The 54965-nt window shown below is 67.4% G+C and carries 54 protein-coding genes and 1 tRNA gene (2 of these 55 only partly in view); 28 read left to right on the forward strand and 27 right to left on the reverse strand.

Going from position 1 to position 54965, the window contains the following annotated elements; translation table 11 throughout:
* A protein-coding gene (locus tag ACK4FB_RS07305; protein ID WP_409749858.1) for a hypothetical protein crosses the window boundary here: on the reverse strand, positions 1–467 show its beginning. The gene continues 2191 nt to the left of window position 1, outside the view; only the first 467 of its 2658 coding nucleotides appear in the window; it begins with the start codon at positions 465–467; its stop codon lies off the left edge, out of view.
* Positions 468–720: 253 nt separating this feature from the next.
* Here ACK4FB_RS07305 and ACK4FB_RS07310 point away from each other — a divergent pair, with 253 nt between their 5' ends.
* Both ACK4FB_RS07310 and ACK4FB_RS07315 read left to right on the forward strand, forming a co-directional pair.
* Positions 721–939, forward strand: a complete 219-nt coding sequence (locus ACK4FB_RS07310; protein ID WP_409749860.1) for a hypothetical protein — start codon at positions 721–723, stop codon at positions 937–939.
* 60 nt (positions 940–999) lie between these two features.
* Complete coding sequence (locus tag ACK4FB_RS07315; RefSeq protein WP_409749863.1) at positions 1000–1503, forward strand: pyridoxamine 5'-phosphate oxidase family protein; 504 nt, start codon at positions 1000–1002, stop codon at positions 1501–1503.
* A gap of 25 nt (positions 1504–1528) precedes the next feature.
* Here the strand turns inward: ACK4FB_RS07315 and ACK4FB_RS07320 are convergent, their stop codons facing one another.
* From ACK4FB_RS07320 to prmC, 3 genes are all read right to left on the reverse strand, one after another.
* Positions 1529–2182 carry a DUF4893 domain-containing protein gene (locus ACK4FB_RS07320; protein ID WP_409749866.1) on the reverse strand — a complete coding sequence of 218 codons (654 nt, stop codon included), beginning with the start codon at positions 2180–2182 and terminating at the stop codon, positions 1529–1531.
* A gap of 151 nt (positions 2183–2333) precedes the next feature.
* Complete coding sequence (locus tag ACK4FB_RS07325; RefSeq protein WP_409749868.1) at positions 2334–3224, reverse strand: DUF4167 domain-containing protein; 891 nt, start codon at positions 3222–3224, stop codon at positions 2334–2336.
* A gap of 294 nt (positions 3225–3518) precedes the next feature.
* The gene (prmC, locus tag ACK4FB_RS07330; protein ID WP_409749871.1) at positions 3519–4400 is read right to left on the reverse strand and encodes a peptide chain release factor N(5)-glutamine methyltransferase; all 882 of its coding nucleotides are present in this window, start codon (positions 4398–4400) and stop codon (positions 3519–3521) included.
* Between the two features lie 71 nt (positions 4401–4471).
* On the opposite strand from prmC, the gene ACK4FB_RS07335 reads away from it, so the two are divergent.
* A complete protein-coding gene (locus tag ACK4FB_RS07335) occupies positions 4472–5737 on the forward strand; it encodes a YihY/virulence factor BrkB family protein (protein ID WP_409749873.1) in 1266 nt (421 codons plus the stop codon).
* 35 nt (positions 5738–5772) lie between these two features.
* Here the strand turns inward: ACK4FB_RS07335 and ACK4FB_RS07340 are convergent, their stop codons facing one another.
* The 3 genes from ACK4FB_RS07340 to ACK4FB_RS07350 form a co-directional block, all read right to left on the reverse strand.
* Positions 5773–6822: a 1,9-bis(guanidino)-5-aza-nonane synthase gene (locus ACK4FB_RS07340; protein ID WP_409749876.1), complete on the reverse strand. Its 1050-nt coding sequence runs from the start codon at positions 6820–6822 to the stop codon at positions 5773–5775.
* 95 nt (positions 6823–6917) lie between these two features.
* The gene (locus ACK4FB_RS07345) at positions 6918–7232 is read right to left on the reverse strand and encodes a cupin (protein ID WP_409749879.1); all 315 of its coding nucleotides are present in this window, start codon (positions 7230–7232) and stop codon (positions 6918–6920) included.
* 2 nt (positions 7233–7234) lie between these two features.
* Positions 7235–8497 (reverse strand): type III PLP-dependent enzyme, encoded by a 1263-nt coding sequence (locus ACK4FB_RS07350; RefSeq protein WP_409749882.1) that lies wholly within the window; start codon positions 8495–8497, stop codon positions 7235–7237.
* A gap of 196 nt (positions 8498–8693) precedes the next feature.
* On the opposite strand from ACK4FB_RS07350, the gene ACK4FB_RS07355 reads away from it, so the two are divergent.
* From ACK4FB_RS07355 to ACK4FB_RS07375, 5 genes are all read left to right on the forward strand, one after another.
* Positions 8694–9923, forward strand: a complete 1230-nt coding sequence (locus ACK4FB_RS07355) for a DUF2254 domain-containing protein (RefSeq protein ID WP_409749885.1) — start codon at positions 8694–8696, stop codon at positions 9921–9923.
* Positions 9924–10057: 134 nt separating this feature from the next.
* Entirely contained in the window at positions 10058–10855 is a 798-nt protein-coding gene (phnC, locus tag ACK4FB_RS07360; protein WP_409749888.1) for a phosphonate ABC transporter ATP-binding protein, read from the forward strand.
* A complete protein-coding gene (gene phnD / locus ACK4FB_RS07365) occupies positions 10852–11844 on the forward strand; it encodes a phosphate/phosphite/phosphonate ABC transporter substrate-binding protein (protein ID WP_409749891.1) in 993 nt (330 codons plus the stop codon). The genes phnC and phnD overlap by 4 nt, the downstream gene beginning before the upstream one ends.
* Positions 11841–12668: a phosphonate ABC transporter, permease protein PhnE gene (gene phnE, locus ACK4FB_RS07370; protein WP_409749894.1), complete on the forward strand. Its 828-nt coding sequence runs from the start codon at positions 11841–11843 to the stop codon at positions 12666–12668. Before phnD ends, phnE begins: the two co-directional genes overlap by 4 nt.
* An 88-nt stretch (positions 12669–12756) precedes the next feature.
* Positions 12757–13815 carry a substrate-binding domain-containing protein gene (locus ACK4FB_RS07375; RefSeq protein WP_409749897.1) on the forward strand — a complete coding sequence of 353 codons (1059 nt, stop codon included), beginning with the start codon at positions 12757–12759 and terminating at the stop codon, positions 13813–13815.
* 80 nt (positions 13816–13895) lie between these two features.
* On the opposite strand, the gene ACK4FB_RS07380 is transcribed toward ACK4FB_RS07375, so the two are convergent.
* Both ACK4FB_RS07380 and ACK4FB_RS07385 read right to left on the reverse strand, forming a co-directional pair.
* On the reverse strand, positions 13896–14978 hold the full coding sequence (locus tag ACK4FB_RS07380) for a glycosyltransferase family 4 protein (RefSeq protein WP_409749900.1): 1083 nt from the start codon (positions 14976–14978) through the stop codon (positions 13896–13898).
* A 92-nt stretch (positions 14979–15070) separates the two neighbouring features.
* Positions 15071–15532, reverse strand: coding sequence for an Lrp/AsnC ligand binding domain-containing protein (locus ACK4FB_RS07385; RefSeq protein ID WP_409749903.1), 462 nt, complete (start codon positions 15530–15532; stop codon positions 15071–15073).
* A 111-nt stretch (positions 15533–15643) separates the two neighbouring features.
* Here ACK4FB_RS07385 and putA point away from each other — a divergent pair, with 111 nt between their 5' ends.
* Both putA and ACK4FB_RS07395 read left to right on the forward strand, forming a co-directional pair.
* Positions 15644–18751, forward strand: coding sequence for a bifunctional proline dehydrogenase/L-glutamate gamma-semialdehyde dehydrogenase PutA (putA, locus tag ACK4FB_RS07390; RefSeq protein WP_409749906.1), 3108 nt, complete (start codon positions 15644–15646; stop codon positions 18749–18751).
* Positions 18752–18833: 82 nt separating this feature from the next.
* On the forward strand, positions 18834–20780 hold the full coding sequence (locus ACK4FB_RS07395; RefSeq protein ID WP_409749909.1) for an ATP-binding protein: 1947 nt from the start codon (positions 18834–18836) through the stop codon (positions 20778–20780).
* Here ACK4FB_RS07395 and ACK4FB_RS07400 read toward each other — a convergent pair.
* From ACK4FB_RS07400 to rpmB, 3 genes are all read right to left on the reverse strand, one after another.
* Complete coding sequence (locus ACK4FB_RS07400) at positions 20777–21190, reverse strand: very short patch repair endonuclease (protein ID WP_409749912.1); 414 nt, start codon at positions 21188–21190, stop codon at positions 20777–20779. The two genes, ACK4FB_RS07395 and ACK4FB_RS07400, sit on opposite strands and share 4 nt — an antisense overlap.
* A 114-nt stretch (positions 21191–21304) precedes the next feature.
* Complete coding sequence (locus ACK4FB_RS07405; protein WP_409749915.1) at positions 21305–21793, reverse strand: peroxiredoxin; 489 nt, start codon at positions 21791–21793, stop codon at positions 21305–21307.
* Positions 21794–21955: 162 nt separating this feature from the next.
* Positions 21956–22252 (reverse strand): 50S ribosomal protein L28, encoded by a 297-nt coding sequence (gene rpmB / locus ACK4FB_RS07410; protein ID WP_409749918.1) that lies wholly within the window; start codon positions 22250–22252, stop codon positions 21956–21958.
* A gap of 225 nt (positions 22253–22477) precedes the next feature.
* Between rpmB and ACK4FB_RS07415 the strand changes: the two genes are divergently transcribed.
* Positions 22478–22942 carry a DUF3617 domain-containing protein gene (locus ACK4FB_RS07415; RefSeq protein WP_409749921.1) on the forward strand — a complete coding sequence of 155 codons (465 nt, stop codon included), beginning with the start codon at positions 22478–22480 and terminating at the stop codon, positions 22940–22942.
* Between the two features lie 20 nt (positions 22943–22962).
* Here the strand turns inward: ACK4FB_RS07415 and ACK4FB_RS07420 are convergent, their stop codons facing one another.
* From ACK4FB_RS07420 to fdxA, 3 genes are all read right to left on the reverse strand, one after another.
* Positions 22963–24615, reverse strand: coding sequence for a hypothetical protein (locus ACK4FB_RS07420; RefSeq protein WP_409749924.1), 1653 nt, complete (start codon positions 24613–24615; stop codon positions 22963–22965).
* A 154-nt stretch (positions 24616–24769) separates the two neighbouring features.
* Positions 24770–25306: a CarD family transcriptional regulator gene (locus ACK4FB_RS07425; RefSeq protein ID WP_409749927.1), complete on the reverse strand. Its 537-nt coding sequence runs from the start codon at positions 25304–25306 to the stop codon at positions 24770–24772.
* Between the two features lie 311 nt (positions 25307–25617).
* Positions 25618–25959, reverse strand: a complete 342-nt coding sequence (gene fdxA, locus ACK4FB_RS07430; RefSeq protein WP_409750038.1) for a ferredoxin FdxA — start codon at positions 25957–25959, stop codon at positions 25618–25620.
* Between the two features lie 166 nt (positions 25960–26125).
* On the opposite strand from fdxA, the gene ACK4FB_RS07435 reads away from it, so the two are divergent.
* The gene (locus tag ACK4FB_RS07435) at positions 26126–26752 is read left to right on the forward strand and encodes a YceI family protein (RefSeq protein ID WP_409749930.1); all 627 of its coding nucleotides are present in this window, start codon (positions 26126–26128) and stop codon (positions 26750–26752) included.
* On the opposite strand, the gene ACK4FB_RS07440 is transcribed toward ACK4FB_RS07435, so the two are convergent.
* Together ACK4FB_RS07440 and ACK4FB_RS07445 are read right to left on the reverse strand one after the other, a co-directional pair.
* Positions 26736–27020 carry a S4 domain-containing protein gene (locus ACK4FB_RS07440; RefSeq protein ID WP_409749933.1) on the reverse strand — a complete coding sequence of 95 codons (285 nt, stop codon included), beginning with the start codon at positions 27018–27020 and terminating at the stop codon, positions 26736–26738. The genes ACK4FB_RS07435 and ACK4FB_RS07440 overlap by 17 nt on opposite strands.
* Positions 27017–29506, reverse strand: a complete 2490-nt coding sequence (locus ACK4FB_RS07445) for a helicase-related protein (RefSeq protein WP_409749936.1) — start codon at positions 29504–29506, stop codon at positions 27017–27019. The genes ACK4FB_RS07440 and ACK4FB_RS07445 overlap by 4 nt, the downstream gene beginning before the upstream one ends.
* A gap of 372 nt (positions 29507–29878) precedes the next feature.
* Here ACK4FB_RS07445 and ACK4FB_RS07450 point away from each other — a divergent pair, with 372 nt between their 5' ends.
* Entirely contained in the window at positions 29879–30205 is a 327-nt protein-coding gene (locus ACK4FB_RS07450) for a DUF983 domain-containing protein (protein WP_409749939.1), read from the forward strand.
* On the opposite strand, the gene ACK4FB_RS07455 is transcribed toward ACK4FB_RS07450, so the two are convergent.
* Complete coding sequence (locus ACK4FB_RS07455) at positions 30179–30973, reverse strand: sulfotransferase (protein WP_409749942.1); 795 nt, start codon at positions 30971–30973, stop codon at positions 30179–30181. The genes ACK4FB_RS07450 and ACK4FB_RS07455 overlap by 27 nt on opposite strands.
* A gap of 66 nt (positions 30974–31039) precedes the next feature.
* Here ACK4FB_RS07455 and ACK4FB_RS07460 point away from each other — a divergent pair.
* Together ACK4FB_RS07460 and ACK4FB_RS07465 are read left to right on the forward strand one after the other, a co-directional pair.
* A tRNA-Arg gene (locus tag ACK4FB_RS07460) sits at positions 31040–31116 on the forward strand.
* A gap of 133 nt (positions 31117–31249) precedes the next feature.
* On the forward strand, positions 31250–32620 hold the full coding sequence (locus ACK4FB_RS07465; RefSeq protein WP_409749945.1) for a M28 family metallopeptidase: 1371 nt from the start codon (positions 31250–31252) through the stop codon (positions 32618–32620).
* Here the strand turns inward: ACK4FB_RS07465 and ACK4FB_RS07470 are convergent.
* Positions 32614–34038 carry an amidohydrolase family protein gene (locus tag ACK4FB_RS07470; protein ID WP_409749948.1) on the reverse strand — a complete coding sequence of 475 codons (1425 nt, stop codon included), beginning with the start codon at positions 34036–34038 and terminating at the stop codon, positions 32614–32616. The genes ACK4FB_RS07465 and ACK4FB_RS07470 overlap by 7 nt on opposite strands.
* 98 nt (positions 34039–34136) lie before the next feature.
* Here ACK4FB_RS07470 and ACK4FB_RS07475 point away from each other — a divergent pair, with 98 nt between their 5' ends.
* From ACK4FB_RS07475 to ACK4FB_RS07500, 6 genes are all read left to right on the forward strand, one after another.
* Complete coding sequence (locus tag ACK4FB_RS07475; RefSeq protein ID WP_409750041.1) at positions 34137–34586, forward strand: iron-sulfur cluster assembly scaffold protein; 450 nt, start codon at positions 34137–34139, stop codon at positions 34584–34586.
* A gap of 2 nt (positions 34587–34588) precedes the next feature.
* The gene (gene yidD / locus ACK4FB_RS07480; protein ID WP_409749951.1) at positions 34589–34834 is read left to right on the forward strand and encodes a membrane protein insertion efficiency factor YidD; all 246 of its coding nucleotides are present in this window, start codon (positions 34589–34591) and stop codon (positions 34832–34834) included.
* Positions 34835–34922: 88 nt separating this feature from the next.
* Entirely contained in the window at positions 34923–37184 is a 2262-nt protein-coding gene (ptsP, locus tag ACK4FB_RS07485; protein WP_409750043.1) for a phosphoenolpyruvate--protein phosphotransferase, read from the forward strand.
* A 195-nt stretch (positions 37185–37379) separates the two neighbouring features.
* Complete coding sequence (locus ACK4FB_RS07490) at positions 37380–38387, forward strand: helix-turn-helix domain-containing protein (protein ID WP_409749954.1); 1008 nt, start codon at positions 37380–37382, stop codon at positions 38385–38387.
* Positions 38388–38438: 51 nt separating this feature from the next.
* Positions 38439–39587 carry a flavodoxin-dependent (E)-4-hydroxy-3-methylbut-2-enyl-diphosphate synthase gene (ispG, locus tag ACK4FB_RS07495; protein ID WP_409749957.1) on the forward strand — a complete coding sequence of 383 codons (1149 nt, stop codon included), beginning with the start codon at positions 38439–38441 and terminating at the stop codon, positions 39585–39587.
* Between the two features lie 55 nt (positions 39588–39642).
* Positions 39643–40557: a DUF1206 domain-containing protein gene (locus tag ACK4FB_RS07500; protein WP_409749959.1), complete on the forward strand. Its 915-nt coding sequence runs from the start codon at positions 39643–39645 to the stop codon at positions 40555–40557.
* An 18-nt stretch (positions 40558–40575) separates the two neighbouring features.
* Here the strand turns inward: ACK4FB_RS07500 and ACK4FB_RS07505 are convergent, their stop codons facing one another.
* From ACK4FB_RS07505 to ACK4FB_RS07515, 3 genes are read right to left on the reverse strand one after another with little or no spacing between them, the layout of a single operon-like run.
* Positions 40576–41502 (reverse strand): alpha/beta fold hydrolase, encoded by a 927-nt coding sequence (locus ACK4FB_RS07505; RefSeq protein WP_409749962.1) that lies wholly within the window; start codon positions 41500–41502, stop codon positions 40576–40578.
* Positions 41503–41532: 30 nt separating this feature from the next.
* Entirely contained in the window at positions 41533–41730 is a 198-nt protein-coding gene (locus ACK4FB_RS07510) for a helix-turn-helix transcriptional regulator (RefSeq protein ID WP_409749964.1), read from the reverse strand.
* Positions 41730–42137 (reverse strand): hypothetical protein, encoded by a 408-nt coding sequence (locus ACK4FB_RS07515; RefSeq protein WP_409749967.1) that lies wholly within the window; start codon positions 42135–42137, stop codon positions 41730–41732. The genes ACK4FB_RS07510 and ACK4FB_RS07515 overlap by 1 nt, the downstream gene beginning before the upstream one ends.
* A 123-nt stretch (positions 42138–42260) precedes the next feature.
* On the opposite strand from ACK4FB_RS07515, the gene ACK4FB_RS07520 reads away from it, so the two are divergent.
* Positions 42261–43193 carry a fatty acid desaturase family protein gene (locus ACK4FB_RS07520; RefSeq protein ID WP_409749969.1) on the forward strand — a complete coding sequence of 311 codons (933 nt, stop codon included), beginning with the start codon at positions 42261–42263 and terminating at the stop codon, positions 43191–43193.
* A gap of 13 nt (positions 43194–43206) precedes the next feature.
* Here the strand turns inward: ACK4FB_RS07520 and ACK4FB_RS07525 are convergent, their stop codons facing one another.
* Positions 43207–43911 carry a TetR/AcrR family transcriptional regulator gene (locus ACK4FB_RS07525; protein WP_409749972.1) on the reverse strand — a complete coding sequence of 235 codons (705 nt, stop codon included), beginning with the start codon at positions 43909–43911 and terminating at the stop codon, positions 43207–43209.
* Positions 43912–44107: 196 nt separating this feature from the next.
* On the opposite strand from ACK4FB_RS07525, the gene ACK4FB_RS07530 reads away from it, so the two are divergent.
* From ACK4FB_RS07530 to sucD, 4 genes are all read left to right on the forward strand, one after another.
* On the forward strand, positions 44108–46363 hold the full coding sequence (locus tag ACK4FB_RS07530; protein ID WP_409749975.1) for a TonB-dependent receptor: 2256 nt from the start codon (positions 44108–44110) through the stop codon (positions 46361–46363).
* Between the two features lie 113 nt (positions 46364–46476).
* Complete coding sequence (locus tag ACK4FB_RS07535; RefSeq protein WP_409749978.1) at positions 46477–47985, forward strand: spinster family MFS transporter; 1509 nt, start codon at positions 46477–46479, stop codon at positions 47983–47985.
* A gap of 85 nt (positions 47986–48070) precedes the next feature.
* Positions 48071–49261, forward strand: coding sequence for an ADP-forming succinate--CoA ligase subunit beta (gene sucC / locus ACK4FB_RS07540; RefSeq protein WP_409749981.1), 1191 nt, complete (start codon positions 48071–48073; stop codon positions 49259–49261).
* A 46-nt stretch (positions 49262–49307) separates the two neighbouring features.
* The gene (gene sucD, locus ACK4FB_RS07545; RefSeq protein WP_409749984.1) at positions 49308–50210 is read left to right on the forward strand and encodes a succinate--CoA ligase subunit alpha; all 903 of its coding nucleotides are present in this window, start codon (positions 49308–49310) and stop codon (positions 50208–50210) included.
* Positions 50211–50349: 139 nt separating this feature from the next.
* Here the strand turns inward: sucD and ACK4FB_RS07550 are convergent, their stop codons facing one another.
* On the reverse strand, positions 50350–51051 hold the full coding sequence (locus ACK4FB_RS07550) for a helix-turn-helix domain-containing protein (RefSeq protein WP_409749987.1): 702 nt from the start codon (positions 51049–51051) through the stop codon (positions 50350–50352).
* 259 nt (positions 51052–51310) lie between these two features.
* On the opposite strand from ACK4FB_RS07550, the gene ACK4FB_RS07555 reads away from it, so the two are divergent.
* On the forward strand, positions 51311–52207 hold the full coding sequence (locus ACK4FB_RS07555) for a DUF3883 domain-containing protein (protein ID WP_409749990.1): 897 nt from the start codon (positions 51311–51313) through the stop codon (positions 52205–52207).
* Here ACK4FB_RS07555 and ACK4FB_RS07560 read toward each other — a convergent pair.
* Positions 52146–52397 carry a hypothetical protein gene (locus tag ACK4FB_RS07560; protein ID WP_409749993.1) on the reverse strand — a complete coding sequence of 84 codons (252 nt, stop codon included), beginning with the start codon at positions 52395–52397 and terminating at the stop codon, positions 52146–52148. The two genes, ACK4FB_RS07555 and ACK4FB_RS07560, sit on opposite strands and share 62 nt — an antisense overlap.
* A gap of 187 nt (positions 52398–52584) precedes the next feature.
* Here ACK4FB_RS07560 and ACK4FB_RS07565 point away from each other — a divergent pair, with 187 nt between their 5' ends.
* Positions 52585–53352 (forward strand): DUF5131 family protein, encoded by a 768-nt coding sequence (locus ACK4FB_RS07565; RefSeq protein ID WP_409749996.1) that lies wholly within the window; start codon positions 52585–52587, stop codon positions 53350–53352.
* Here the strand turns inward: ACK4FB_RS07565 and tcmP are convergent.
* Both tcmP and lepA read right to left on the reverse strand, forming a co-directional pair.
* Positions 53292–54200, reverse strand: coding sequence for a three-Cys-motif partner protein TcmP (gene tcmP, locus ACK4FB_RS07570; protein ID WP_409749999.1), 909 nt, complete (start codon positions 54198–54200; stop codon positions 53292–53294). The genes ACK4FB_RS07565 and tcmP overlap by 61 nt on opposite strands.
* 142 nt (positions 54201–54342) lie before the next feature.
* Positions 54343–54965, reverse strand: partial view of a translation elongation factor 4 gene (gene lepA / locus ACK4FB_RS07575; protein WP_409750002.1) — the 3' portion only. The gene runs 1186 nt beyond the window's last position; 623 of the gene's 1809 nt are visible here — the last part of the coding sequence; its start codon lies beyond the right edge, outside the window; the stop codon is at positions 54343–54345.

Below are 54965 nucleotides of genomic sequence, written 5' to 3' on the forward strand. Positions count from 1 at the left end.
TGGGGCCCGGTGTCGTTCTCGAAACGGCGCAGGCGACGATGGCCCTCGCGCAGTTCCTCGGCGATGTCGTCGATGCGCCGGCCGTGCGTCCTGAATTGTTCGTCGACGCTGTCCAGACGATGCACCAGCCCGCTGACCGCCTGGTCAACGCCTGCGATGGCGGTGGTCGAGCGCCGCTCGGAAGCCTCAAGCCGCTCGGCGATCACCTCGATGGAGGCGGCGACCCGGTCCAGCGTCTCGTCACGACCATAGGCGTCGTCCAGCCGCCGCAGACGCGAACGGCGGTCGTCCCGCGGCGCGGCTTGGTGCCGGCGCGGCAGGGGCGTCACCCCGTCGTCCTCGTCTTCCAGGATCATCTGGTTGAGCCACTCGCCCAGGGTCATCCCTGAGCGGCGCGCCAGATCCTTGGCGATCTCACGCGCCTTGGGTTCAATCCCTTTGACGCTCCAAGGCGCCGCTGCGCTCACTGATTCGTCTCCCGACCCGTTTCCACGACGCTAGCCGCCCAAATCCGGGGTGTAAACGCATGGTTAACCCCAACATCTAGCGGCGCCGACACTTCCTGTGGACGGAAGGGCCGCCGCCAGCCGCAATCCGTGCGGTGATGCGGTTAACGAGGGGTAAAGGGTTAACGGCCGCCGTAATCTTTCCGCAGCACTTGTCGTCGGCGCCGGGCCGCGCCATCTGCCGGGCGCAAGACGTCATCATTCCCGGCCGGTCATGAGCTTTTCCGTCACCCTCGCCCTGCTCGCCGCCTTTATCGGCCTGACCGTACTCAGCGGGTGGCGAGGCGCGCGACCGCCGGATCTGGCGCGCGGGCCACGCATGGTGCCCTGGCGATCCCTGATGTTGTTCGGGGTGGTGGCCTGCATCTTCCTGATCATTCATCTGGTCAATCTGGCCGGTTTCGACACCAGCGCGGCGGCCCCGCGCTTCTGATCGGGAACATCGTCGATCCGTTCCGGTTGTTTCGGCTCCACACCCCGAGAGGAGCTGACCATGACCGACCACCTGAGCCGCAAGGACGCCGAGGATCGCCTGTTCAAGGCGATCGAGGACACCCGGGTGGGCATGCTTGGCGTCGTGGGCGGCGAGCCCCGGCACATGCAACCCATGACCGCCTTTCTGGAGCGTGAAACCGGCGAGCTGTGGTTCTACACCTACCGGGACACCGATCTGGTGCGCGACGTGAACGGCTCCGGCGGCCATGCCGCCATGTTCTGCCTGATCTCAAAGGACCGCGAGGTCTACGCCTGTCTTGGCGGGCGGCTCGAGGAACATTTCGATCGCGAGCGGATGGACCGCTACTGGAACCCCGTGGTCGCCGCCTGGTATCCCGATGGCAAGGACGACCCCCGGCTCACGCTTGTGCGCATGCGGCTTGATGACGCCCAGATATGGATCAGCGAGGCCGGTCCTGTCCGCTTCGCCTTTGAGATCGCCAAGGCCAACATGACGAAGGAAACGCCCGATCTGGGGGATCGCGCCGACATCCGGTTCTGACGAAACGAAGGTCCCGGCCTCCGGCTCAGGCCGGGACCAGATCGAGAATGTCCAGATTGGATTCGTACTGGGGCCACGGAATCACCAGACGCCAGCGTCGGGGCTCGATGCGCTCCAGAACGGCCACCATGTCACGCTCCGGCCGCTGTCCGTAGGAGTTGGCGGGCGGCTCGCTGGCCAGGGCCATGGAGCCCAGAAACACCATGCGCCGGTCGCTTTCGGGGAACAGCAGGCCCGCCGGGCGCTGCGACCCTGTCAGCTTGATGAACTTCAGGCCGTTGGGACTGTCTTCGATACGGCAGGCGAACCAGCCGTAGACCACATAGCCCAGGCCGTCCTCGCCGCCCTGGGACCCCAGCTTGACTGTGCGGCAGCGATAGTCGCCCGGCGGGGGCGCCACGTCGCTGAGAGCTGCATCCGGATCAATCAGGCGGCCCGTCGAGGCCAGATCGCCCGACCCTTCCTGGCGACGGGCTTGCTGCAGGGCAAGGCTCCAGGCCGCATCGACGCGGTTCAGCCGGTCCCGGTCGTGGCTGGTGATGGAGGCCCGCCAGTCCGGCAGGATGCCGCCGCCGCCTCCGGACGCGCCCGGCAGGGGCGGGGGCGGCGGCGCGGGCAGGCCTGGCGTGCAGGCGGCCAGGGCGATGACGGAGGCCATGATGGCCGAGGCGAGGCGCATGGACGATTCCCCTGCGGTAAAGCTTTGTCGTCCTTATGACCCGCCCGGGGCGGGTGGCGTCAAGCCTCGCCCGCTTCCTCGCGGGCTCTGTCGCACGGGCGTTCTGCGCAAATCCTCACGGTCGGCGGACCGACCGGCGAGCGGCTCAGGACTATTCGTCCGTGGGCGCTTCCGCCTTGCGGCGCGGCGCGCGGCGGCGTGGAGCGGGCTTGTCCTCCGCCGCCTCCTCCGGCTGTTCGCTGGAGGATGACGGGGTCGCCCGTGTCAGGAAGCCGGGCAGGGTCGTTTCGGACATGGCCTCGGCCTCCGCCGGGAGTTTCTGGGCGCGAGTCCGGCTGCGGCTGCGGGGGGCGGGAGCGTCCCCGGTCGACTCATCCGCGACGGCGGTCGGCTGCGAGGGTTCGTCCCCGGATTGCCCGGCGCCGCCCTCGGAGTCTTCGCGCTCATAGGGGCCGCGGCGCGAATCCCGCCGACGTTCCCAACGCTCACGCCGGCTTTCGCGCCGGGCGCCGTCGCTGTCATTGTCGTCGCCCGGGCGATCATTCTGACCGGAAGCCGAGCCGGCGTGGGGGCTGGCGTTCTGACCCGAACGATCATTCTGGCCAGAGCCCTGGGAGCCGTTCTGGCCGTTAGCCTGCGCCGGGCCGTGACCGCCCTGGTTCTGTTGTGCCTGCCGGTCGGCGGCCTGCTGGGCGGCGGCGAAGGCCGCGGCCTGGGCCCCGGATTCGTCCTCGAAGTCGATGTCGAAGCCCTGGCCGATCTGTTCGCGCTGCGCGATCTCCTGGAACGACCGCTGGGGCTGAAGCGCCCGCAGGACCCGGAAATAGTGCTCGGCGTGCTGCAGATAGTTCTCCGCCAGAACCCGGTCGCCCGCCGATGTCGCGTCCCGCGCCAACTGCTGGTACCGCTCATAGACGGTCTGGGCGTTGCCCCGAACCTTGATGTTCTCGGGCCCTTGCGAGTCCCAGGAACGGTTCGGGTTGGCGCTGTTGTTGTTCTGATTGCCGCCGGGCTTCCTGTTGCGCCCGCGTTGGCGCTTCATGCCCTTGAAATCTCTCATAGACGTTACCGTGCTTGGGGCGTGTCGCCGCTTGGGGCGGTGGGACGTTCGCCGGAAATGGGTCTGATCCTGCCGGCCGGGGCCGATCCCCGGCGTCCGCTGCTCGGAAAACCGTTTATCGCCCTTCGCATGACGACGCGCGGGAAGCCCCGTGAGCCGTCACGAACTCCAGTCGTCTATCGTCGGGCGAACCCGAAGCGATGCGGATTGGTGGGAGACAAAAGAAGACTTAGCGCGCGCCGCTCCGCTTTCCAAGAGGCTTTCGCGTGAAAGCCGTCAGTTCAGAGCGGTGCCCTCGTGCGGATCCGGTCCGTTGGTGACCACGCGGTCGCGCCCGGCCAGGTCCTTGACCACCTTCACGTCCTCGAAACCGGCCGCCTCGAACAGGGCCCTGACCGCCGCCGCCTGATCCCAGCCGATCTCCACGGCGAAAACGCCCTCGGGCTTCAGAATGCGCCGGATCTCGGGCGCCAGAAGACGGTACGCGTCCAGTCCGTCCCTGCCGCCGTCCAGCGCCAGACGCGGATCGTGGTCTCGCACCTCAGGGTCCAGGGTCTCGATGTCCTTGCTTGGAATATAGGGCGGGTTGGACACCACGAGATCAAACGCGCCGTCGGACAGGCCCGCGGTCCAGTCCGTGCGCAGGAAGACGGCGCGGGTGTTCAGGTCCAGATTGGCGGCGTTCTCACGGGCCACAGCCAGCGCCTCCTCGGACACCTCGGTGCCCAACCCCCTCGCCGCCGGGCGCTCGGCCAGCACCGCCAGCAGGATGGCGCCGGAGCCCACGCCCAGATCAGCCATCTCGAAGGCGCGTCCTTCGGGAAACGCCTTCAGGCACACGTCCAGCACCGCCTCGGTGTCGGGACGGGGTGACAGCACGTCCGGGGTGACCGACAGCATGATCTTCCAGAATCCCTTGCGGCCCAGGATGCGCGACACCGGTTCGCGCTTCAGGCGGCGCGCCACGTAGTCCTCCATCCGCGCCAGCGCTTCCGGCTCCAGAGGGCGATAGGGGTCGGTCAGGATGTCGGTGCGCGACACCCCGGCGGCGGCCTCCAGCAAAAGCCGCGCGTCGATGGACGGGCTGTCGATTCGCGCGGCCTTCAGGCGGGCCTGCGCATCCTTCCAGGCGGTCAGCAGGGTGGGGGTCTCGGTCATGGGCGCTAGATGGCCTCACACGCCCGACGGGGCAAGCGGGAACGGTGATCAGGCTTGGCCGTTCCCCGCTGATGGCGCGCCTCCCTCGACCCGACAGCAATTTTCTTTCAGCCCTGGCCCGTTCGGGCGCCGGCGGCGGTCTCTGGCGATGGGTCGCCGCCGGGGTCGGCGGCCTGGCGGCCGGGGCTGCGAGCGCGCACCTGCTGCATACGCGGGGCGACAAGCTGGCGCGCAATCTGGGGATTGAGCTGGGCACCAGGCGCTATGAGCCGGATGCGGCGGACCCCACGCCCGAGGACTATGACGCCAGGGAACCCGGGCGCGGGCGTCTGGCCGCCCACCCGGGGCGCATACCCGGCGCCGGCTGGTTCGACATCCTGTGGCGCACAGGCGGCGCCTATCTGGGCGATCGGGTGGGTTTTGTGGCCGGGGGCGTGACCTTCTTCATGATCCTGTCGCTGTTCCCCATGCTGGCGGCGTTCGTGACCATCTATGGCCTGTTCGCCGATCCCGGCGATGCCTGGGGCCGGCTGCAGTTCCTGTATTCCGTGCTGCCGGACAATGTGGCCGAGTTCATCGGCGCGCAGATGCAGCGCCTGGCCGAAAACTCGCGCGGCCAACTGACCTTCACCCTGATCTGGACCCTGGCCCTGTCGCTATGGACGGCGAACAACGGGGTGAAGCATCTCTTCTATGGCTTGAACGTAGCCTACAGCGAGGCCGAGAAACGGAATTTCATCAAGTACAACCTGGTCTGCATGGCCTTCACTGTCACAGCGCTTCTGGCGGTTCTGATGGCCGCCGCCCTGGTGATCGGCGTGCCTGTGGTTCTTGCGGTGCTCGGGCTTGAGGACGAATGGGCGCATCTGGCGCCCCTGCGCTGGCCCTTGCTGTTCGCGGGCTATGTCTTCGCCCTGGTGCTGATCTATCGCTTCGGCCCGTGCCGGGCGACCGCAAGGTGGCGCTGGCTGACCGTGGGCGCCGTGACGGCGGCGGCGCTCAGCCTGATCGTCTCGCTGCTGTTCAGCTTCTTCCTGAACAACTTCGTCCGCACGGACACCTATGGCCCTCTGGCGGCGATGATGGGTTTTCTGCTGTGGACATGGATCACGGTCCAGATCGTGCTGATGGGCGCCGAACTGAACGCCGAGATCGAGCATCAGACCGCTCTGGACACCACCGTCGGCGCCCCTCGACCCATGGGGGAGCGCGGCGCGATCATGGCCGACACCCTGGGCGCGCGGCGCGGCAATCCGGCGGCCCTGGCCTTCACCCTGAGACATGCCGAAGCGCTGTCGGATCGCCTGAGGCGCCGGGGCCGGCACAGGGACGAATAGAAAAGGGCCCCGGCTTTCACCGGGGCCTCTTCAGATCAGGCGAACAGCTTTTGCCAACGGCGCTTTTCGCGGTTCTTCCAGGCGCCCCGGTGATAGGCGTCCGAGCCGATCAGCGGCACCACCGTGGTGGCTTCGGCGAACACCATCTGCTCGTGGGTGGTCTGGACCTTGCCCCACGAGGCGGCCTCCTTGAGCGTGGAGGACGAGCAGGCCCCGTCGCGCACGTCGGCCACGGTGATCTGCACGGCGTACTTGTGCATCTCGGCCTCGACGCCGAGGATCTCGGCGCAGACCACGGTGTCCTGGGCGAAGTTCTTGGGAACCCCGCCGCCCACCATGAACAGGCCGGTGACGCCGGCGGCGATCTTGATGTCGGTCAGTTCGCGGAAGTCGGCGATGGCGTCCAGCATCATGTAGGGCTGGCGGGCGGCGGCCCGCTCCTTCTGGTGCTTGACCAGACCGAAGCCGGCCGAGGAGTCCACGAACGCCGGGCAGAAGATCGGCACGCCTTCTTCATAGGCGGTCTGGATCAGGCTGCCTTCCTTCTTGGCGTTGCCCTCCGACAGCCACTTGCCCATCTCCCAGATGAACTCACGGCTGGAATAGCCGCGTGGCTCCAGCCGGTTGGCGATCTCCAGAATGGTGTGGTCGCAGGCCTGAAGCTCTTCCTCGTCGATGTAGGTGTCGTAGATGCGGTCGATGTAGTTCTCGCGCAGCACGTTGTCGTCCACCTCGCCGGCGGCCTGGTAGTGCTTGAAGCCCAGGGCCTCGAAGAAATCCATGTCGACGATGGAGGCGCCGGTGGCGACCACGGCGTCGACCATGCCGAACTTCACCATGTCGCGGTACACATGCATGCAGCCGCCGGCCGAGGTGGAGCCGGCCAGGATCAGCCACGGCGAGCAGTCCTTGTCCTCGATGGCCATGTTGAAGATGTCGGCGGCCCGGGCCGTATCGCGGCTCGAGAACGACATCTTGCGCATGGAATCGATGATCGGACGGGCGTCGAAGGACGTGATGTCCACGTGCTCGACGGTGTTCTGGAGCAGTTGGGCTTTCTGGTTCGACTGAACGGGAGCGTTCATAGCAAGGGTTTCCCTTTGGTTTGAGCGCCCGTCTCTAGAAAATCGCGGGCCAGGACGGAGCGACCGACCCACGAATTGGTTCAATATCAGGCGACTTACTCGCTGCCCTCGCGTTCGATTACAAGAATGCGCGCTGCTCCGACGGGGTGGGCGACGTGTTCGTCGCCTGCCTCAGCGAAACAGGCGTCGCCTGCCTCCAGGTGCTGCACGCCTTCATCGCCGTCCTTCCGCCAGTGCATGTCGACCGCCCCGGTCATGACGATGAAGACTTCCGCACCGTCGTTGACGTGCCACCGATAGGGCTGGTCCGTCCAGTGAAGGCGAACCGTCGTCGCATCGACCTGTCCAACGTCGAGAGCGCCCCATGCACGGTCAGCCTGGAACGCGTTCAATCCCGAGATGAACTTCAAGGCTACTTCCTCCGGCGCTTTTGACCGGCCTTACCCTTTGGACGTGACAGACGTACGATCTTGCGGGCGTTCTCCTCGGCCGTGGTGCGCACGGTGGGGATGGAGCGCGGCGCCAGACCGTACAGCGAGGCCATGGGGGCGTCCTCGACCGCGGCGATGTCGTGCACGCCGTAGCCGTTGAAGCCGGTGGACATGGCCACGCCGTAGGCGCCCAGCATGCCGATCTCGATGTAGTCGCCCTCGCGCACATCGGCGGGCAGGTAGAACGGCCCTGGCATGTGGTCGATGGAGTCGCAGGTGGGGCCGTAGAAGCGGAAGGGCTTCAATTCACCCGCGCTGTCCCCGTCACGCACCAGCTTGACCGGGAACGGCCAGCGCGAGTGCGTCGCGTCGAACAGCGAGCCGTAGGACCCGTCGTTCAGATAAAGGGCGTCGCCCTTTCTCAGTTCGACCTGACAAAGGATCGAGGACGATTCCGCCACCAGCGCGCGGCCCGGCTCGCACCACAGTTCGGTGGTTTCCGAAACCGGCATCTCGTTGAAGCCGCGATGGATGGCGTCGGCGTATTCCTGCATGTCCGGCGGGACCATGCCCGGATAGACGGACGGAAATCCGCCGCCCACGTCGACGATATCCACGAACACGCCCGCGCGGCTGATGGCGCGGCCGACCTGGGCCATGGCCGCCTCGTAGGCCGAGGGGCGCATGCATTGGCTGCCCACGTGGAACGAGACGCCCATCAGGCCGTCCACCGTCGCCTGGCGCACGGCCAGCAGCAGCGACGGCGCGTCGTGCGGCGCCACGCCGAACTTGCCCGACAGGGTATAGGCCGCGCCGTCCGCCGACACCGCCATACGCACCATCAGGTTCAGATCCTTCGCGCCGCCGGTGGCGTCGAGAATTTTCTGAAGTTCATCGTGGCCGTCGAGCGCGAAGGTGCGGACGCCGTGGTCGAAATAGGCCTTGGTGATGGCCGACCGGCCCTTGACCGGGTGCATGAAGGCCAGGCGCGCGTCGGCGCTGACCGAACGCACCAGTTCGATCTCGGAAAGGGAAGCCACGTCGAACGCGGTGACGCCCGCCTCGATGAGGGTCTGGATGACCCACGCCGAAGGGTTCGCCTTCACCGCATAGAAGACATCGGCCTTCAGATTGTCCTGGAACCAGCGCGCCGCTACGGAAACAGAGCGCGGCCGCACGAGGGCGACGGGACGCTCAGGGGACCGCTCACGGACCAGGTCCAGGGGAAATTGGTACGTGCGCAATTCACGTAACCCCCTGCAAATTGTTAACCCAGACCGGCGTTAGCGGCGCAAGCATAGGGACCTACGGGGTCCGCCGGAGAGCGCGACATAAGGTTCATGGGCTGTCATGTAAAGTGACAATTTCCGGGCAGGTTCCGGTGTTTGTCGGGAGCCGCCGCCCGATCAGGCGCGTTGCAGGCCCCAAGGGAGGCCTTTCATGGACCGATGGTTGTTTGCGTGGCGGCGGCTCGAGCGCCGCATGTGGTTCCGCGCCTCGCTCTACGCTCTTGTCGGCGTGGCGGTTGCGTTGCTGGCCGTCGTGGGCGCGCCATGGGTGCCCGACGCCGTGGCGGATCGTCTGGGCGGAGAGTCGGTCGAGGAGATTCTCACGATCCTGGCCTCCAGCCTTCTGGTGGTCGCAACGTTTTCGCTGGGCGCCATGGTCACGGCCTATACGGCGGTATCCTCGACGGCGACTCCGCGCGCCGCAGTCCTGGTCACGGGAGATGAGGGAACCCAGAAGGCGCTGGCCACCTTCGTCGGCGCCTTCCTCTACGCCATCGTCGGCGTGACGGCGATCAACGCCAACTATTACGGCGCCGAGGGCCGGGCGATCATCTTCATCGTCAGTCTGGGCGTGGTGGCCCTCGTGGCCTTTCGCCTGCTGGCCTGGATCGGGCGGCTGTCTGATCTTGCCCGGGTGGGACACATGATCGGCCTGGTCGAGGGGTGCGCCTGTGACGCCCTGTCCGACCGGGCGCGACGCCCGCGTCTGGGCGGCGTGGCGGGCGCGCTGGAGGGCGGCTTCGAGATCACGGCGCCGGACACGGGTTATGTCCAGAACGTCGACCCGGACAGGCTTGCCGAGACCGCAGAGGCCCTGGACTGCCGGGTGCAGGTCACGGTTATGCCCGGCGCCTTCGTCCTGCGGGGCGACATACTGGCCCGCCTGGACCAGCCGGGCTGCGAAAAAAAGGCGCGGCGACGGTTTCTCTCCGCCTTCACCATCGGCCACAGTCGCTCCTTCGACCAGGATCCCCGCTATGGACTGATCGTGCTGGCGGAGATCGCAACCCGCGCCCTGTCGCCGGGCGTCAACGATCCCGGCACGGCCATTCAGGTGGTGGGCGCCGGCGTGCGCCTTCTGGACGGCTGGGCGCGGCCCGCCGGGCAGGCGGCCGACATGCCGGAGCCAAGCGCCCGGGTTCTCGCGCCTGCTCTCGACCCGGACGACCTGATGACAGATATCTTCGAGCCCATCGCCTTTCACGGAGCAGGCGATCCGGCGGTGCTCATCCGTTTGCGAAAAGGCCTGGCGGCCCTCGCCCGGGCATCGCCTGAACTGGCGCCGTCCGCAGCACGGGTGGATGGGCGGCTGCTGGCGCGGGCCGAGGCCGCCTTGCCGTCTGCACAGGATTTCACGGCGGTGGCGAACGCCCTGAACTAGATCGCGCGATCCGCCGCATCCGGATGCACTGGACGCAAAGCGGCCCGGCGTGTCATTAACAAGTCATCCGCGCCCGGCAGAAGGGGCGCTTGCCCTTTAGAACTCACCCGTTCCAGCAGCCCCCTGACGCGTTCATGAGCTCCCAGATCGCCGCCGTCGCAGATGTGCGCGACGTGTCCAAGACCTATGGCGCGCGCAAGGCGCTTGACGGCGTCACGGTTTCCGTCGCGCCCGGCGAGATGGTGGCCCTGATCGGCCCGTCCGGTTCGGGCAAGTCCACCCTGCTGCGCTCCATTACGGGCCTGATCCCCATCGACGGGGGCAAGGGCAAGGTCATGGTCTTCGGCGAAACCGTGCAGCAGAACGGGCGACAGGCGTCGTCCGTGCGGCGCACCCGCGGCAAGCTGGGCTTCATTTTCCAGCAGTTCAATCTGGTGGGTCGTCTCACTCTGTTCTCGAACGTGATGCTGGGGTCGCTGGGCCGCCTGCCCGCCTGGCGGGGGCTGTTCGGCCTCTGGCCGCCAGAGGACAAGGCCAGTGCCATGGCCGCCCTGCACCGGGTGGGGGTCGCCGACTATGCCGGCCAACGCGCCAACACCTTGTCCGGCGGCCAGCAGCAGCGCGGCGCCATCGCCCGCGCCATCGTCCAGGGGGCGAAGGCCATCCTCGCCGATGAACCGGTGGCCTCGCTGGATCCGGTTTCCGCCCGCAAGGTCATGGAACTGCTGGTCGAACTGAACCGTCGCGACGGCATGGGCGTGCTCGTCACTCTCCATCAGGTGGACTATGCGATCCGCTACTGCGAGCGGGTTATCGCCCTGAAGGCCGGCAAGGTGGTCTACGACGGCCCCTCGGCTCAGCTGGATCGCGCCACCCTCATCGACATCTACGGTCCCGAATTCGAGGACGCGTTCTGGGAGACACAGGCATGATCACCCGCCGCATCGCCACCGTCGTCGCCTCTCTCGCCCTGGCTGGCCTGACCATCTCTTGCGGCCAGGGCGGCACGGACGCCGACGGCGTCCCCACCGAGATCACCTTCTCGATCCTGTCGGCCGAGAGCCAGACGGAGTCGGGGCCTCTGTGGGAGCCGCTGCTGAATGACATGGAGGCCGAGACCGGCGTGCGCGTGCGCCCCTTCTTCGCCAGCAACTACAATGCCCTGATCGAGGCCATGCGCTTCAATCAGGTGCAGGTGGGATGGTTCTCCGCCCTGCCGGCGCTACAGGCCATTGACCGGTCGCAAGGCGAAGTCATCGCCCGCACCGTCGATGTGGAAGGCAATGACAGCTACACCTCCACCCTGATCGTCAGACGCGGCTCGGGCATCACCCTGGACCGGGTGCTGGCCTGCGACCGGTCGCTGACGTTCGGTCTCGGCGACGCACAGTCCACCTCGGGCACCCTTGCGCCCATGACCTATCTGTTCAGCCCTCGCGGCATCGAGCCCAGCGATTGCTTCCGCACCGTGCGCTCGGCCAACCATCAGGCCAACTCCTTTTCGGTGGCCACCGGCGTGCTGGACGTCTCCACCTCAAACTCGGTCAATACGGTGTTCCTGACCCGGAACAACCCGCAGATCATCGCGCAACTGGAGACGATCTGGGAATCGCCGCCGATCCCGGAATCCGGCATCGTCGTGCGGTCGGATCTTGACCCGGCCCTCAAGGAGCGCATCCGCAGCTTCTTCCTGACCTACGGCCAGGGCGAAGGCCCCGAGGCCGAACGCCAGCGGCAGGTTCTGGCCCAGCTCAACTATTCCCAGTTCCGCGCCGCCGACGGAAGCTATCTGGACCCCATTCGCGAGATGCGCGCCGACCAGGCCCTGCGCGAGGCGCGCGCTTCGGGCGACCAGGCCGCCCAGGCTGCAGCCCAGGCCCAATTGTCGGACCTGCGCGCCCGTCGTGAGGTCACGCCTTGACCGCCACACCGCTGTCGCCCGGAACGATCCCGGAGCCCCCGTCCCGCTCGGCCGGGGCCTGGGCCCTGGACATCATGCTCTGGGGCGGCCTTCTCCTGCTCCTGCTGATCAGCTTCGGCCCGGTGGACATGAGCCGTCTGCCGTTGCTGTTCACCAACACCGAAAACATTCGGCTTTACGGGCGCGAGTTGCTGAATCCGCCCATGCCCTGGGACAATCCCGCCCTCTGGACGCGGCTGGTGGGCCAGATGTGGCTGACCATCCAGATCGCCCTGTGGGGCACCTTCATCGCGGTGTTCCTGGCCATTCCCCTCGGCCTCGCGGCGGCGCGAAATATCGCGCCCAACTGGATGGTGTGGCCTATTCGCCGGGTCATGGACATTCTGCGGTCCATCCCGGATCTGGTCATGGGCACCCTGTTCATCGTGGCCGTCGGTCTGGGGCCGCTGGCGGGTGTGCTCGCCATCGCCCTGAATACGGCAGGGGTCCTGGCCAAGCTGTTTTCCGAGGCTGTGGAATCCATTGACCACGGACCCGTGGAAGGCGTGCGCGCCACAGGCGCCGGTCGTCTTCACGAGATTGTCTGGGGCGTGATCCCCCAGGTCGCGCCCCTGTGGACCTCGTTCGCCCTGTACCGGTTTGAATCCAACAGCCGGGCGGCGACGGTGCTGGGCCTGATCGGCGCCGGCGGCATCGGCCAGTTGCTGTTCGAGAACATCCAGTCGTTCAACTATGCGACGGTCTCGGCCATCGCCATCGTCATCGTCATCGCCGTCAGCCTCATCGACATGCTGTCCCAGGCCATGCGCAAGCGCCTGCTGTAACCCAACCGTCATCAGCACGCAGACGCCATGTCACATGCTCCGGGTAAGGACAGTTTGAGTTTTATCCAGGGAAACGGAGACTGAAGGTATGAGATCCTATCTGATCGTAGCGGCGGCGGCCGCCCTTCTGGCCGCTTGCGGCGACGGCGCCGGCGGCGGCGCGGGCGCTCAGCGCGACACCGTCTGGGTGGCTGGCTCTTCCACTGTTTTCCCGTTCACCACGCGGGTGGCCGAGAATTTCGCCCAGCGCACCGGCGGCGTTGCCCCGCGCGTGGAGTCCCTGGGCACCGGCGGCGGCATTTCCGCCTTCTGCGCGGGCGTGGGCCAGCAGACCCCGGACATCGCCAACGCCTCGCGCCGCATGAAGGCGTCCGAGTTCGACCAGTGCGTGGCCAACGGCGTCACCGACATTATCGAGATCATGATCGGCTATGACGGCATCGTCATCGCCACGGCCCGCAACGGCGCCGATTTCGCCTTCCAGGGCGGCGACCTCTATCTCGCCCTGGCGGCCCAGGTTCCGGGCGCCGGCGGCGATTTTGTGGCCAACCCCAATGCGTCATGGGATCAGGTCCGCTCCGGCCTGCCGGCCCAGCGTATCCAGGTTTACGGCCCGCCGCCCACCTCCGGCACCCGCGACTCCTGGCTTGAGCTGGGGATGGCTCACGCCGCGGACGCCGTGCCGCAATTGGCCGCCCTGTCCGTTACGGACAGCGCGCGCTTTGAAACCCTGGCCCACACCTTGCGCGAGGACGGCGCCTGGATCGACGCGGGCGAGAACGACAACGCCATCGTGCAGACCCTCACCCGCACCCCCGGGGCCCTGGGGGTGTTCGGCTTCTCCTTCCTTGAGCAGAACCGCGACGTGGTGAAGGCCGCCTCCATCGACGGCGTGGCGCCCACGGTCGAAACCATCGCTTCGGGTGAATACCCGATCAGCCGATCCATGTTCATCTACATCAAGAAGGCCCACATCGGCGTCATTCCGAACCTTGAACAATTCGTGGCCGAATATGTGTCGGAGAACAGCATGGGGCGCGGCGGCTATCTGCAGGATCGCGGCCTGATTCCCCTGATGCCGGACGCCTTCGCCGCGCAGCGCGAGGTTGTCGCCAACCAGACGATCATGACCCGCCCGGAAGAGTGACGGGACACGCCGCCTGAATGACAAACGCCGCGAGCCTTGGGGTTCGCGGCGTTTTTCTTGTCTGCCTTCGCGGGTGCCGCTCAGGCCGCCTTGCCGCGCACCTTGGCCAGGCGGCGCAGACGCCGCCAGAGCCGCGTTTTTTGAGGCTCCGGGTAGGGCTGAAGATTTTCCACGAACTGTTCGGCGGAGGCGCGCCAGCTGAACTTCTCGGCATAGGCGCGCACCGCTTCTGGATCGCATTCCAACGCTTCGAGACAGGCGGATTTCAGATTGTCGTCAATCGCGCCGGCGTTCGAGCCGGGGATGATGTCGATGGGGCCATGGGCCGGATAGGCGGCCACCGGGGTGCCCGCGGCCATCGCCTCCAGGATCACCAGGCCGAAGGTATCGGTCCAGCTGGGGAATACGAACACGTCCGCGTCGGCGAAACACCGGGCCAGATCCTCGCCGAACCGGGCGCCCAGAAATTTCGCCTGCGGATAGCGGGCCTCCAGATCGGCCCGCGCCGGGCCGTCCCCGACCACGATCTTGGTGCCCGGCAGGTCCAGCTTGAGGAAAGCCTCGATGTTCTTCTCCACCGCCACCCGGCCGACATTGAGCCAGAACGGTCGCGGCCAGTCCTTTCCGCCGAGGTCTTCATAGATCGGCTCGCGGTCGGGCCGGAACAGGTCGGTGTCCACGCCGCGCGACCAGGGCGAAACGTTGCGAAACCCGTGCTCTTCAAGCTCGTCGCGCAGGGTCGGGGTGGCGACCATCAGCCGTCCGGACGGCTTGTGAAACCACTTCATGTAGGCGTAGCCCACCTGGACCGGGATCGGGAACCGGGCCGAGACGTACTCGGGGAATTTGGTATGATAGCTGGTGGTGAAGGGCAGCTTCCACTCCACGCAGATGCGCCGCGTGGCGATGCCGATGGGCCCCTCCGTGGAGATATGCACGGCCTCAGGTTCGAAGGCGCGCAGCCGCTCCCGGATTTCCTCCTCGGCGCCCAGGGCCAGACGGATTTCCGGATATGTGGGGCAGGGGATGGTCTTGAATTGACCCGGCTCGATGACCTCCACCTCATGACCCATGGCGCGGCATTCGGCGACCGTGCGGGTCAGGGTGCGGACGACGCCGTTCATCTGGGGTTCCCAAGCGTCGGTGGCCAGTACGATGCGCATTAAGAGCTAGAGCTCCCCGTTTCCGAAGGGCGACAGGATTAACGCCTAACCGCGACAAACGCGAGACATGATCCGCGTCCGGAAAGGGAGTCTCAGATTGGCAGGATCGGGATGCTCTTGATCTCCTCCATCACAGCATAGGTGCGGGTCTCGCGCACCCCGGGCATATGCACCAGGACGTCGCCCAGAAACGCGCGATAGGCGTCCATGTCCGCCAGCCGCGCCTTGATCAGATAGTCGAAGCCGCCAGCCACCATGTGGCACTCCATGATCTCCGGCGTCATCCTGGCCTGGGCGGCGAAAGCGTCGAACAGTTCGCCGGTGGTGCGGTCCAGAACCACCTCAATGAAGATCAGCAGACCCCGTCCCACCGCCGCTGGATCGATCAGGGTCGAATAGCCCAGGATCACCTTGCGCTCGCGCAGCCGCTTGACCCGCTCCAGACAGGCCGCGGGCGACAGGTTACAGCGCTTGGCCAACTCGGCGTTCGTGATCCGCCCATCCAGTTGAAGAGTCTTCAGGATTCGGCGATCGGTCGCATCCAAATCATGCATTCGGCGTTCTCGCTTCCAAACCAAATTATGTTCGGTCTCAGCGGGTAAGATACAGAGGATATTTCCTCCCGCCCAGCGTATGGGGAGCGATCACTGCCGGAGTCGATACGCGTGACGAACTGGGACGCCCTGGATCAATTGAAGTTCCGCGACGAGCGCGAGGCCGTGGCCGACCTGCTTGCGCGCATGCCGCTGGACCCGGTCGAACGGGGCGCCGTGGTGGCCGAGGCCATTTCTCTGGTCGAGCGCGCCCGCGCCGCCGCAAATCGGCAGGGGGTCGTCGAGGGATTCCTGCAGGAGTACAGCCTGGGGACCCGGGAAGGTCTGGCCCTGATGTGTCTGGCGGAGGCGGTGCTGCGCACCCCGGACGACGACACCCGCGATCGCCTGATCGCCGAAAAGATCAGCTCCGCCGACTGGGCCAGTCATCTGGGTCAGTCCGACAGCCTGTTCGTCAACGCCTCCACCTGGGGCCTGATGCTGACCGGCAAGCTGGTGGACGTGGACGATGACGCCCGTCGTGACCTGCCCGGCTTCCTGGCGCGGGTGGCCGGTCGCATCGGCGAGCCGGTGATCCGCCAGGCGGTGGTCACGGCGGTCAAGATCATGGGCGAGCAGTTCGTGCTGGGCCGCAACATCGGCGCGGCCCTGAAGCGGGCGGACCGCCACGACTGGCTGTGCAGCTTCGACATGCTGGGCGAGGGCGCCCGCACCGCCGCCGACGCGGAGAACTACGAGCGCATCTACGCCGGGGCCATCGAGGCGGTGGGCAAGGCCCGCGGCAAGGGCGAGGGTCCGGAGGACGGGCACGGCGTCTCGGTCAAGCTGTCGGCCCTGTCGCCCCGGTACGAGGCCATTCAGGAAGGCCGGGTCTGGGACGAGCTCTATCCCCGCCTGCTGCGCCTCGCGAAGCTGGGGGCGAAGTACAATCTGAACTTCACCATCGACGCCGAGGAGGCCGACCGTCTCGTCCTGTCGCTCAAGCTGCTGGACCGGCTGGCCCACGAATCCGAACTGGGCGACTGGACCGGTCTGGGCCTCGCGGTTCAGGCCTATCAGAAGCGCGCCCCCCAGGTCATCGCCCTGATCGCCGACCTTGCCCGGCGGTCCGGCCGGCGCCTGATGGTGCGTCTGGTCAAGGGCGCCTACTGGGATACCGAGATCAAGCGCGCCCAGATCGCGGGCCGGGTGGACTATCCCGTCTTCACCACCAAGCCGGCCACCGACCTCAATTTCCTCGTCTGCGCCCAGGCGATGATCGAGGCCGCGCCCCACATCTATTCCCAGTTCGCCACCCACAACGCCCACACCCTGGCGGCTGTGAACCGCATGGCGCGGGAGCGCGAGGTGCGCATCGAGTTCCAGCGCCTGCACGGCATGGGCGAGGCGCTCTATGACGCCGCGCGCCACAGCTGGAACGAGGGCGCCGAACCGGTGGTGCGCGCCTATGCGCCTGTCGGCGGCCATGAAGAGCTGCTGCCCTATCTGGTGCGCCGTCTGCTGGAGAACGGCGCCAACTCATCCTTCGTCCACGCCCTGCTGGACGAGCGGGTCCCGGCCGGCGACGTGGCCGCTGACCCCATCTCCGCCGTCGAGGCCCAGCCCGACCGTCACCCCAAGCTACAGGCGCCCAGAGACATGTACGGAAATCGTCTGAATTCCCTCGGCCGCGACTACTCGCAGGCCGAAGACCGCGAAGTCCACGCCCGGACGCTGGAGGCGCTGGACCGTGAGAAGCTGAACGCGGGCCCCTTCATCGGCGGCGCCCTGAAGGCCGGCGAAAGCCCCCGGGACGTGACCAGCCCCTGCGACCGATCGCGTATCCTGGGCCACGTCTCGGAGGCGAGCGCCGCCGACGTGGATGAGGCCGTCGAACGGGCGGCGAAGGCGCAGCTGGCGTGGGACCGGGCCGGCGGCGGCGCCCGCGCCGTGGTCCTGCGCGCCATGGGCGACGCGCTTGAGGCGGACATGGACCGGCTGATCGCCCTGCTGTGCCGCGAGGCGGGAAAGACCCTGGACGACGGCGTGGCCGAGGTGCGCGAGGCGGCCGACTTCTGCCGCTACTACGCCATGCTGGCCGAGCAGCAATTCGGCGGCCCCGAGGACCTGATCGGCCCGGCGGGCGAGTCCAACCGTCTGGTCCTGCACGGCCGTGGGGTGTTCGCCTGCATCAGCCCCTGGAACTTCCCGCTGGCCATCTTCACCGGTCAGGTGGCCGCCGCCCTGGCCGCCGGCAACGCCGTACTGGCAAAGCCTGCGGAACAGACGCCGCTGGTGGCCTGCGAAGCGGTGCGCCAATTCCACAAGGCGGGTCTGGACCCCGATCTTCTGGCGCTGGTCCCCGGTCGAGGTGAAACAGTGGGTGCGGCCCTGGTCAATCACCCGGGCATCGACGGGGTGGCCTTCACCGGCGGCACCGAAACCGCCTGGGCCATCAATCGATCCATCGCCGCCCGTCAGGGCCCGATCATCCCCTTCATCGCTGAAACGGGCGGGCTCAACGGCATGTTCGTGGACACCACGGCGCTGCGCGAACAGGTCATCGACGACGTGATCGCCTCGGCCTTCGGATCGGCGGGCCAGCGCTGCTCGGCCCTGCGCATACTGTTCATCCCCAAGGCCAACGCCGACGATTTCATCCAGCGCCTGGCCGGCGCGCTGAAGACGCGTGTGGTCGGCGACCCGGCGGATCCGTCCACGGACATCGGCCCGGTGATCGATGCGGACTCCCGCGAAATTCTGGAAAAACACGTTCAGAGGCTGGAAAAGGAAGCGAAGATCGTCGCCCGCGCCGATCTGCCCGAAGGCGCCGAGCGGGGCGACCTTTTCGCGCCGGTCATCGCCGAGATTCCCGCCCCGGACTTCCTGGAAAAGGAAGTCTTCGGCCCGATCCTGCACATCTACCGCTACGACCCCGACAATCTGGAGGATGTGGCGCGCAAACTGGCGGCGCGCGGCTATGGCCTGACCCTGGGCGTGCACAGCCGCATCGACGCTTTCGCCGCCGACGTTATGGATCTCGTGCCCGCAGGCAACGTCTATGTGAACCGCTCCATCACCGGGGCGGTAGTGGGCGTTCAGCCCTTCGGCGGCGAGGGCCTGTCCGGCACCGGACCCAAGGCGGGCGGACCGAACAGCCTGATCCGCTATGCGGCGGAAAGGGCCATCAGCGTCAATATCGCGGCGCAGGGTGGCGACCCGGCCCTGCTCAATCTGTGACCGGGCGTTGACTCCGCGTTAGGGGGCGAGCGGGCAGAATGCGCATTGAACGCCGCCCAGGGGCGGTCAGACGGGCGTATCCATGGCTAATGACGCCGCTATTCGGGACGAGGCATTCGCCGACGCCGTCCGCCGTCGCCGCAAGAACCTGCCCATCCGCATGGGCGTGGGCGTGGTCGGCGTGCTGGTCTTCTCGCCGGTCATCGGACCTCAGATATCCCTGGCGTGGATTGCAGTTTATTTTCTGGTCCAGTTGATGGACGCCTTGGCCTGCGCGCCCATTTCCTCGGGCCAGGCCGACACACTGCCGCCATGGCGCAAGCTCATCGCCGGGGTCGCAATCGCGGCCAGCACGGCCGTCTACGGCTTTTTCGCCTTGCCTCTGTGGCATCTGGGCGGCCTGGCGGGCGGCATCTGCGCGGTGCTGATCCTGACGGGCGGGATGATGAACGCTCTGGTGGTGTCGGGCAGGTCCTCTTTCATGCTGGGCCTGAATCTGACCCCGCTGGTCCTGTATCTGGCCGCGACCCCCCTGCTCATGCTTGCCCAAGGGGCGGGACGGGCGGCGGCTACGGCCGCGGCTGTCATCTGCGTGAGTATCCTCGCCTTTGTCATGGCCGCCTACGCCAGCAACGCGCGCCTGGCTGAATCCGAGCGCGAAGCGCAGAGAGATTCCGACCGTCGTCGTCGGGAGGCGGAGGCCGCCGTTGCGGGAAAGTCCGCCTTTGTGGCCACGATCAGCCATGATCTCCGAACCCCTCTTTCCGCAATTCTTGCCGGGGCCCACGAACTGGAGCTCCGGGCCCAGGACGCATCCTCCCGCCAGAACGCCGCCCTCATCGGCGAGGCGGGGCGGATGATGAAGACCTTGCTGGACCATCTGCTGGATCACGCCAAGCTTGAGGCGGGACGTCTGGAGATGGAGGCCCAGACCTTCAATCTGCGTCAACTCATGGCGCGCACCATTCGCCTGTGGCAGCGGGAGGCGGTCGAGCAGGGACTGCGTCTGCGACTGGAGGGCGCGTCGCAAACCCCGGCCTGGGTGACCGGCGACCCCACCCGGCTCCGTCAGGTGCTGAATAATCTGGTCTCCAACGCCCTGAAATTCACCCAGAGCGGGGACGTCACCGTCCGCATTCGGGCGTGGGAACAGGATCCCGACGCCGCAGCCCTTATCATCGAGGTGATCGACACAGGCCCCGGTATGGATGCGGACCAGCTGGCGCGGCTTTTCACGCCTTTTGACCAGACCGACAGCGGCGTGAGCGCGCGCCATGGCGGCACCGGTCTTGGCCTGAGCATCAGCCGGGATCTGGCGCATTTGATGGGGGGGCGACTGACGGCCCGCAGCGCAAGGGGGCAGGGCGCGGCCTTCACCCTGGCCCTGACCCTGCCCAGGGCCCCCGCCCCCGACGGACCGCCTGTTGAGGCGCCGGAAACCCGGGATCGTAGTCCTCACAATCGGCCCTTGTCCGACCGGGCGCCTGCCAAGCCGACGCCGGAGATGACCACGAGACTTGATCCGGCTCCCTCGCCGGAACCTGCAGACCCCGCGCCGAAAATCCTGCCCGACGATGAGGCGCTCCCCGGAGGCGAGGGCGTGGATGCCGCAGAGACTTCCGCAGACCGGCCTCTGAAGGTGCTGGTCGTGGACGATCACGAGATCAATCGCCGCGCCATCCAGCTGATCCTCATGCCTCTGGGCGTCGAGATCGCCACGGCCGTGGACGGCCTGGCGGCCCTGACGGCCGCTGAGGTGCAGACGTACGATGTGATCTTCATGGACGTGCGCATGCCCGAACTGGACGGCCGCGAAACCACCCGGCGCCTTCGCGCTGGAGAGGGGCCGAACCACAAGACGCCGATCATCGCCGTTACCGCTGACACCGCCCAGGGCGACATCGACGCCTGCATGGCGGCCGGCATGGACTATTTCGTCTCAAAACCCCTGACGCCTGCGGCGCTTATCGGCGCGCTGGATCATGTTCTGGTCCAGGCGGCCGCGAACCGCGAAACCGAGGCCGCCTAGGCGGCGAGGAAGGATTGCAGGCGAGCGGTCAGGGCCGGGCGGTCCTTCATTTCGCACTCCCAGATCACCAGGACGCGCCAGTTGTCGGCGATCAGCAATTCGAGCGCCATCCGGTCCCTTTCCCTGTTCCGTCCAATCTTGGCGCGCCAGTAGTCCGCGTTGGACCTGGGCTCGCGAGCGCCCCGTGCGCAATCATGCCCGTGCCAGAAACAGCCATGGACGAAGATGACGGACCTTCGCCCTTTCATGACCACATCCGGCCGGCCGGGCAGACCCGCGCCGCCCAGCCGGTAGCCGACGCCGAGCGCTCTCAGCGCCCGGCGGACAGTCATCTCCGGCCCCGTGTCGCGGCCCTTCACCCGCCGCATGACGGCGCTGCGCTTCTCGGGGGTGAACACGTCGGTGGTCATGACTGCGGCGTCAGCGCCTTGCCCTCAAGCAGCGAGCCGCCGAGCGGCGAGCGATAGGGCAACCAAGATGCCCTCAAGCAGCGAGCCGCCGAGCGGCGAGCGACAGGGCCCTTATCAAGACAACTGCGTCAGCAGATGCTCGGCAGAGGACACCTTGAATTCGCCGCCCTGCTCCACATTGAGCTCGGTCACCACGCCGTCCTTGATCAACATGGAATATCGTTGCGAGCGATGGCCCATGCCGAAGCCGGTGGCGTCCAGCTCCAGGCCCAGCTGCTTGGTGAAATCGCCGTTGCCGTCGGCCACGAGCAGGATGTCGTCGCCGCTGAGGCCCTGTTGCTCAGCCCAGGCGCCCATGACGAAGGGGTCGTTGACCGACACGCCGACGATCCGGTCCACGCCCCTGGCCTTCAGTTCGTCATGCTTGTCCTTGAAGCCCGGCAGGTGGCGGGCCGAGCAGGTGGGCGTAAAGGCGCCGGGCACCGCGAACAGCGCCGTGGTGCCTTGTCCGAACAGTTCGGCGGTCTTCACCGGCCTGGGGCCCTCCGGCGTCATGGTGGCGAGGGTGGCGTCAGGCAGGCGGTCGCCGGGCTTGATGGTCATGGATGGCTCCTGGGCTGGGCTGTGATCGTTTGTGGAGGAAGCGCGCCGCGTTTCCTTCGATGTCGTGACAGATAGAGGCGCAGGGTGACCATTCCAAGCGGCCCAAAGCAAAAGGGCCGGCGTTTCCGCCGGCCCTTTCAGAATGCTCGTTCGCCCAGCCGATCAGGCGGAGGCTTGTTCCGCCAGCTTGGCGCGGACCTGACGCTTGATGCGCTGGGCCTTGATCGACAGTTGCTCGTCGCGGGCCTTGACGATGAACACGTCCAGGCCGCCCTTGTAGTCCAGGGTGCGCAGGGCGGCGTTGGAGATGCGCAGGGAGAACGTCTGGCCCAGCGAGTCCGAAGCCAGTTTGACCGTCTTCAGCGACGGCAGGAACCGGCGCTTGGTCTTGACATTGGAGTGGCTGACGCTGTGGCCGACCATCGGGCCGATCCCGGTGAGTTCGCAACGACGCGACATCGTCAAAATCCTTGGCAGGCGGGCGGGCTTGTCAGCCACGCGGCGCATGAAACAATGGCGCGCAGGACAGGGCTCCCGCGCGAGAGGGGGCCGTATAGGCGCACCCACCCCTTTGCGTCAAGGGCTTGGAGTCTTTCACCCCGAGGGGGAACGGCCATTGTTCAGCCGCCGTTCAACCGCCATCTGTAGGATCGCCTGTCAACATAGCCGCATGAAAGAGCGACCATGACGACCATGACCACAAAACGACGCGCCATCACGCTCGGCTCCGGCTTCGCCGCTGCGGCCGCCCTGATGGTTGCGGCGCCCGGACCCCAGGCCCAGACGCCGGCCAGCCAGCCCCAGCCGGGCTACTGGGAGTACACCACCAGTGTAATGGGCGTGCGGGATACCGAACAGAAGTGTGTGCGCCCCAGCGAGATCAACCGCTTCTTCAACGGCCTTTCCACGCGCCGCTGGCAGTGCACCTATCCGGTGCGCGAGGTGGGCGGCGGGAACTCCCGCTTCGAGGGCACCTGCCAGGACCGTCGCGGGCGAACCGTCAATGTGCGCCTCAACGGCCCGTATACCAGCGAAAGCTTCCGCTTCACCGGCGGCGCCCAGTTGACCCGCGGTACGCCCTACATCCCGGCCAGCATCACGGCCCGACGCATTTCGGCCCAATGCCCCGCGGGCGCGGAGTATTTCTGAATCCAGGGAGTCGCCGGGGATCAGTGCTGATCCCCGGCGATCGCCGCCTCGACGCGCTGCAGCAGTTGCGTGAAGGTCAGGTCCGCCGGATTCAGTCGCACGGCTTCCCGCGCCGCATCGCGGGCTTCATCCATCCTCTTCAGCAGGAACAGGGCGCGCGCCTTCAGCCAGTGCGCCTGCGCCGTCTCCGGCTGAAGAGTCGTGGCCCGTTCGGCCACCGCAAGCGCGGCCCCGGCGGCCGAGGCCCGCTCCTGGGTCAACAGTTTTCGCCCCAGAAAAACCAGCGCGATGGCCGGGACGTCATCCATGAGCGACATCCGGCGCAGCACGCCCAGGCCCTCCTGGTCGCGCCCCAGTCGATACAGTTGCCGGGCATGAACGAACAGGTCGCCGTGATCCGCGTCGGGCAGCGCGGCCAGCCGTTCCGTCACCACCGCCGCCCCGGCCTCGTCCCCGATTTTCCTGCGGTGGGACAGGCAGCGCGTCAGGAAGGCCCGGTTCGACATCCGGCGGATGATCAACTGAGGCCGCACATCCAGTTGATAGGACCGCAGCAGCAGCGTCTCCATCCCGTCTCGCGCATCGCCCGTCGTGGTCTCATGCAGCTGCAGCAAATGATCGACCATGTCATGAGATCGCCGCTCCATGGCCAGCAGGCCGGAGCGCCGCTTGTCCTCGTTAGAGACCTCGGCTGTCCGCACGCCCTGATCCGCTCGCCATGCCTTCAGGTGACTTTGCACACGCCGGAACACCGCCTCTTCATCGCGAGTGTTCACCCAGTACTCGTTCAGCAGGAAGCCCAACTGGCGGCGCGTGCGCTCAGGCTGGGAGGCGACCGGAGTATCGAACGCCGCCGCCATCTCCTCGAGCCCGGACAGGGGTGTGGTCATGTGGGCGTATTCGCTGCCGGCCACGGTGAAGACCGGCTTGCCGTGAATCAGCGCCTGAACCCCGACCCCGGAGTTCGCCGCCACAACCGCCCCGCTTGATGTGATGAGGTCATGAACGGAGGCGTCTGACACCGTGACGAAGTCAGAGCGCTGCGCCAGTTCCAGGGCCTTGGCGATGTGGTCAGAGCGACAAAGGGGGTGCCGCTTCACAACCACCGGCCGCTGCAGACGGTCCGCCGTGCGTCCGAGCGCCTCCAGCACTTCGAACTGGGCGAAGCGACTGAGCTTCAGCACCTCATCATCGTTGACCTGCATCGGATAGAATACGGCGAAGCTGTCCGCAGGGTCTTTCCCCCGCTCCCGAGCGGGCTGGGCGTAGCGCGACAGGTTTTCCGATCGGAAGCGATGTTGATAATCGGCGATGACGGCGTCCGCCGCAGCCAGATCGTAATCTGCGCCGGCGGCCTGCAAGACCGGGTCGTGGGCGAGGGCGCACCAGCCGCTGTAGCCCCGGGGGTCCAGATACCAGAGATCCGGCAGGGCGGCGCCCTTGATGCAGTAGGCGCCGGGCCCGGGCTCACGCGCATGATAGGCGTAATGCAGCCCCTCTTTGGGGTCAGGTCGTTCCAAGGTGTCTGAAAAGGGCCGGAACGGCCGCGCGACAATCTCGCAGCCCAATCGGGAAAGGGCGGCGAAAAGACTGACATAGGTGGTGCGTACATCGGCCCGGTCGGGGTCATCCGATTTCCAGAAATAGTTCGGAATATCGACGAAGACCTTCACGGCGTTCTCCCGCTTTCCACCGGGCCGACTTCTCCCGCGCGTCGCCGGCCTCCGCAAGCCGCTGTGCGTGTCATGCGATGGCGCGCAGAGGTCTCAAACAGAAACGCCCGACCTTTACGGCCGGGCGTTCTGAACTCATTCAGGAACGGGGGGCTCAGGCTGCTTCGGCCGCAGGCGGCGTGATCGCCTTCTTGGCGCTCAGCGACTTGGCCAGCAGGGCCACGGCCTCGTCCTTGTCGATGCGGTTGGCGGCCGCCACCTCGCGGGCCATGCGGTCCAGCGCCGATTCATAGAGCTGGCGCTCCGAATAGGACTGTTCCGGCTGGCTCTCGGCGCGGTGCAGATCGCGCACCACCTCGGCGATGGAGATCAGGTCGCCAGAGTTGATCTTGGCCTCATATTCCTGGGCCCGTCGCGACCACATGGTGCGCTTGACCCGGGCGCGGCCCTTCAGGGTGCTCAGGGCCTTGGTCACCACGTCCTCGGCGGCCAGGGAGCGCAGGCCGGCGGTCTTCGCCTTGGCGGTGGGAACGCGCAGGGTCATCTTCTCATGGTCGAAGGTCACCACATAGACCTCCAGCGACATGCCAGCGACCTCCTGGGTCTCGACCGCCGCCACCTTGCCGACGCCGTGCGCCGGATAGACCACGCTGTCGCCGACCTTGAATTCCAGACCGCTCTTGCTCGTCATATCAATTCCTTTCAGCGGCGAAGACGGGGCGCTCGTTCAGGGCATGCGAAGCTGTGGCCAGCGATCCGGGATCGCCGACAATCATCCTGCAAAAACTAGAAACGAGAACGGGACACCCAACCTCTGGCCGATCCCGCCTTCCAGGGCGGGATTCTTTAACGAACGCGGGCGGCGCGCTGTAAAGCGACGACCGCCCGACCCAATGAGCGATAATCTATCACAAAACCGCACAATTTCAAAATGTCCGCGTCGCGCGATCGGACATTGGCCGACGATGGCGACCATGGCGGAATTGAGGCGCGAAGGCGGGGTCAGGAACCCTTGCCGGGGGCCGTGGAGAAATACTTCTCGAACTTGCCCGTCTCGCGCTCGAACTGCTCCTTGCCGGCCGGCGGTTCGCCCTTGACGGTGATGTTGGGCCAGACCTTGGCGTACTCCGCGTTGATCTGCAGCCACTTGCCGTCGGGCTCGTCCTCGGTGTCGGGCTTGATGGCGTCCACCGGGCACTCCGGTTCGCACACGCCGCAGTCGATGCATTCGTCCGGGCTGATGACCAGAAAGTTCTCGCCCTCGTAGAAGCAGTCCACGGGACAGACCTCCACGCAGTCCATGAACTTGCATCTCACACAGGCGTCGGTGACGATGTAGGTCATCGAGGATCGCGGGTCCGGCTGCGGTTTCAGGAACGGGTCGCGGAAATGGCCCTCGCGCGCGATCAAGTCAACCGCAGTTCCTCTGGCGCGGCCCGACAGAGCCCCTATCTGTAACTCTGGCGATTGCCGATCCGGCGCGCCGCATGCTCAAAGAGGGATCAAATCCATGTCGACATTCCGACCCGTCGCCTTCGCCGCCATCCTCGCTGTCGCCGCCACCGCAGGCGCCGTGACCGCCCAGGACCCGTTCGTCACCGATCCGGCCCAGGTGCGCGCCGGCGTCTATGATCTGGACGCCAGCCACGGCAAGATCACCTGGTCGGTCAGCCATCTGGGCTTCTCCACCTATGTGGGCCAGTTCGTGAACGTCTCGGGCGAATTGACCCTGGATCCCACCAATCCCGCCAACAGCGCCCTCAGCGCGAGCATCCCGCTTGGCGATGTGGCCTCCAATGACAGCGCCCTGGACGGCCACCTGGGGACCGCCGATTTCTTTGATGTCGCCAACCACCCCACGGCCACATTCATCGCCACCTCCATCGTGGTTGACGACGACGATGCGGACGAGGCCACGGTCACCGGCGACCTGACCCTGCGGGGCGTCACCCGTCCGGTGGTGATGGAGGTCGAGTTCAATCAGGCCGGCGTCAATCCGGTCAATCAGCGTTACACCGTCGGCTTCGACGGCGAGGCCACCATCCGGCGCTCGGAGTTCGGTATCGAATACGGCCTGCCGCTGCTGGGCGACGAGGTGAAGCTCCACATCGAAGGCGAGTTCATCCTTCGGAACTAAGGGCTGAATAAAGGGCGCGGGCTTCCTCCGGGGGCCCGCGCCGCACGCCCAGCGCGGCGATGCGCACAGCCGTCACCCGCCCGCCGATGGCGAACAGCAGCTCGTCTCCGATCCTCACCGACCGGCCCGGCCGGTCCACCCGCATCTGAACGCCCCCATGGGTGATGCGCACGCGCCCCGCCTCCACAAAGGCCGCCGCGAGGGACCGGGTCTTCAGAAACCGCGCCCGGTGCAGCCACACGTCCAGCCGGCAGGCCTCGTCGCTCATTCAGGGCGGCCCGCGCTCTTCCGCCGCCTGCGGCGCCGGGCGGGGGCCGCAGCGGGCGCGTTCAGAACGGCGAGGGCCGCAAAGGGTGAGTCCTTGACCGGCCCGCTCTTCGGCGGCTTGCGGTCCGGCGCTCGTTTCAGGGCGTTCAGGATCGCCCGGCCCTGATCCTCGCTCCAGCCCAATTCGGTCAGGGCGGCGTCCGGCAGCAACAGCCGTCCCGTGTCCGCCTTCTCATGCCTCGTAAACCCGGCCATGCGCTCCAGGTCCTCCACGGGCGCAAGCCATTGACCGACGGCGCGCAGGCCGAACGCTGACAGCACCCGGGGCGCAGGCAGGGGCGCGGGCGCGGCCACCAGCCTGCCCGGCGTCGCCCGGAACGGCTGGTCGGCCACATGCGCCTGCATCAGACCTTGCGCGCGCGGCTTCATCACGGCGGGCAACCACACCGAATGGACCCCGACGCGCACCGCCATGGTCTTCAAGGTTCGTCGTTCAGCCTGGCTCAAGGCGGCCAGATCGGTCTGGACCTCGCGCCGGTCGATCAGACCCCCGGCCTCGATCAGGCGGAACGCCAGCCCGCGCGGAAGGCCTTTCAGGCTCCCGCTGGCCGTCAGGTCGCGCAGCCGTTTCAGCGGCCGCAGGGCCCGGCCCGCCTCGGCCGCCAGCCACGCCTCGATCCGACGCACCGCCCGCTCGCGGGCCGGCGCGGGCCCCAGGTCCCCCAGCAGGCTCACGCGCGGATTGAACGGGTCGCCGCCCGCGATGCGCGCCGCGATCTCGCCGCGCCACAGCACCGACCCGTCTGGCAGGACGGAAAAGGCCGCGTCCTCGTCCGCCGCCAGCCGGCCCAGCCGCCGCGTGATCTCGGGCCCCACCGCGTGCCGCGCGGCGGCGCGCAGGGCGCGGTCCTCAAGGCCGGTGGCGCCCCGCTCCGGCGCGAAGGCCACCCCGGTCAGACGCCCCACGGCCTGGCCTTCCACCAGAACCTGCCCGTCGCCCTCGATCTCTGTCGCCATGTCCTCGCGCACGTTCAGCGCCCGCATCAGGGCGGTGGTGCGGCGGTCCACGAAGCGGGCGGTGAGCCTTTCGTGCAAAACGTCCGACAGCCGTTCCTCCAGCACTCTGGCCCGCTCGCGCCAGTGTTTCGGATTGTGCAGCCAGTCCGGACGATTGGCGATGTAGGTCAGGGTCCTCACGGCGGCCAGCCGCGCCGACAGCTGGTCGATCTGGCCGTCGTCCCGGTCCGCCTGCTCGAACCTCGCGGCGAACCAGTCTTCCGTCAGGCGACCGCCCCGGCCCGTCAGGGCCTTGAATACGGTCAGGGCCAGCCGCGCATGCTCGTCGAGCGTGGTCTTCTGGAAGTCGGGAAGCTGGCACGCCTCCCAAAGACGCATCACCGCCCCGCGCGATCCCGCCACCCGGCTGATCGCCTCGTCGTGCATGAGCCGGCGCAGCACGGTTTCGTCCAGCGACTCTCCCGACAGAATCAGGCCGTCCCGCCCCGGCGTCACCGTCAGCGAGCGCAGCAGGTCCGGCAGGGTGTCGAAGTCCAGCCGGGCGTTGCGCCACTCCGCCGCCCGAACGGGATCGAAATGGTGCTCCACCACCTGTTCGACGATGTCCTCGTCGATCTCGTCGCACTCGCCCGTGACGCCGAACGCACCGTCGCGTAGATGCCGCCCCGCGCGACCGGCGATCTGGCCGATCTCTTGGGCGTGCAGCCAGCGGGTGCGCCGCCCGTCGAACTTGCGCAGTCCCGCGAAGGCCACATGGTCCACGTCCATGTTCAGCCCCATGCCGATGGCGTCGGTGGCCACAAGAAAGTCCACCTCGCCCGACTGGAACATCGCGACCTGGGCGTTGCGGGTGCGCGGGGACAGGGCGCCCATGACCACCGCCGCCCCGCCCCTCTGGCGCCGGATCAGTTCGGCGATGGCGTAGACCTGGTCGGCGCTGAAAGCGACGACGGCCGAGCGCGGCGGCAGCCGGGTCAGCTTCTTGGAGCCCGCATAGCTAAGAGTCGACAGCCGGTCCCGCGCCACGATCTCCGCGTCCGGAACCAGCCGCCGCACGAGCGGCGCCATGGTCCCTGCGCCCAGGAACATGGTCTCCAGCTGGCCGCGCGCGTGCAGCAGCCTCTGGGTGAACAGGTGGCCGCGCTCGGGGTCGGCGCACAGCTGGATTTCGTCTACGGCAAGGAACTCGACCGTCTTCTCCAGCGGCATGGCCTCGACCGTACAGACCCACCAGTGTGGCCGGGGCGGGATGATCTTCTCCTCGCCGGTGATCAGGGCCACCGACCGGGCGCCCATGCGCGCCACGATGCGGTCGTAGATCTCGCGGGCCAGCAGCCGCAGCGGCAGGCCGATCATCCCCGAGGCGTGCCCAAGCATCCGCTCGACCGCCAGATGGGTCTTGCCGGTGTTGGTGGGGCCCAGCACCGCGGTGATGCGTGACGGGGCCAGGCCGGTGGGACGGTCGTTCATGACATCCCCAAGGTGGCGATTTCCGCGTCCCGTCTCAAGCGTCGCCTCACGGCTTCTTCCAGATCGTAAACGACCCCGCCAGGTTGCGCGGAACAGGGGCGAAACGAATCAGGACCGAATCGCCGACTTCGCTCGATTCAGGATTTGTTCCCTACAAGATATTGTATCTTAACAGGGTTTAACCACTACCAGAAACGACTGGCGCGGCGTTGTAGCGCGGGGCGTGCGTCTGTTGAAATGTGGACGGGCGCCTATACTGGGCTCATGGCTGATCCCTCACCCCCTGAAGAAGTCCCTGCAGGCCAGTGGCCGACGCTGTCGCCGCTCAAGACCGGCCTCGCCTGCCGCTGTCCCCGCTGTGGGCAAGGGGCCTTGTTCAAGGGCTTCATCACCGTGCGCCCGGCCTGCCCGGAATGCGGCCTGGACTACAGCTTCGCCGACCCGGCCGACGGTCCGGCCTTTTTCGTCATGTCCGGCGTGGGCATCGCGGTGACGCTGATGTTCCTGTGGATGGAGATCGCCCTGCGCCCGCCCATGTGGGTGCATTTCATCTTCACCCTGCCGCTGTTCGTGGTCGGCTGCCTGGCTGCCCTGCGTCCGGTCAAGGCCTGGCTGGTCAGCGAGCAGTTCGTGCGTAAGGCGTCCGAGGCCGAGTTCTCCTTCCTCGGTCGATCAGGCCCGAAACAGCCCGACGCCTGACTCCGGCCGGATCTCGTCCTCGATCCAGGGGAAGTGGGTCCGCACCACCGCCATGGCCTGACGGTTGCGGGCGATGATCTTGATATCTCGCAAAGGGGCTGGCGAAGGGGCGACTCCCAGCTTGGCCTCGGCCGAGTTGGTGTTGCCGATCGTCTCCACCGGCTTGCGAAACGTATCGACTGACAGGCCCAGCGGGGCGAACAGGGCGTCGCCCAGCCAGACCTCGCGATCCGGCGCGCGGATCATGGCGTCGAGGTTGAACAACAGCACCCGCTCCGGCGCGACCTGACGCATCCGCTCCCAGGCGGCCACCGACCTCAGCCAGGACTTGAGAAACCCGCCCGGCCTGTCGAAGCCGCCCCACGGCATCACGCGGTAGGACCGCCACACGTGGAAGGGATTGCGCAGGCAATAGACATAGACGGGAAGCCCGCCCGGCTGGTCGAAGATCGCCTCGTAGCGATCAAAATGGCGCTCATGATGCGGCGTCTTGTGGCCGAACCAGAGGGCGTCCGGTCGGTCCATGGGCCGCGCCGGCGTGATGTCCCGAAAGACGGACCGGGCCAGGCTGTAAACCCTTTCAGGCTGCGTCGGCGCCGCCGCCGCGCGTGCGGCCGTCAGCCAGCTCAGGGTCTCCTGCGCGATCTCACGGGGAATTTCGCCCTGCAACTCCACAACGCCGGAATTGGCCAACAGATTGGCGCACATTCGGGTCCCGGACCGGCCGAAGCCGCACACGATCAGGGGCCGGGGGTGGGTGAAGGCCATCAAACCCTTCCAAATCCATACGACTGCTTTTCACACGCGGCGCCAGCCGCTAGGAACCGCGAACGTGGCCCCGTAGCTCAGCTGCATAGAGCAAGGCTTTCCTAAAGCCGAGGTCGGAGGTTGGAGTCCTCCCGGGGTCGCCATGTCTTTGCCCTGTGTCGATTTTCTCGCCGTCCGCGTCTTTCAAGGGGGCGTGAGGCGCCGTTAAGTGGTTCCCATGCTCCTGTGCTCATGCGGCTGCATCAGCGGAGGGGGTCATGCGACAGGGGTTCCATCATGCGCGCGCTGCTATCCGCTTTGATCATGGCCTTTGCGCCGTCGGCCGGTGTGGCCCAGACGCCGCCTCCTCCCGGCGAGGTTCCCGCGCTGTACGACATCGCCACGGCGCCATCCGCCGCGCGCATCGAGGCCGATATCGCCACGCTGGTGAGCTTCGGCACGCGCCACACCCTGTCGGAAACCGGGTCGGAGACGCGCGGCATCGGCGCGGCCCGCCGCTGGATCCATGCGGAATTCGACCGCATCTCGGCGGCCTGCGGCGGTTGTCTCGAGGTGATGTACGTCTCCGACACGGTCACCGGCCCGCGCATTCCGGAGCCGGCCGAGGTGGTCAGCGTCATCGCCATCCAGCGCGGGGCCGCCGACCCGGACCGCTATGTGCTGATGAGCGGCGACATCGACAGCCGGGTCACCGACGTGCTGAACGCCGTGGACGACTCGCCCGGCGCCAACGACAACGCCTCGGGCGTGGCGGGTACGCTGGAGGCCGCGCGTATCCTGACTCAGCACCGGTTCCCCGCCACCATCGTCTATGCGGCGCTGGCGGGCGAGGAGCAGGGCCTCTTCGGCGGCCAGATCCTTGCGGCCCACGCCCGGCGCGAGGGCTGGCGGCTGCAAGCGGTGCTGAACAACGACATGATCGGCAACTCCGCAGGCATCAACGGGGTGGTGGACAACACCACGGCCCGGGTCTTCGCCGAGGGAACGCGCTTTACCGAGACCGCGGATGAAGCCCGCCAGCGCCGCTTCACCGGCGGCGAGGTGGACAGCCCTTCGCGCAATCTCGCCCGCTATATCGAGCGGATCGGCGAGCAGTATGTGCCCAATCTGGACGTGATGATGGTCTATCGCCTGGACCGCTTCGGACGAGGCGGCCACCACCGGCCGTTCAACGATCTGGGCTATCCCGGCGTGCGGATCATGGAGACCAACGAACACTACGACCGCCAGCATCAGGACCTGCGCAACGAGGACGGCCGTCACTACGGCGACACCCTCGAGTATGTGGACTTCGACTATGCGGCCAAGCTGACGGGCCTGAACGCCGTGGCGCTGGCGGGCATGGCCTGGGCCCCGCCGCCGCCCGCCGAGGTCCAGATCGAGGGCGCGGTCAGCCCGGACACCACCTTGCGCTGGACCCGGCCGACCGACGCCCAGGCCCCGAATCTGGCCGGCTACCGCATCTACTGGCGCCTGACCACCGAGCCGCAATGGACCCACAGCCGATGGGTCGGGGACGTGACAGAGTTCACGCTCCAGAACGTGGTCATCGACAACTACTTCTTCGGCGTGGCGGCGGTGGCGGGCAACGGCGCCGAAAGCCCCGTGGTCTTCCCCGGCGCGGCGGGCAGCTTCGGCGGCTACTGATCGGCCAGCAGCGTCTCCGGATTATATAGCTCGCCGTCCGACACCACCGCCCGCACCTGCGTCAGGGCGTTCAGATCGGCCGTTGGATCCGCCGTCAGGAAAACGATGTCCGCCTCCTGACCCACGGCCAGGGCGCCCGTGCGGTCCGCAATCCCCAGCGTGCGCGCGGCATCCGACGTGGCCATGCGCAGGACGGCCCATGCCGGAATCCCGGCCTCCTGATGCAGGGCCGCCTCGCGGGCCATGCTCCGTCCCGGCGCGATGAAGGGATTGGCCATGTCGGTCCCCAGGGTCAGCGGTACGCCCGCCTGGTGCATGCGGCGGGTCAGCTCCAGCACCTTGGGCCACACCGCCCGGGCGCGCGCATAGTCCTCGGCGGTCCAGCCCAGATCGAACCGGAAGACCTGGCTCCAGTTCGCCTGCATGTCCGGATGAAACAGGCCTGCATCCCGGGCCAGAAAGGCCGCATCGTCGCCCCGGAAGGCCGCCTCGAAAGCCACCAGCGTCGCGTCAACATGAACCTGTTCACGCGCCAGCGTCCGGATCATGGTTTCGATCTCCGGTGCGTCCAGATCGACGGCCTCGTACCATTCGAAGAAGGCGAACGCGCCCTGCCTGCGGCTCGCCACATAGGCCTCGCGGCGATCCGGCGGCAGCAGGTCGGGGCTGACCGGCATGACGTGCACCAGGGCGTCCACGCCCAGTTCCGCGGCGCGGGTCCAACTCACGTCCGACAGGTGGGCGATCACCGGCAGGCCGTGACGCCGGGCCTCGGCGATCCCTTCGATCAGGTCCGCCTCGCTCAGGGACTCGTAGAGCTTGATGTAGCGCGCGCCCCCTTGCGCCTGCTCGGCGACGATGGCGGCGACGCCCCGCGTCTCCGACGGCCGGTCCCCCAGGCCGACGACGGGAAAGGGCGAGCGGTCGATGACTTCGCCGGCGTGCAGGGCTTCGGGCCCCGGCAGGCCCGCCGCCCGCGCTTCATCGTAAGCGCGGCTCGCCGCCATGTCGCCACCGGGATTGCGCACCGTGGTGACGCCGTAGGCCAGCATGCGCCGCGCGTTGTGCGCCACGATGTCGGGCCGATGATCCGCGGCCAGATACGGCGCGCCGTCCTCGTCCGTGCCCAGGCGGATAGCCCCCAGACTGATGTGGGCGTGGGTGTCGATCAGGCCGGGCAGGGCGAACAGTCCGGTGAAGTCATGCATCCGGCCTTGCCCGGTCGCGGGGCGCCCCTGCCCGATCTCGACGATGCGGCCGTCCTCCACCACCACATAGGCGTCGGGCTGAATCGTTTCGGTCTGCGGATGGACCAGGTTCAGGCCCAGATAGACGTCGGGTTCGGCATGGGCGGCGGGCGCCACGGCGAGGGCCGCGGCGGCCAGAAGACAGGCGGGCAGGGCGGGGCGGGGAATCATGAAAGGCTCCATGGATGGCTGCGATGCCGATGAAGTCCGCCCGGGGCGGAAAGTCTTTCGCCCTTCTCGCAAGATCGATCAGCGCCTATCTGTCGGTCATGATCGACGACCTCTACAGCGCCCGCATCCTGACGCTGGCGGCCAACATGCCGCGCACGGGCCGTCTGGACGCGCCGCACGGGAGCGGCCATCGGGTCGCCAAACTGTGTGGCTCGACGGCGACCGTCGACGTCGTTCTGGATGGCGCCGGCCGCGTCGCGGACTACGCCCAGGCGGTAAAGGCCTGCGCCCTGGGCCAGGCGGCGGCGGCTGTGCTGGGCGAGCATGTGATCGGCGCCGCCGGCGATGAGATCGAAGAGGCGCGCGACGATATGCTGGGCATGCTGAAGTCCGGCGGCGATGGCCCGCAAGGCCGGTTCGCCGACCTGCGTATGCTGAAACAGGTGGCGGACTATCCCGCCCGTCACGCCTCGGCGCTGGTGGCGGTGGAGGCGGCGCTGGACGCGGTGCGCGCGGCTGAACGCGCCCGCCTGTCGGGCGCGGCCTGACGATGGCGGCTAGCCTGTACGAGCGCGGCGTCCGTCTGGCGCACCGCGGCTACAAGGTTGCTCTGTCGCCCCTGACCGGCCAGCAGTGCCGGTTCCTGCCCACCTGTTCGGACTATGCGGCCGAGGCGCTGATCACCCACGGCCCGGCGCGTGGCGGATGGCTCGCCATGAAAAGGGTCTGTCGCTGCCATCCTTTCGGCGGTTCGGGATACGATCCGGTTCCGCCGAAGCCGCCGTGCGCGGAGTAGCTGGCCCTGACGAGCCGGGGTGCGCGCCGGGGAAGCTTCTGTATATGCTAGGGCGGAATCGAATGGCGGGAGCAGGCGCGTGATGCCCATGGGCGGCGGATTGACGACGAGGGGGCCCAGAAACCTCCTGCGCCAGATCCGCGAGGCCATGGCCGGCGGCGGCCCGGCCCAGGAGCGTCTGGACAAGGTGGTCAAGACCATCGCCTCGTCCATGGTGGCCGAGGTCTGCTCCATCTATCTGCGCCGCTCCACCGGCGAACTGGAGCTGTTCGCCACCGAAGGCCTGAATCCCGACGCCGTTCACACCACACGCCTGCGTCCCGGCGAGGGTCTCGTGGGCGAGGTGGCGCGGCTCAACGAGCCCATCAGCCTGTCGGACGCCCCCAGCCACCCCAGTTTCTCCTACCGCCCTGAAACCGGCGAGGATCCCTATCACGCCTTCCTCGGCGCGCCCCTGTTGCGCGGCGGCCGCTCCATCGGGGTGCTGGTGGTCCAGAACCAGGCCGCCCGCCGCTATGACGAGGATGAGGTCGAGGACATCCAGACCATCGCCATGGTCCTGGCCGAGACCGTTGCGTCTGGCGAACTGCTGGGTCTGGACGAGCTTCGTGACGTCGAGGTCGCCCCGCACCGCCCCGAACGCATCAAGGGCCAGCGTTTCGCCGAGGGCCTCGCCATCGGCCATGCCGTATTGCACGAGGCGCCGGTGGCGCCCGAGCGCCTGCTGGCCGACGATCCGGTGGCCGAGGAGGCGCGGCTCAAGCTTGGCCTCATGGCCCTGAAGGCCAACATCGACTCCATGCTGGAGGGCGGTCAGGGCCTCGCCGGTCCGTCCTACGAGGTGCTGGAGACCTACCGCATGTTCGCCGAGGACCGGGGCTGGAACCGGTCCCTTGAGGAAGCGGTTCGCGGCGGCCTGACCGCCGAGGCGGCGGTGGACCGGGTCCGGAACGAGCACCGCGCCCGCTTCGCCAAGGCCCGGGATCCCTACATCCGCGAGCGCCTGCACGATCTCGAGGATCTGGCCAACCGCCTGCTGCGGGTGCTGGCGGGCGATCAGCCGGGCCAGCGGGAGTTGCCGGACGACACCATCCTTGTGGCGCGCAACCTGGGCCCTGCCGACCTGCTGGAATATCCGCGCGACAAGCTGCGCGGCCTGCTGCTTGAGGAAGGCTCCGCCGCCAGCCATGCGGGCATCGTCGCCCGGGCGCTCCAGATTCCGTGCGTCGGTCGCCTCGCCGGCCTCCGCGATCGCCTGTCCGAAGGCGATCTGGTCATCGCAGACGGCGAGTCGGGCGAGGCCTTCCTGCGTCCCCGCCCCGAGATGCTGGACGCGGTGCAGGCGCGCATGCAGGTCCGCGCCCAGCGCCGCGCCGAGTTCGTGGCCCTGCGCGACACTCCGGCCGTCACCCGCGACGGGGTGCGTGTGACGGTTCTGGCTAACGCCGGCCTCGTGGTGGACCTGGACACCCTGGACGAGACGGGCGCCGAGGGCATCGGGCTGTTCCGCACCGAGTTCCAGTTCATGGTCTCCGAGGAACTGCCCCGCCTCCAGGCCCAGACGGATCTCTATCGCCGCGTGCTGGACGCGGCCGGGGACCGTCCGGTCACCTTCCGAACCCTGGACGTGGGCGGCGACAAGGTGCTTCCCTATCTGGAAGTGGAGCGCGAGGAGAACCCGGCGCTTGGCCGTCGCGCCATCCGTCTGGGCCTGGACCGGCCGGGCCTGCTGCGACTTCAACTGCGCGCCCTCTTGAGCGCCGCCGCCGGACGGGAACTTCGGGTCATGTTCCCCATGATCGCCACGGTGGACGAGTTTCGCGCCGCCCGCGCCCTGATGGACGCCGAGCGCGACTGGGCCGAACGGCGCGGCAAGACCCTGCCCGCGTCCCTGCGGGTCGGCGCCATGATCGAGGCGCCCAGCCTGCTGTGGCATCTGGACGCCCTGCTGCCGCTGACCGACTTCGTCTCCATCGGCACCAATGACCTGTTTCAGTACATGTACGCGGCGGACCGGACCAATCCCCTGGTCTCTGATCGGTACGACCCGCTGTCTCCGCCGACCCTGCGTGCGCTTCAGGACATCCAGCGTCAGTGCGAGGAAACCGAAACGCCGGTGTCCGTCTGCGGAGAGCTTGCGGGACGGCCCCTGGAGGCCATGGTCCTGCTGGCGCTTGGATACACACGGCTTTCCGCCCCTGCGGGCGGGGTAGGGCCGGTCAAGCGCATGATCCTGTCGCTGGATCTGGCGGCGGCGCGTCGTGGCGTGGCCGGATTGCTGGGCGCGCCGTCGGGCTCGGTCCGCAACGAGGTGGAGGCTCTGGCCCGGAAGTTGAACGTCGCTCTGTGAGAAAGCCGCTCGCGCCGTGCGCGAATCGGTTAACCAGACATTGATCCGGGGCTGTCAATGGGTTATCCACAGGACGAGTTTGAGGGGCTTCCGGGGGGAGGCCATGATCGGGCGCCGCGGGGGACGTGGCGGTTTGATCACTCATCGATCGACAGCGCGAGTACGGGGGCGGGCGATATGCCGCTGGATGCAGGGTTGGACCCTGACGTTCGACACGACGAAGCGGCGTGGAGCGATCCGCATCGCATTCTGACGGAGTCCGCCACCCTGGGCGACGCCCTGCGCCGGGCGCGTGAGCATTCCGGCCGCCCCATCGACGATCTGTCCGCCGCGACCCGCGTCCATGTCCGTTATCTACGGGCGCTGGAGCAGGGCGATTTCACTGCTCTTCCCTCACAGGCTTTCGCGCTGGGCTATGTTCGGGCCTACGCCGCCGTGCTGGGTCTGGACGAACAACTGGCGGCTGAACGTTTCAGGGGGGAAAGCCCCCATGCCCCCGTGGGGCTGCAGCCGCCGACCGGCGTTGATGTGCGCGAGGCCCGGCGCAGTTCGCCCCGTCTGATCGCCGCCGCCGCCGCCCTGGTGTTCGCCGTCATCGGCTGGAACGTCTTCCAGCGCGTCAGCCTGATGCAGGCCCCGACCCCGCCCGCGATTTCCGAAACGCCCGAAACCTGGTCTCTCGGCTCGGCGCCCGGCGTGGTGCGCTTGGGCGCCCCGCGCGCCGCCCCGCCGGACCAGACCGTGCCGGCCCTCTACATCACCCCTGGCCTTGAGGCCGAACTGAGCGGGCTGGACCCGGAAGCGGAGGGCGAGGGCCAGGCCGCGGCGCCGGTTTCGGCCGCCCCTGTCCAGCGCGCCTTCAATCCGCGGGGCGCCACCTATGGCGCTTCTCCCACGGCTTCCAATGTGGTGATCCAGGCCCAGCGCCCGGCCAGCATCGTGGTGCGCATGGCCGATGGCAGGGTCCTGTTCGCCCGCCAGCTGGCGGCCGGGGAATCCTGGCGCGCGCCTCGGGACGTGGCGGCCACGATCGATGTATCCGAGCCGTCCGCCTTCACCGTCTATCTGAACGGCGAGTACGGGGGCGCCCTGACCGCCCCCCTGACGCCGCTGGCGGGTCTGAACGCCCGGGCCCAGAGCGCCGCGCGCCAGACAGCCGCCGAACTGGCCCAGCGCACCGCGACGCTTCCGCCTGCGGGCTGACATCTTTCCGTCGTGGAATAACGCCGCCCGATCCCCTATCTTGGGCGCATCATGTCAAACGCCGCCGACCAGCTGGGCCACATCCGCCCCTGGCGCCACATCGAGCGCCGCAAGAGCCGTCAGATCCACGTGGGCTCCGTGGCCGTGGGCGGCGACGCTCCGATCAGCGTCCAGTCCATGACCAACACGCCCACCGCCGACGCGGCGGCGACGCTGGAGCAGATCCGCCAGCTGGAGGAGGCCGGGGCCGACATCGTGCGGGTGTCCTGCCCCGATGAGGAGTCCACCGCCGCCTTCCGCACCATCGCGCGGGAATCGCGGGTGCCGCTGGTGGCCGACATCCATTTCCACTACCGCCGGGGCATCGAGGCGGCCGAGGCGGGCGCGGCCTGCCTGCGCATCAATCCCGGCAACATCGGCTCGCGCGACCGGGTGCGCGAGGTGATCCAGGCGGCCCGCGACCACGGCTGCTCCATGCGCATCGGCGTCAATGCCGGCTCGCTCGAGCGCGAACTGCTCGAGAAATACGGCGAGCCCTGCCCCGATGCGATGGTGGAGTCGGCGCTGAACCACGCCCGCATCCTGCAGGACGAGGACTTCCACGAGTTCAAGATCTCGGTGAAGGCCTCCGACCCCTTCCTGACCGTCGCCGCCTACCAGCAGCTGGCCGAGGCCATCGACTGCCCGCTGCATCTGGGCGTGACCGAGGCGGGCCCCTTGCGCACCGGGACAATCAAGTCCGCCATCGGCCTGGGCTCCATGCTGTGGGCCGGCATCGGCGACACCATCCGGGTCAGCCTGGCCGCCGACCCGGTGGAAGAGATCAAGGTCGGCTTCGACATTCTCAAGTCGCTGGGCCTGCGCCACCGGGGCGTCAACATCATCGCCTGCCCGTCCTGCGCCCGTCAGGGCTTCAACGTCATCGAGACGGTGGGCGTGCTGGAAGAGCGGCTCGCCCACATCACCACCCCCATGAGCCTGTCCATCATCGGCTGCGTCGTGAACGGGCCGGGCGAGGCGCTGTACACCGATGTCGGCTTCACCGGCGGCGGCAAGGGCGCGGGCATGGTCTATCTGGCCGGCAAGATGACCCACAAGCAGGACAACGCCGGCATGGTCGAGCACATCGTCGAGCTGGTGGAAAAGAAGGCCGCCGAGCTGGAAGCCGAACGCGCGGGCGCCCTCCAGGCCGCCGAATAGGCGGAGCCCTCCGCAACCTCAGGCGTTTGCCTCCGCGCACGGAGGATGACCGCCAATGACCCTGACCCAGGCCATCGCAGAGGGCCGTCGCTTCGGAGCACGCGCCGGTCGCCGTCTGGGCCGCGGCGTCGAACGCCTGACCGGTCGGCCCCCGCCCTCTATCCAGACCCTGCTGGAATGGGCCGCGCGCATCGGCTACGGCGCGCGCGGTTTCGTCTATGTGAACGTGGGGCTGGTGGCCCTGCTGACGGCCATGGGCCTGATGGGCGACAGCGTGGGCGCCGGCGGGGTTCTGGCCCTGACCGCCCAGCAGCCCTTCGGGCGCATATGGCTGACCCTTCTGGGACTTGGGCTGTGGAGCTTCGTCCTGTGGCGCGCGCTGCAGTCCATCGCCGACTTGGATCACGAGGGACGGTCCTGGAAGGCCCTGCTGCAACGGGGCGGTCAGGCCATGAGCGGCGTGTTCTACGGCATACTGGCCGCCTCGGTGTTCGAACTGCTCGACGAGGCGGGCGAGGCTCAGGCCGATGATGGCGGCGCCGAGGCGCGCGAGCAGGCGAGCACGGTCATGAGCCTGCCCTACGGCGACTGGCTGCTGATCGGGGCGGGCCTGTTCATCCTCGGCATGGGCGTGGGCAACATCATCAAGGGCATGCGCGGTGATTTCGCGTCCTGGCTGGCGTGCGACCGCAAGACCTGCGAGCGCGTGGTGCCCCTGGCGCGGGCCGGCTATGCGGCGCGCGGCGTGGTCTATCTACCCATGGGGATCTTCGTTGTCCTGGCCGGGCTGAACACCCGCGCGGAAGAAGCGCGCAGCTTCGGCGCCTCGCTGGATGTGCTGCAGTCCCAGCCCTACGGCGCCTGGATTCTCGGCGGGACCGGACTGGGCATCATGGCCTTCGGCGCCTTCGCCCTGGTCGAGGCCCGCTGGCGCCGCATCCGCATGCCCAGCGAGATCAAGCCCCGATAGATCGAAGGCGCCGCCGGTTCACTCGCCCAGGAACGCCCGCACCAGCGCCATGAACGCCTCCGGCTGGTCGGCCATGATGAAGTGGCGCGACCCGTCCACCCGCTCCAGCCGGACGCCGGGCAGGGCGGCGTACTCCCGCGTCCACATGGCGTCGGCCATGGCGGCCGGCGCCCCGCCGTCAGCGTCGGCCGCATAGACCGCCCACACCGGGGTGGCCATGGCCGCCAGACCCGGCCGCAGGTCCGTGGTGGCCACGTCGCGCATGGCCAGACCCAGCGCCAGCCGGTCCGACGCCATGGACCAGTCCACCATGGCCGCGCGGGTCGCTTCATCCCGGCTCATGCCCTGGGCGAGGGCCTGCTGCCCGGCGCGGAAGGCGGCGTCGTCCATGCCGAGGCCGGCGCGGACCGACTGCTCGGCGAAGGGGCGGGCGCGCTCGACCGTCATGTCGGGGCCGTACAGCACGCTGAAGAAGGGCAGGGAGTCCACGCTCATCACCCGGCCGATCAGGTCGGGCCGCGCCTGCGCCAGCAGCACGCCCGACGCGCCGCCCATGGAGTGGCCAATGATGGCGGGCCGCTCCAGTCCCGCCGTCTCGATGTAGCGTTCGATCTCCGCCACGGCGGGCCGGAGGAAGTCGCCCTCGCCGTGGGTCCACGGCTGCCCCGCGAAACCGGACAGCTGCACCAGATGCAGCCGGTAACTCCCGGCCAGCGCCTCGGCGGTGGCCCGCCACACCTCCCGCGAGGAGGCCATGCCGGGGATCAGCACCACGTCGGGGCCCTCGCCGGTCACCTCCACGCTGATGCGGTCGGAGGCGAAGCCCGGCGCGGGGGCGGCGATCTGGGCCCCGGCCCGTCCGGGCAGGGCGGCCACGGCGCCGACCGACAGGGCGATGAGCGCGCAGGCGGCCAGCCGCCCGCTCCATGAGCGTACGTTGAACATTGTTGCCTCCTTGGGTTTGAACCGCCGGCGTCAGCCGTGCGGATTGTCGAAGATGTCTTCCACCGCGGCCCCGAACTGGGCGGCGATGCGGTAGGCGAGATCGAGGGACGGATCGTGCTTCTCGGTCTCCAGGGCGTTGACGGCCTGTCGCGAGACGCCCAGCCGGTCCGCCAGGTCCGCCTGGGTCCAGCCCTTCTCGGCGCGCAGCACCCGCAGTCGGTTCTTCATCAGTTGGAGCTCCGCACGAACGGCGCCACCACCCCGAAGACGGCCCAGAACAGGGGGTAGATCAGCCAGGCCGGAACGTGGGGCGCGCCGGCGTAGCTCTCGCCGAACCCCCACGCCGTCGCCAGCGCCATGGCGATGCCGGCCGACAGGATGAACTGCTTGGCGGTGACGCCGCGCACGAACTCGTCGGAGTCCCGCATCAGCATCAGGGTGGCCCAGATCTGGCCGGCCACAGGCGCCGCCACCGCCAGCGCCAGGGCCCAGGCCACGGGCCGGCCGATGATCTCGTCAAAGGCGCCGGAAATGGCCGCCACATTAACCGCCACATAGCCGGTCATGAAGGCCATGGTCCGCATTACATAGCGGCGCCCGGCGGGGGTGGTTTGCTGTTTTCCCAGTGTGAGCATGTCGTGTCCTCCTGACGAAATGTAAGGTAGTCATGACATATGCGTCGTGTCAGGTCAACACGACATTTCGTCAGGTTTACCTGATTTTCGCGTCCTTTTTTGGAAAGCGCGCTATGATGCCCCATGCCCGCCGCGCCGCGCATTTCCCCGGCCCGCCTGTTCACGCCCGAGGAATGGGCGCCGTTTCAGGCGCGCAGCCACTGGCGTGGGCCGCTGCTGGTGCTGCACGCCTGGGCCGTGATCGCCCTGGCCGTGGCGGCCGGGGTGATGTGGCCGGTGCTGATCCCGATCTGCATCATGATCATCGGCGCCCGCCAGCTGGGGCTGGCCATCCTGATGCACGAGGCCGCCCACGGGGCGCTGGCGAAGAACCTGAAGCTGAATGATGTCCTCGGCCACTGGCTGTGCGCCGTGCCCGTGGGGGCCAGCCTTTCCGCCTACCGCCCCTATCATCTGTCGCACCACAAATTCGCCCGGCAGCCGGAGGACCCGGATCTGGTGCTGTCCGAGCCGTTCCCGGTCACCGGCGCCTCCCTGCGGCGCAAGATCATCCGTGACCTGACCGGCCAGACCTTCTTCAAGCAGAGGGTCTTGCTGCTGGTGGGCGCCTTCCGTAACCAGCGCGACGCCCACATGGCCGAGGGCGCGGTGGTGACCGGCAAGTCGGTGGCCCCATTCCTGATCGTCAACGCCGGCATGCTGGCCGCGTTGACGCTGGCGGGCGTCTGGTGGGCCTACTTTGTTCTGTGGCTGCTTCCCATGGCGGCGTGGTTTCCGCTGGTCACGCGTCTGCGCAACATCGCCGAGCACGCCTGTGTCGAGGGCTCGGGGGACGACGCCTTCCGCGCCGCGCGCACCACCCGCGCGAACTGGATCGAGCGGGCCCTGATCGCCCCCTACTGGGTCAACTATCACGCCGAGCACCACCTGTTCATGCACGTGCCCTGCTGGCGCCTGCCGCGCCTGCACCGGCTGCTGCACACGCGCCCCGAGGCCGCGCGCATGGAGACGGCGCCGGGCTATCTGAGCGTGTTGAGGACCGCGGCGTCCGCCTGAGCGCTGCAGGCCTTCAACGGCCGCACACCGCCCGGAAACCGGCCGAGGCGAAGCGCACCATGTAGTCGCACGCGGCGTCCAGATCGCCCGACCGGCACTGGCCGCCGGACAGCCGGTCGATGCGGCCCGTCTCGCCAAGGGTCAGGGTCAGGGCGCCCGACAGATTGTGCCAGGCCCAGTAGAGATCCACGTCGCGCGCGTCAGGCAGCACCCGCCGCACCGCCTCGATCAGGCGGTGGATGGCCGGGTCGAAATACCGCGCCATGGTCTCGCCGCCGAAGGCCGGATTGGCGTTGGTCTGGGCCACCAGGGCCGCATAGTGCTTCCATCCCGGGCCGCCCTTGAGAGACCACTGGAACGGCGGGCGCAGGAACGCCTCCAGCACCCCTTCCAGGGTCATGGCGTCGCCCGCCTCAGCGGCATAGCGGTCGATGGCCTCCACCCGCTCGTTGTTCCAGACCTCGGCCCGGCGGATGAAGACCGCGTCGAACAGCCCTCGCTTGGCGCCGAAATAGTAATGCACCAGGGCCGTATCGACGCCCGCCTCGCGGGCCACCTCGCGGATGGTGACGCCATAGAAGCCGTGCTTGGAGAACAGGTCCTCGGCGGCGTCGAGAATGGCGTCTCGGGTTTCGCCCGCCTTCTGATCCTTGGACGGACGACCGCGTCGGGCGGGGGCGGGCTTGGGTTGCGGCGCGGGAACAGGCGAACGGGTCATGGGCGGACGCTAGAGCGCGCGGGGGCGTCGGGCAATCGGCGGCGAGCATGGCGCCGGCGCCACACGACCGGGATTCCGCCGCTCCCCCATCGCCGGACCATTTGACAGAAAGCGAAAACCCGATCAGGTTCCGGAAAATCATTGAACGCTGAATAAAACGGCGTCGTCACCGGAAACAGACAGGTTGGGGCATCCCATGAACACCCTCGTGAAATCCGCGCTTATGGCCGGCGCCGCTCTCGGCGCGCTCACCGCCCCGGCCGCCTTGGCCCAGGACGCGGGTCAGCCTCAGGCCACCTCGGTCGAGGAAATCATCATCACCGCCCGCCGGACCGCGGAATCGCTGCAGACCACGCCTCTGGCCGTAACGGCCTTCAGCGCCGAGACCCTGGAACGCGCCGGGGCGCAGCAGGTGACCGACCTGCAGGGCGCGGTGCCCAACCTGAACATCGTCCAGGGACGCGGGTCCTCCAACGCGACCAACATCTACATTCGCGGCGTGGGCCAGCCCGACGCGCTCCAGACCTTCGATCCGGCGGTCGGCGTCTATGTGGACGACGTCTATTACAGCCGCATCCGCGGCACCCAGTTCGACCTGCTCGATCTGGAACGGGTCGAGGTGCTGCGCGGCCCGCAGGGTACGCTGTATGGCAAGAACACCATCGGCGGCGCGCTCAAGCTGATCACCCGCCGCCCCGGCCAGGACTTCCAGGGTCGCGCCTCGGTGGCCTACGGCAGCTATGACATGATCGACGTGCAGGGCGCCGTGTCCGGTCCGATCACCGACACCCTGGCGTTCGGCCTGTCGGCCCTGCACTCCGAGCGTGGCGGCTATGTCACCGATCCGGTCACCGGCGCGGAGTACAACGACAAGAACACCTTCGCCGCCCGCGGCGCCCTGGCCTGGGACCCGGCCTATAACGTTCAGGTGGACCTGACCGTCGACTATTCGCGCGACGACGCCGGCATGACCGTCGGTCAGGCCACCAACAGCCTGATCGATTTCTCGGGCGCCGTGCGTTACCCGGTGGCCGTCCCGACGCCGGAGTACAATTTCGAGACCCGCACCACCCCCGGCCTGCCCAACGAGACGCGGCTTGAAACCTGGGGCACGTCGCTGCGCGTGGCGTGGGAGCTGAACGACGCCCTGACCCTGCGCTCGATCACCAGCTATCGCGAGCTGAACACCGACGACTACATCGATTTCGACGCCACCGAACTGGAGATCGCCGACGCCCTGGTGGCGGTGGACCAGCGCCAGGTCAGCCAGGAACTGCAGCTCACCTATGAAAGCGGCCCGATCACGGCGGTGGGCGGCCTGTACTACCTGCGCGAGGACGTCTCCTCGCATCAGGAAAGCTACAACGACGACCTGCTCGGCGCGGCCTTCCTGAACTCGGGCTTCCTGCGCACCATCGACGACACGCTGGAAACCACCTCGCGCGCCATCTACGGCAACGTCAGCTTCGCGGTGACTGACGCGCTGCGCCTGTCTGCGGGCGTGCGCTACACCGAGGAAGAGAAGGATTATTGGCGGACCACTTCGGCTTTCTACAGCCTGCTGCCGGCCTTCAACACCACCTACGTCTTCGCCCCGGACCTGGGCGAGTACGACGACACCTCGTTGATGCTCTCGGCGGACTACCGCATCAGTCCCGACGCCATGGTCTATGCGCGCTATGCCCAGGGCTTCAAATCGGGCGGCTTCAACGGCCGCGCCAACTCGGCGACCGAGTCCACCGAGTACCAGCCTGAAACGGCCGAAACCTTCGAGGTCGGCGCCAAGACCACCTACTGGGATCGCCGGGTGCAACTGAACCTGGCGGCGTTCCTGACGAAGTACGAGGACTTCCAGGCGCGGGTCTCGGGCCTGGACACCGATCCGGTCACCGGACTGCCGGCGCCGGTGCTCAGCGTGCTCAACGCCGGGGAACTCGACATTCTCGGCTTTGAGCTGGAAGGGGTCCTGGCGCCCATCGCGGGCCTGACCCTCGACACCCAGGTCGGGTTCCTGAACGCTGACTACAAGGTCTTTGAGGACGCGCGCTTCACCGACTTCGGCGGCAGCCGCTCGTTCCAGGATCCGGCCTTCTCTCCCCGCTGGACCCTGCGTTTCGGCGGTCAGTACGAGCACCTCATGGCCAATGGCTCCAGCCTGACCTTCGGCGGCTCCGCGCGCTATCGCTCGCGCATGGCGCTGGCGGTGGACAACACCTTCGTCAACACCGACGTCGAGATCCCGGGCATGTATCAGGAAGAGTACTGGCTCTACGATGCGCGCGCGGTCTGGGCCGATCCCTCCAACCGCTACACGGTCGGTCTGTACGGCCAGAACCTGTCGGACGAGGTCTATCGCACGGACGCCCAGGAGTTCTCCTCCATCGGCAACATCCGCACCGCCTACTACGGCGCCCCGCGGACCTGGATGCTGAAGCTGACGGCCCGTTACTGACCGGGACGGACCAACGAACAGGCGGCGGGTTTCGGCCCGCCGCCTTTTTCTTTTGCATGGGCCGGCGACGGCGCTACCGTTCAGGCCAATCATAAAAGTCGAGGGAGACGCGGATGACCGCCCAGGCCGAAGCGCGCATCGAGAAGCCGGGATATCGCTACTACGTCCTGGCGATCCTTGTGCTGGTCTACATGCTGAACTTCCTGGACCGGCAGATCATCGGCATCCTCGCCGCGCCGCTGAAGGCGGAATTCGGCCTCAGCGACAGCCAGTTCGGCCTTCTGGGCGGCATCGCCTTCGCCTCGGTCTATTCCACCCTCGCCATTCCCCTGGCCTGGCTGGCCGATCGCTACAGCCGGGTGTGGATCATGACCGGCGCCCTGACGGTCTGGTCCGGCTTCACCGCCCTGTGCGGCGTGGCCGGCTCGTTCGGTCAGCTATTCCTGTTCCGCATGGGCGTGGGCGTTGGCGAGGCGGGCGGGGTGGCTCCGGCCTATTCGCTTGTGGCCGACTATTTCCCGCCCCACCAGCGCGCCCGGGCCCTGGCCGTGTTCGCCTTCGGCATACCGCTGGGCACGGCGGCCGGCACTCTTGTGGGCGGCGTGCTGGCGGCCCAGTACGGCTGGCGCACCGCCTTCATCGTGGTCGGCCTGATCGGCGTCCTGGTGGCGCCCCTGCTGCGCCTGACGGTTCGCGATCCCAAGCGCGGGGCCACCGACATCGCCCGGCCCGTTCCGGTCGAGGGCGCCCCCATCCAACGGGCGCCGTCTGCCTCGGACCGCGTTGGCCGCATCGCCGCCCGCATCATGCTGGGCCTCGGGGCGGGCGCCCTGGGTCTGGCGGCGCTGACGCAGTTCGCGGGTCTGGGCCTGGGCAATCCGCTGGTCATCGCCTTCGCCGGCGGCCTGGCCGTTGTGATCGGGATTTCGGTCTGGATCGCCCGCGTCACCGCCTCGCACGTGATTCCCAAGAAGAGCTTCTGGCTGCTGGCGCTGGGCGCCGCCTCGTCCTCGGTGTGCGGCTACGGCGTGGCCGGGTGGCTGCCGCTGTTCTTCATGCGCAGCTTCGACCTGACCCTGCTGCAGACCAGCTGGTACTACGCCGGCATCGCCCTGATCGGCGGCGTTCTGGGCATCTGGATGGGCGGCGCCATCGCCGACAAGCTGGCGAAGCGGGGCAAGGGCGCCTATCCCCTGACGCCCGCCATCGCCTTCCTCATCTCCGCGCCCCTGTTCATCGCGGCCATGAACTCGCCCTGGATCATCGGTCTGGTGCTGCCGGGCGGGGGCAGCCAGGCGCAGCAGCTGACCCTGGCCTTCCTGATCTTCCTGATCCCCACCGGACTGAACCTGGCCTGGCTGGGCCCCATCACAGCGGCGATCCAGAATCTGGTTCCGGCGGCCATGCGTTCCACCGCCTCGGCCCTGTTCCTGCTGATCAACAACCTGCTCGGCATCGCCGTGGGCTTCTACTACTTCGGCTGGATGAGCGACCTGCTGGCGCCTACATTCGGAGACGAAAGCCTGCGCTGGGCCATCTACACCGGCATGGGCTTCTATCTGCTGGCCTCGGTGCTGCTGATCGGCGCCTCGCGCACCCTCAGGCACGACTGGGAGGACTGATCGGAAGGGATCGCCTGTTGCGCCTGCGAAGGAGCGGCCTTTATAAGCGCCTCAACCTTCCTTCCCACGACAGCGGTCCCTCTCCATGAACATTCACGAATACCAGGCCAAACAGGTTCTGAAGGGCTTCGGCGCTCCCGTCGCGTCCGGCGTCGCCATCACCTCGGTCGACGAGGCTGAAGCGGCCGCGAAGCAACTGCCTGGCCCGCTGTATGTCGTGAAGTCCCAGATCCACGCCGGCGGGCGCGGCAAGGGCAAGTTCAAGGAACTGGGCGCCGACGCCAAGGGCGGCGTGCGTCTGGCCAAGTCCATCGAGGAGGTGGTCGCCCACGCGAAGGAGATGCTGGGCAACACCCTGGTGACCGCCCAGACGGGCGACGCCGGCAAGCAGGTCAATCGCCTGTACATCGAGGACGGCGCCGACATCGACCGCGAGCTGTACTGCTCGCTGCTGGTGGACCGCACCGTGGGTCAGGTGGCCTTCGTGGTCTCCACCGAGGGCGGCATGGACATCGAAACCGTCGCCCACGACACCCCGGAAAAGATCCAGACCATCGCCATCGCCCCCGAAGCCGGGGTCACCGCCGATGACGTGGCGAAGATTTCCAAAGCGCTCGAGCTCACCGGCGACGCCGCCGAGGACGCAAGGAGCCTGTTCCCGGCGCTCTACAAGGCCTTCGTCGAGAAGGACATGGCCATGCTGGAGATCAATCCGCTGATCGTCATGACCGACGGCCATCTGCGCGTTCTGGACGCCAAGGTCAGCTTCGACGGTAACGCCCTGTTCCGCCACGACGACATCAAGGCCCTGCGCGACGAAAGCGAAGAGGACGCCAAGGAGATCGAGGCCTCCAAGTGGGACCTCGCCTACGTCGCCCTGGACGGCAACATCGGCTGCATGGTCAACGGCGCCGGCCTGGCCATGGCCACCATGGACATCATCAAGCTGTACGGCAAGGAACCCGCCAACTTCTGTGACGTGGGTGGCGGCGCCTCCAAGGAGAAGGTCGCCGCGGCCTTCAAGATCATCACCGCCGACCCCCGGGTCGAGGGCATTCTGGTCAACATCTTCGGCGGCATCATGAAGTGCGACGTGATCGCCGAGGGCGTGGTCGCGGCAGTGAAGGAAGTGGGCCTCAAGGTGCCGCTGGTGGTGCGTCTGGAAGGCACCAATGTCGAACAGGGCAAGAAGATCCTGAACGAGTCGGGCCTGGCCATCACCGCCGCCGACGACCTGGACGACGCCGCCCAGAAGATCGTCGCCGCGGTCGCCTGAGCGCCGTCACAGCCGCCCCAGACCTTCAGATTTCAGAGCACACACCATGTCCATCCTCGTCGACAAGAACACGAAAATCCTCGTCCAGGGCCTGACCGGCAAGACCGGCAGCTTCCACACCGAACAGGCCCTGGCCTACTACGGCACGCAAATGGTCGGCGGCATCCACCCCACCAAGGGCGGCCAGACCTGGACCGGCGCCAATGGCGAGAGCCTGCCCATCTTCGCCTCCGTGGCCGAGGGCAAGGAGCGCACCGGCGCCGACGCCTCGGTCATCTATGTGCCGCCGGCCGGCGCCGCGGACGCCATCATCGAGGCCATCGACGCCGAGATCCCCTTCATCACCTGCATCACCGAGGGCATCCCGGTCATGGACATGGTGCGGGTCAAGGCGCGGCTGGACCGCTCCTCGTCGCGCCTGCTGGGCCCCAACTGCCCCGGCGTGCTGACCCCCGAAGAGTGCAAGATCGGCATCATGCCGGGCTCCATCTTCAAGAAGGGCAATGTGGGCATCGTCTCCCGCTCGGGCACCCTGACCTATGAAGCGGTGTTCCAGACCACCAACGAGGGCCTCGGCCAGACCACGGCCGTCGGCATCGGCGGCGACCCGGTCAAGGGCACCGAGTTCATCGACGTGCTGGAGATGTTCCTGGCCGACGACGAGACCAAGTCCATCGTCATGATCGGCGAGATCGGCGGCAGCGCCGAGGAAGACGCCGCCCAGTTCCTGATCGACGAGGCGAAGAAGGGCCGCTCCAAGCCCATGGTCGGCTTCATCGCCGGCCGCACCGCCCCCGAAGGCCGCACCATGGGCCACGCCGGCGCGGTGGTCTCGGGCGGCAAGGGCGACGCCGGCTCCAAGATCGAGGCCATGGAGGCCGCGGGCATCCGCGTCTCGCCGTCCCCGGCCCGTCTGGGCTCCACCCTGATGGAAGTCCTCAAGGGCTGATCCCCCCGGGGCGGCGGCCACCCCGCCGCCCCGCCGCGCTCAAACAGCGAGGCGCCGCGCGCCGAGCGTTAGCGCACTAAAAACCCGCTCAAGCAGCGAGGCGCTGCGCGCCGAGCGGTAGCGCACTAAAAACCTCCCCCTAGAACCCCGGCAGCGGCGCGTCCGGGTCCAGCCCCACCGCCCTGCAGGCCGCCACCTTCGCCTCCCGCCGCACCTTCTCCACCCATGCCTTCTCGGCCTCGTGTTCGGCGTACCGGTGGGACCAGTAGCGCACCAGAACCGGGTCGCGCGGCCCCGGATCGTCCGGGTCCACCCGGAACCGCTTCGTGACCCGCCCGTCATTGTTCAGCAGGATGTCGCACAGGGTCTCCAGGTCGATGGTTTCGATGGTCACCGCCGGCCCGCCCCGCTTTTCCGCCATCCGGCCATAGGCCTCCGACAGCCGCGCCAGCTTCTCCGCCTCCGCGAACAGCCGCGCCCGCATGGCCCGCACCGAGGCCGCCATGGCCTGCTCGGCCAGAGCCGCCGGATCGGCCAGCATCGCCCCGTCCCCCTCGCCCGGCGCCGCGAACAGCCCGGCCTCCGGGTCCGGCCGCGTCTGGTCCGCCCGCTCTTCCGCCGCGATGGCCGCCGCATGGGCCCGCGCATCCGCATCGGCGCTGCGCTTCTTGGTCCAGCCCCCTTCGCAGGCGTGGCGATAGATGGAGCCCGGCGACACCTTCCACCGGATCGCCAGCTCCTTGGCCGTCGCCCCGTTGCGGTACGCCTCCCGGATCTCGTTCCAGCTTTCCTCGCTCAGCCGAAACCACGTCGGCTGCGCCTCTTCGATCTTGCGTGTCATGGGATGATGATGGCGCCGCCCGCAACGCGTGCGGACAAATCGCCCCCAGACGGCCGCCCGGTCCTTGCGGATCAAGGCTTTAGGGGCCCGAACGCGGCGGAGTCCGGCGCTCCCAACGCCCATCCCCACCCCCGTCATCGTCCGGCCTGACCGGACGATCCAGACTCACGGCGCCGCCAGCCCACGCGCCGCCGCCGAACTCGGCGCCTGGTCAAACCCGCCCCCGACTCGCTACCTTCGGTTGGAGGGGGACAACGCATTGGCGGATCAGAACGTCAGAGGCAGCACTTGGTCGGACGATGAGCTGGACGCCATCGTGGCGGACCACTTCGCCATGCTGCGCGCCCAGTCCGAGGACCAGCCCTACGTGAAGGTCGAGCACGCCCGCGCGCTGGATGAGCGCATTGGGCGCGGCCACAAGTCTATCGAGTTCAAGCACATGAATATCTCGGCCGTGCTGGCCGAGCTCGGTTTGCCGACGATCCGGGGCTATCGGCCCTTGGCCAACTATCAGGCCGCCATCTTCGATGCGCTGGATCGCTACCTGACCGCCCGCCCCGATGCCTGGGCCCTCGGCCTGCCCGCCCAAGCTTCCGGCCTCGCCGAAGAGGGCGCGGTCTATTCCTCCCCCATCGGGGGAGGGGGACCGCCGCAGGCGGTGGAGGGGGCAGCCGCTCCGGGCGCGATCCTCCCCACAACCACCCCGCCCACAGCCAACCCGGCGCCGGGCCTCGTCCGCATCATTCGCAAGTTCGACCCCGCCGCCCGCGACCACCGCAACCGCACCCTCGGCCTGATGGGCGAACAGCGCGTCTTCGACCACGAGCGGGCCTTCCTGATCGCCAACGACCGCGTCGATCTGGCGCGCAAGATCGAATGGACGTCGCAGGAGCGTGGCGACGGCGCCGGTTACGATATCAAGAGCTACGCTCCCGACGGCCGCGAGCGCCTGATCGAGGTCAAGGCCACGCGCGGCGGCGCCACCACCGACTTCTTCCTGACCCGCACCGAGCGCGAGGTGTCACAGGAACGCCCCGAGGCGTGGTGCCTCTACCGCCTGCACGACCTGCCCGCCACGCCGGGCCTGTTCCAGCTCAAGCCCCCGCTGGAGGCCGCCGTGAACCTGAACCCGGAGACATGGCGGGCGCGGTTCTGACCGACGGGGGTCGTTCGAAGCGGATCAGATCATACTTTTCGGCGAACCATTCCACGAACGCGGCGGGGGTTTGGCCCTCGCGCCAGTGATCGGCCAGCTGCTGCTCGTCGATCCCCGCGTCGTCGATGCCGATGCTCCAGTCGCGGCGCATCAGCTGATCGACGGCGGCGGTCCACTGCGTCTTTTCCATGGGGAAGCCCTCCATCCGGAGCCATTTTCATCGCAATTTTCCCGTCTGCGCCAGCCCGCCGGTCACAGGTAAGCATCCATCCCTTCCACGGCCCATTAACCAAATCAGCGCTGGATTCGGCGACTGGCGTCCGAAAATGGCGCAAGCGATAGGAATTATATCCTCACACCAAGTGACTGGATACAGCATGGCCGACACGACAATCGAATGGACAGACGCCACATGGAACCCGGTCGCCGGGTGCGCCATCATCACGCCGGGCTGCACCAACTGCTACGCCATGCGGATGGCTGCCCGGCTGGAAGCCATGGGGCTGGACAAGTACACAGGCCTGACCCGCAAAAGCGGCGGCCGCTACGTCTGGACAGGTAAGATCACGCTCGATGAAGCGTCTCTCGCGGCGCCGCTGAAATGGCGGAAGCCACGCAAGATTTTCGTCAACTCCATGTCGGACCTGTTCCATCCTGACGTGCCGGTGGAGTTCATCGCCAAGGTGTGGGCCGTCATGGCCCAGACGCCCCAGCACACCTATCAGATACTCACCAAGCGGCCTGACCGCATGCGCGCGGTGCTGGACGACCTCGATGTGACGATCCTGCCTAATGTCTGGTTGGGAACGAGCGTCGAGGACGCGGCTGTTCTGTCGCGGCTTGACGACCTTCGTTCAACCCGCGCGATAGTCAGATTCATCTCGTTCGAACCGCTGATCGGCTCGGTCGCCGGTGCAGACCTCACTGACATTCACTGGGCGATCGTGGGCGGCGAGTCCGGCCCCCGCGCCCGTCCGATGGAGGAGCGCTGGGTCGATGAAATCCGCGTCCGCTGCCAGCTGGCTGGCACCGCCTTCTTTTTCAAGCAGTGGGGCGGACGAAACAAGAAGGCGGCAGGACGAACCTACCTCGGCCGGACATGGGATGAACTGCCCGCGTTGAGGACATGTCCCGCAAGCCGTTGAGCCAAACCCACAGCTGGTCCCGAACCGTTGGAGAGCGCAAAGAATAGAGAAAACTGGTGTATTCGCCCTCGGTCCATATACAATCTGAGAGGTTTAGGTACCCAAACGAATAGCTTCTGAAGTCGCTGCTGAACCCATAGTTCCACTGCAGCTTCGTCAGCGATTCGCTGATATGACGGCTGCTCCAAGGCATCCAGAAAACTGCCTTGTGGCGATTTCATATCGTACCATTCGGTTATCCAGTCGGACGTTCCGAACATTCTCGTCAAGCGACGGTCCTTATGACCATCAATCGATGAAGACCGTCGTGCTGCTTGGCGGAGAATCCCATTTATGTTTACTAGGTACCAGACGTCTATGGCTTTGGTTCTCTGAATTGACTCAAGCGTCGACCAGTCAACTGTTAGGCCATAGGGGTCTAGAAACATCACTGCCCGAGTCGATCTCCAGCGCTCGTTGGCAATTGCTAGCGGCAAGACGTCGTTGCAGTCTCCGCGTACAACGTCGATAAGTCGATCGGGATACTCTGTCCTTAATTCTTCGAGGGCTCGAACATGCCCTGCCTTCTTGTCGATAAAAGTCAGTCGATCAAATCGCGGCGTCGCATCTAGGGCAATTCGAGCGGAGCCTTGGCGTTGTTCTCGAAAAGCTTCGCGACTTTCTTCCCAAAAATTGCCGCTAAAAGAAGGGTGATCGATAGTGCGATGCCCCGTTCCGGCGAACGCATCGATGTACCAAAGCCGATTAAAATGCGGCCTGAGCGCTGTAGTATATGCCCTGAGGTACTTGGATATCGCGTCCAGTTTCAGGTCTGTGGACTGATTACCGAACACATGGTCAGTGCTCATAAGATGCGCCCCCGCGCTTCCATAGGTTGTGCACTATGCAAGCTCAGAAAGCCCAATGGTAGTCTAAAATCTGATCGTCACACGGCCCTTTTAACCGGGGACATACGCCGGTCCGATTTCGGGGTGGAGACGGCAGTCTCCCTCAATCATCATCCATCTTCAGCGCGGCGATGAACGCCTCCTGCGGGATCTCCACCTTGCCGAACTGGCGCATGCGCTTCTTGCCGGCCTTCTGCTTCTCCAGCAGCTTCTTCTTTCGGGTGGCGTCGCCGCCGTAGCACTTGCTGGTCACGTCCTTGCGCAGGGCGCGGACGGTCTCGCGGGCGATGATCTTGCCGCCGATGGCCGCCTGGATGGGGATGACGAACATGTGGGGCGGGATCAGCTCCTTCATCTTCTCCACCATGCCGCGGCCGCGGGTCTCGGCGCGGTTGCGGTGGACCAGCATGGACAGGGCGTCCACCGGCTCGGCGTTGACCAGGATGTTCATCTTGACCAGATCGCCGGGCTTGTAGCCCGACAGCTCGTAATCGAAGGAGGCGTAGCCCTTGGAGATGGATTTCAGCCGGTCGTAGAAGTCGAACACCACCTCGTTCAGGGGCAGCTCATAGACCACCAGGGCGCGGCTGCCGACGTAGCTCAGCTCCACCTGGCTGCCGCGGCGGTCCTGACACAGCTTGATGACCCCGCCCAGATATTCGTCCGGGGTCAGGATGGTGGCCTTGATCCACGGTTCGCTGATCTCGAGGATCTGCATCACGTCGG

Source organism: Brevundimonas sp. (assembly GCF_046299535.1).
Classification (GTDB): domain Bacteria; phylum Pseudomonadota; class Alphaproteobacteria; order Caulobacterales; family Caulobacteraceae; genus Brevundimonas.

What these genes read in the sequence shown, in the direction of transcription:
- ACK4FB_RS07310 (WP_409749860.1), top strand. Translation starts at nt 721, where the DNA reads ATGAGCTTTTCCGTCACCCTCGCCCTGCTCGCCGCCTTTATCGGCCTG.
- ACK4FB_RS07315 (WP_409749863.1), top strand. Translation starts at nt 1,000, where the DNA reads ATGACCGACCACCTGAGCCGCAAGGACGCCGAGGATCGCCTGTTCAAG.
- ACK4FB_RS07320 (WP_409749866.1), bottom strand. Translation starts at nt 2,182, where the DNA reads ATGCGCCTCGCCTCGGCCATCATGGCCTCCGTCATCGCCCTGGCCGCC.
- ACK4FB_RS07325 (WP_409749868.1), bottom strand. Translation starts at nt 3,224, where the DNA reads ATGAAGCGCCAACGCGGGCGCAACAGGAAGCCCGGCGGCAATCAGAAC.
- prmC (WP_409749871.1), bottom strand. Translation starts at nt 4,400, where the DNA reads ATGACCGAGACCCCCACCCTGCTGACCGCCTGGAAGGATGCGCAGGCC.
- ACK4FB_RS07335 (WP_409749873.1), top strand. Translation starts at nt 4,472, where the DNA reads ATGGCGCGCCTCCCTCGACCCGACAGCAATTTTCTTTCAGCCCTGGCC.
- ACK4FB_RS07340 (WP_409749876.1), bottom strand. Translation starts at nt 6,822, where the DNA reads ATGAACGCTCCCGTTCAGTCGAACCAGAAAGCCCAACTGCTCCAGAAC.
- ACK4FB_RS07355 (WP_409749885.1), top strand. Translation starts at nt 8,694, where the DNA reads ATGGACCGATGGTTGTTTGCGTGGCGGCGGCTCGAGCGCCGCATGTGG.
- phnC (WP_409749888.1), top strand. Translation starts at nt 10,058, where the DNA reads ATGAGCTCCCAGATCGCCGCCGTCGCAGATGTGCGCGACGTGTCCAAG.
- phnD (WP_409749891.1), top strand. Translation starts at nt 10,852, where the DNA reads ATGATCACCCGCCGCATCGCCACCGTCGTCGCCTCTCTCGCCCTGGCT.
- ACK4FB_RS07375 (WP_409749897.1), top strand. Translation starts at nt 12,757, where the DNA reads ATGAGATCCTATCTGATCGTAGCGGCGGCGGCCGCCCTTCTGGCCGCT.
- ACK4FB_RS07380 (WP_409749900.1), bottom strand. Translation starts at nt 14,978, where the DNA reads ATGCGCATCGTACTGGCCACCGACGCTTGGGAACCCCAGATGAACGGC.
- ACK4FB_RS07385 (WP_409749903.1), bottom strand. Translation starts at nt 15,532, where the DNA reads ATGCATGATTTGGATGCGACCGATCGCCGAATCCTGAAGACTCTTCAA.
- ACK4FB_RS07395 (WP_409749909.1), top strand. Translation starts at nt 18,834, where the DNA reads ATGGCTAATGACGCCGCTATTCGGGACGAGGCATTCGCCGACGCCGTC.
- ACK4FB_RS07400 (WP_409749912.1), bottom strand. Translation starts at nt 21,190, where the DNA reads ATGACCACCGACGTGTTCACCCCCGAGAAGCGCAGCGCCGTCATGCGG.
- ACK4FB_RS07405 (WP_409749915.1), bottom strand. Translation starts at nt 21,793, where the DNA reads ATGACCATCAAGCCCGGCGACCGCCTGCCTGACGCCACCCTCGCCACC.
- rpmB (WP_409749918.1), bottom strand. Translation starts at nt 22,252, where the DNA reads ATGTCGCGTCGTTGCGAACTCACCGGGATCGGCCCGATGGTCGGCCAC.
- ACK4FB_RS07415 (WP_409749921.1), top strand. Translation starts at nt 22,478, where the DNA reads ATGACGACCATGACCACAAAACGACGCGCCATCACGCTCGGCTCCGGC.
- ACK4FB_RS07425 (WP_409749927.1), bottom strand. Translation starts at nt 25,306, where the DNA reads ATGACGAGCAAGAGCGGTCTGGAATTCAAGGTCGGCGACAGCGTGGTC.
- fdxA (WP_409750038.1), bottom strand. Translation starts at nt 25,959, where the DNA reads ATGACCTACATCGTCACCGACGCCTGTGTGAGATGCAAGTTCATGGAC.
- ACK4FB_RS07435 (WP_409749930.1), top strand. Translation starts at nt 26,126, where the DNA reads ATGTCGACATTCCGACCCGTCGCCTTCGCCGCCATCCTCGCTGTCGCC.
- ACK4FB_RS07440 (WP_409749933.1), bottom strand. Translation starts at nt 27,020, where the DNA reads ATGAGCGACGAGGCCTGCCGGCTGGACGTGTGGCTGCACCGGGCGCGG.
- ACK4FB_RS07445 (WP_409749936.1), bottom strand. Translation starts at nt 29,506, where the DNA reads ATGAACGACCGTCCCACCGGCCTGGCCCCGTCACGCATCACCGCGGTG.
- ACK4FB_RS07455 (WP_409749942.1), bottom strand. Translation starts at nt 30,973, where the DNA reads ATGGCCTTCACCCACCCCCGGCCCCTGATCGTGTGCGGCTTCGGCCGG.
- ACK4FB_RS07465 (WP_409749945.1), top strand. Translation starts at nt 31,250, where the DNA reads ATGCGCGCGCTGCTATCCGCTTTGATCATGGCCTTTGCGCCGTCGGCC.
- ACK4FB_RS07470 (WP_409749948.1), bottom strand. Translation starts at nt 34,038, where the DNA reads ATGATTCCCCGCCCCGCCCTGCCCGCCTGTCTTCTGGCCGCCGCGGCC.
- ACK4FB_RS07475 (WP_409750041.1), top strand. Translation starts at nt 34,137, where the DNA reads ATGATCGACGACCTCTACAGCGCCCGCATCCTGACGCTGGCGGCCAAC.
- yidD (WP_409749951.1), top strand. Translation starts at nt 34,589, where the DNA reads ATGGCGGCTAGCCTGTACGAGCGCGGCGTCCGTCTGGCGCACCGCGGC.
- ptsP (WP_409750043.1), top strand. Translation starts at nt 34,923, where the DNA reads ATGGGCGGCGGATTGACGACGAGGGGGCCCAGAAACCTCCTGCGCCAG.
- ispG (WP_409749957.1), top strand. Translation starts at nt 38,439, where the DNA reads ATGTCAAACGCCGCCGACCAGCTGGGCCACATCCGCCCCTGGCGCCAC.
- ACK4FB_RS07500 (WP_409749959.1), top strand. Translation starts at nt 39,643, where the DNA reads ATGACCCTGACCCAGGCCATCGCAGAGGGCCGTCGCTTCGGAGCACGC.
- ACK4FB_RS07505 (WP_409749962.1), bottom strand. Translation starts at nt 41,502, where the DNA reads ATGTTCAACGTACGCTCATGGAGCGGGCGGCTGGCCGCCTGCGCGCTC.
- ACK4FB_RS07510 (WP_409749964.1), bottom strand. Translation starts at nt 41,730, where the DNA reads ATGAAGAACCGACTGCGGGTGCTGCGCGCCGAGAAGGGCTGGACCCAG.
- ACK4FB_RS07515 (WP_409749967.1), bottom strand. Translation starts at nt 42,137, where the DNA reads ATGCTCACACTGGGAAAACAGCAAACCACCCCCGCCGGGCGCCGCTAT.
- ACK4FB_RS07520 (WP_409749969.1), top strand. Translation starts at nt 42,261, where the DNA reads ATGCCCGCCGCGCCGCGCATTTCCCCGGCCCGCCTGTTCACGCCCGAG.
- ACK4FB_RS07525 (WP_409749972.1), bottom strand. Translation starts at nt 43,911, where the DNA reads ATGACCCGTTCGCCTGTTCCCGCGCCGCAACCCAAGCCCGCCCCCGCC.
- ACK4FB_RS07530 (WP_409749975.1), top strand. Translation starts at nt 44,108, where the DNA reads ATGAACACCCTCGTGAAATCCGCGCTTATGGCCGGCGCCGCTCTCGGC.
- ACK4FB_RS07535 (WP_409749978.1), top strand. Translation starts at nt 46,477, where the DNA reads ATGACCGCCCAGGCCGAAGCGCGCATCGAGAAGCCGGGATATCGCTAC.
- sucC (WP_409749981.1), top strand. Translation starts at nt 48,071, where the DNA reads ATGAACATTCACGAATACCAGGCCAAACAGGTTCTGAAGGGCTTCGGC.
- sucD (WP_409749984.1), top strand. Translation starts at nt 49,308, where the DNA reads ATGTCCATCCTCGTCGACAAGAACACGAAAATCCTCGTCCAGGGCCTG.
- ACK4FB_RS07550 (WP_409749987.1), bottom strand. Translation starts at nt 51,051, where the DNA reads ATGACACGCAAGATCGAAGAGGCGCAGCCGACGTGGTTTCGGCTGAGC.
- ACK4FB_RS07560 (WP_409749993.1), bottom strand. Translation starts at nt 52,397, where the DNA reads ATGGAAAAGACGCAGTGGACCGCCGCCGTCGATCAGCTGATGCGCCGC.
- ACK4FB_RS07565 (WP_409749996.1), top strand. Translation starts at nt 52,585, where the DNA reads ATGGCCGACACGACAATCGAATGGACAGACGCCACATGGAACCCGGTC.
- tcmP (WP_409749999.1), bottom strand. Translation starts at nt 54,200, where the DNA reads ATGAGCACTGACCATGTGTTCGGTAATCAGTCCACAGACCTGAAACTG.